This is a genomic window from Kitasatospora sp. NPDC043949, from assembly GCF_056435365.1.
In genome coordinates this window covers 1-56,065 of the sequence record NZ_JBWKEQ010000012.1, presented here as the reverse complement: position 1 = coordinate 56,065, position 56,065 = coordinate 1, and the positions used below count along the sequence as shown (strand labels likewise).

The following is a 56,065-nucleotide window of genomic DNA, read 5'->3' as shown; positions in this document are numbered from 1 at the left end:
CGGGGCCCCGGGGCCCGGGCCGGGTGGGCCCGTCGGGGCGGTGGAGGTGACGGCCGAAGGCAGCATCGAGGCCGCCCGGCGCCTGGTCGAGGGCGGGGCGGGCCCGGTCGGGGTGCTCAACTTCGCCTCCGCGCGCAACCCAGGCGGCGGCTACCTGCGCGGCGCCCGCGCCCAGGAGGAGGACCTGTGCCGCAGCGCGCTGCTCTACACCTGCCTGCTGGAGGCGCCGGACTACTACGAGGCGCACCGCGCCTCCACCGACCTCCGGTACAGCCACCGGGTGATCGTCTCGCCCGACGTACCGGTGATCCGCGGCCGGGGCGGGGACCTGCTGGCGCGGCCGTACCCGGTCACCTTCCTGACCTCGCCCGCGCCCAACGCGGGCCAGCTGGAACGGCGCTCGGCCGACGTGGACGTCCGGGGCGTGCTCGCCGAGCGGGCCGTCCGGGTGCTCGCGGCGGCGGCCCGGCACGAGGTCCGCACGCTGGTGCTCGGGGCCTGGGGCTGCGGGGTGTTCCGCAACGACCCGGCCCAGGTCGCCGAGGCCTTCGAGGGCGCGCTCTCCCGGTACGGGGCGGCCTTCGAACAGGTGGTGTTCGCGGTCTGGGACCGCTCACCGGTCTCGGCGAACCGGGCCGCGTTCGAGGCGCGGTTCGGCGGGGCGGCGCAGCCCGGCGCGGCGGTGCGCTGAGGCCGCCGCCGGGTGTCGCCGCCGGGTGTCGCTGCCGAGGCCGGTGAGCGGGCCGGCGCGCGGCTCGCGCCGGGTGCTGCTACCGCTTGCGGGCGGCCAGCGCCGTCGCGGCCGTAGAGGCCGCCGCGACCACACCGGTGACGGCGAAGACCGACGGCCAGGCGCCGATCTTCTTCGCCAGCGGATGCGAACCGCCGAACGCCGCCACGTACAGACCGGTCAGCGCCGCCGCGGTGGCCGCGCCCGAGCTGCGGTGCCACTGCGCGGCCGCCCCGGCACCGGCCACCGCCAGCACGGCGCCGCCCAGTTCGCGCCGGCCGCTCCAGCGGGCGACGCCGTAACCGCCCACCAGGCCGCTCGCCGCGGTCAGCGCGGCGGGCGCGGCGGCCGAGAGCACGTTGGGGACCTTCGCCATCGTCGACTCCACTCGTAGAGGTTGTCCTGACTTCCTGTTCCGGCTTCCGACCATAGCCCGCCCGCCCCGCGCGCCGGTCCGGGCCTCCAGCCTCCAGCAGGCCGCCGTCTTCCCTGCCGTCTTCCCTGCCGTCCGCTCCGCCGTCCGCTCCGCCGTCCTCGACTCCGAGGCCTGTCGGCCCCCGGTGGCAGACTGCGAGCGTGACTGACACCGCGATCACCGACGGCCGCTACCGGATCCGCAACGTCGACAGCGGCCTGCTGCTCGAAGTCGCCGACGGCAGCCGGCGCAGCGGCGCCCGCGTCCGCCAGGGCGCGGACGACGGTTCCGACGCCCAGCTCTGGCAGCTCACCGCCGTCCACCCGGGCGGCGCCCTCTGCCACCTGGAGAACGCCGCCAGCGGCAAGCGCCTCGACGTCACCGGCGCCTCCACCGACGACGGCGTCCCCATCCAGCAGTGGTCCGCCAACGCCTTCGGCGCCCAGGAATGGCTCCTCGAAGCCCACGTGGACGCCCCCGGCACCTACACCATCACCAGCTTCATCAGCGGCAAGCCCCTCACCGCCGCCGCACCCCCCGACCCCACCGTCCACCAGTGGGAGGACACCGACTCGCCCGCCCAGTGGTGGCGCTTCGAACGCCAGGAGTAGGTGCGTCCCCGGGCCGGTCAGGCCGACAGGTTGGCGCGCAGGGCGGTCAGTTCCTCGTCGGTGACGCCGTGGGCGCGGAGGTAGGCGGGGACGGAGGAGTGCTGGGTGTGGATCCAGCCCAGGGCGGAGGCGAGGAGTTCGGCGGTGACGGGGCGGGAGACGCGTTCGGTGCCGGTCTCGTCGACGTAGGGGGTGGGGCCCCGGTCGAGGCCGAGGCCGACGTTGGAGAGCAGGAAGTCGGCGGTAACGTCGGCCTCCGAGGCGCCGAGCAGGGACTGCAGGACGGCGATGGTCAGGCCGGTGCGGTCCTTGCCGACGGCGCAGTGCACGAGGGCGGGCAGCGCGCCGGGGGCGGCGAGGCGGCGGACGACGGCGGCGAGGGACGGGCCGGCGGTCCGGGCCATGAAGGGGTAGAGCGCCGCCTGGTCCTCGGGCCAGGGCTGGTCGATGTCCTCACGGTTGGCGGGCAGGGTCGGGAGGTTGAGGGCCTCGTGGTCGAGGCCGTGCCGCAGGTCGGGCCAGACCTCCAGCTCGACCGGACTGCGCAGGTCGAGGACGGTGCGCAGGCCGAGGGCCTTGAGGCGCCGGGCGCCCTCTTCGGTGAGGGTGTGGAAGGAGCCGGAGCGGTAGAGCACGCCCCGCCGCAGGGCGCCGATCCCGCCCGCGTCACGGAAGTTGCGCACACCGGGGATGTCGATGAAGGCATCGGTCATGGCCCCACGGTACGGGCGGGGGCGGGCCGGCGGAAGGAAACCGGAGGGAACCTTTCAGCGCCCGCCGGAGACGTCCAGGAAGGCGTTGGTGGTGTACGAGGCGGCGGGGGAGAGCAGGAAGAGGATCGCCTCGGCGACCTCCTCCGCCCGTCCGCCGCGCCGCATCGGCAGCCCGGGGGCGACCCGGTCGACCCGGCCGGGCTCGCCGCCGAGGGCGTGGATGTCGGTGTGGATCAGGCCGGGGCGGACGGCGTTGACCCGGATCCCCTCGGCGGCGACCTCCAGGGCGAGGCCGCGGGTCATCGAGTCGACGGCGCCCTTGGCGGCCGCGTAGTCGACGTACTCGTTGGGCGAGCCGAGCCGCGAGGCGGCCGAGGACACGTTGACGATGGCACCGCCGCGGCCGCCGTGCCGGGTGGACATCCGGCGCACGGCCTGGGCCGCGCACAGGAACGGGCCGGTGATGTTGGCGGCCCAGATCCGGTTCAGCCGGTCCTCGTCGATGTCCTCCAGCCGGCACTGCTTCTCCAGCGTGCCGGCGTTGTTCACCAGGCCGGTGAGCAGCCCGAGTTCGGCGTCCACGGTGGTGAACAGCCGCTCCACCTCGGCGGTGCGGGTGACGTCGGCCCGGACGGCGAGCGCGGTGCCGCCCTCGGCCCGGACGGCGTCCACCACGGCGGTGGCCGAGGCCTCGTCCGTGCGGTAGTTGACGCAGACCCGGTAGCCGCGCCGGGCGGCGAGCAGGGCGGTGGCGGCGCCGATGCCGCGGCCGGCGCCGGTGACGATCAGGACGCCGTCGTCGGAGGTGGTGGTCGACATGCTCGGTACGCTACCCGGCGGACCGGCCGGGGCGGGCCCCGGAGCGGAAATCGTTCGCCCGGCGCGGCCCGGACCGGCGAGGATGCGGTAGCGGCGCCGCCACCGCAGCCCTGCCGGCTGCCAGGTCGAGAGGCGTCGAGAGAGTCGAGAGAGGAGACCGGCGATGTCCGACGAACCCGCACCCGTACCCGCACCCGCACCCGTCGTCCCCGGCACCGTCCTGCTCGCCGGGGTGGTCGGCTCCACCGCGTACGGCTTCGCCCACGCCGGCTCCGACGTCGACCGGCTCGGCCTGTACGCCGCCCCCACCGAGGAACTGCACGGCCTGCACCGCCCGGCCGAGTCGCACGTCACCACCGGGCCCGACGTCACCCTGCACGAGGCCGCCAAGTGGTGCCGCCTGGCGCTGTCCTGCAATCCGACCGCCTCCGAGCTCGTCTGGCTGCCGGACGACCTGTACGAGATCCGCACTCCGCTCGGTGCCGAACTGGTCGAGATCCGCTCGAGCTTCCTCAGTGAATCGGGCGTCCGGAAGGCCTATCTCGGTTACGCAGAGCAGCAGTTCCGCAAACTGCTGACCCGCGACACGACCGACCCGGCCACCCGCCGCCGGGCCGCCAAGCACGCCCGGCACCTGGTCCGGCTGGTCGAACAGGCCGTCCGGCTGCACGAGACCGGCCACAACCTGGTCCGCCTCGCCGACCCCGGACACGTCCGCGACCTCGGCGAACGCATCGCCGACCGCCCCGCCGTCGCCGAATCCCTGCTCGCCGACGCCGCCGACCGCCTCGCCCGCCCCGGCGTCCTCCCCGCCGCCCCCGACCCGCGCCCCGCCGAATCCTGGCTCCGCCGCGTCCGTGCCGCCCACTACGCTCCGCCCCCCGCCCCCGGCGCGCCCGCGCAATCCACTGGCGGAGCCCTGCGCCCCACCGGGTAGGATCACGGTGGCCCTCCCCAACCGGGACGAGGGCCGCGGGCCACTAGCTCAATTGGCAGAGCTGCGGACTTTTAATCCGTAGGTTCAGGGTTCGAGCCCCTGGTGGCCCACCGAACTGAGGCCAGGTCAGACACCCTCTGACCTGGCCTTTTGCATGTCCGCCGCCGGTGAACGCACTGCGGCACCCCGGCTGGTCGAGTAGCCGGGGTGCCGCGGTGCGGTGTGGGTCGTGGGGCGGATCAGGCCGCGGCGCGGATCGGGGCGCCGGTCTGGTGGAGGTGGGTGAGGATCTCGCGGTACGAGCGGAAGAGGCCGGTCTCGTAGTAGGTGATCTCCTTCTCGGCGCAGAAGTCGCGGGTGAGGACGGCGGCGCGGCGCAGGGCCGGGGTGGGCATGCTGGGGAAGAGGTGGTGCTCGACCTGGTAGTTGAGGCCGCCCATCAGGGCGTCGATGAAGTAGCCGCCGCGGACGTTGCGGGAGGTGAGGACCTGGCGGCGGAGGAAGTCGAGCCGCATGCCGGGCGTCACCATCAGCATGCCCTTGTGGTTGGGGGCGAAGACGCAGCCCAAGTAGACGCCGAGCAGGGCCTGGTGGACGGCGAGGAAGGCGAAGGCCTTGCCGACCGGGAGGGCGGCGAAGACCAGCCCGAGGTAGGCGGCGAAGTGGGCGACCAGCAGGAAGCCCTCCAGGTAGGGGCGCTTCATGATCGGGCTGCGCAGCGCGCGGAAGCTGTTGTAGCTGAGGTTGAGGCCTTCGAGCAGGAGCAGCGGGAAGAAGAGGAACGCCTGGCGGCGGCCGATGAAGCGGGCGATTCCGCTGGCCCTCCTGGCCTGGTCCTGGGACCAGACGACGAGGTCGGGGGAGACGTCCGGGTCCCGCTCCTCGTGGTTGGGGTTGGCGTGGTGGCGGGTGTGCTTGTTCATCCACCAGCCGTAGCTCATGCCCATCAGGAGGTTGGCGACGATGCGGCCGCCGATCTCGCCGGCGCGGCGCCCGGTGAACACCTGACGGTGCGCCAGGTCATGTGCCATTAATCCCAGTTGGGCGAAGACGATGGACATGGCGGCGGCCAGTCCGAGCTGGAGCCAGGTGTCGCCGAGGGCGAACATGGCCCACCAGCCGCCGAGGAACGCGGCGAGGACGAGGCCCGCGCGGACGGTGTAGTAGACCGGGCGTCGGTCGAGCAGGCCCTCGGCGGTGATCCGGCGGCTCAGTTGGGCGAAGTCGCTCCCGCCGGTTCCGGGCGGGGCGGTGTCCGGTGGTCCGGCGGGCGGCTGCGGCCGGGTTTTCGCGGTCGGCGTCCCCGCGGTGTCGGTGGTCATGGTGCTGAGTCTGGTCTAGCGAACGGGCCTTGAGAAACGGGGGCATCCCCCTGGGGTGGGGTGAGGAAAACCCCCGGACCGTCCTGGGTGGCTGCGGACGTGCGGCGCGTGGTGCCTGATGGTGCCGCAGGGGCGGGGAGAGGTGGCGTAGGTCACGTCGTAATCGGCTGGTTTCGGGCGTTCTGTGGCGAGCTTGCGCCGTGGTGGCCGGGGTTGGTGGTGGACCGGAGGTCGGTGATCGCGTCGGGCCTAAATATGATCGGAAGCCACGTTCATCGGTTTGTACCGATGTTCGTATGTGCAACCTGGGAACGGTCCCGACCGTCTCCCTGTGTGCGGTGCGCCAGATCGTCCGGGGCGTCGCTTCCGTCGGTGAAAGGTACGCGCATGTCAGGTCAGTGGGGCGAGGGCCCGGCTCGGGGCGAGAACGCACCCGGCGCGCTCACGACGGGGAGCGATGGGTCCGTGCCTCCGCCGCGTACCGGGGGCCGGGCGGAGGCCCGGCGCGCCGCCCAGGGCAAGGGCGGTGGCCGCGGTGGCAAGGACGGCGGCAAGGACGCGGGCAAGGACGGCGGTCGGGGCGCGGGCAAGGACGGCGGCAGGCCGGAGGCGGCGGCCGGCGGCGGCCGGGCGGCGGCGCGCAACAGCCGCAAGCCCAAGAAGAACGTGAAGAAGATCGTCGCCTGGTCGGCGGCCGGCGTGCTGGTGCTGATCGCGGGCGCCGGCGGGGCGATCTACTTCAAGCTGAACGCCAACATCAAGTCCTTCGACGGCGACGCGATAGCAACCGACCGCCCGCCGGAGGCGCAGGCCGACGCGGACGGCAACAAGCCGGTCAACGTGCTGCTGATCGGCTCGGACAGCCGCGGCAGCAACAACTCCGACCTCGGCGGCGGTAGCGCGGACGGCGGCGCCCGCTCGGACACCACGATCCTGCTGCACGTCTACGCCGACCACAAGCACGCCGTGGGCATCTCGATCCCGCGCAACGCGAAGGTCCCGATCCCGCCCTGCAAACTGCCCAACGGCAAGTGGACCAAGGGGTCGTCCAGCGACCTGTTCAACGCGGCCTTCTCGGTCGGCGGCAGCGACGGCGGCAACCCGGCCTGCGCCCAGAACACGGTGGAGAAGCTCACCGGGATCCGGGTCGACCACACCATCGTGGTCGACTTCAACGGCTTCTCCGCGATGACCAAGGCCGTGAACGGCGTCGACGTCTGCCTGCCGAAGGCCATCTACGAGGGCGACGTCAACCCCAACCTGCACAGGAAGGGCGACCTCGTCCTGCCGCAGGGCAAGCAGACCGTGCAGGGCCAGCAGGCGCTGGACTACGTGCGGCTGCGGCACGGCATCGGCGACGGCTCCGACATCGGCCGGATGAAGCGCCAGCAGGCCTTCCTCAGCTCGCTCGCGAGCAAGGTCAAGAAGGACGGGCTGAGCCCCACCAACCTGCTGCCGCTGGCCGACGCCGCGACCAAGTCGCTGGTGGTCGACCCGGGGCTGGCCTCCGCGGACAAGCTGCTCTCCTTCGGGCTGTCGCTCAAGAACATCGACATGCACGACCTCAAGTTCGTGACGGCGCCCTGGCGTTACCGCACCCAGGACAAGGACCTCGACCTGGTCCAGCCGGACGCCAACAAGCTCTGGGAGACCCTCAAGGCCGACCAGACCATCGACGGGCAGAACGCCACCGGCCAGCAGCCGGACGCCGCCGCCAGCCCGAGCGCACCGGCCGCGCCGCAGTCGGCCGCGCCCAGCGCGCCCGCCGCGCCGGTCGCGGACGCCGGCAACTCGTCGATCAAGGTGGCGGTCTACAACGGGACGACCGAGAACGGCCTGGCCGGCAAGGCGACCGCGCAGCTGAAGGCCGCCAAGTTCGCCGCCACCACGGCGGGCCAGGCGGCGAGCACCAAGTACAAGACCACCATGATCGAGTACGGCTCCGGGCAGAAGGCGAACGCCGACAAGGTCGCCGCGCTGTTCCCGGGCGCCAGCGTCGAGGCCGGCAACTCGGCGGGCGTGACCCTGATCGTCGGCAAGGACTTCTCCGCGGCCAACGGCGGCGGGCCCACCGGCCCGGCCACCGGGACGGGCGGCGCGGCCGCGAACGGCACCCCGGCGCCCCCGGCGCCGCTGCCCACCACCGTCACCAACGACGCCCGCTCGGCGGACGACGACATCTGCGCGAACACCTCCTACGGCAGCGGCGGCTGACCGCACCCGAGCCGTGGGGGCGACCCCCGGGCCGGCGCCGTCCAGGGCGCGCGGGCCCGGGGGTCGTGCCATGGTGGCCGGAGAAACCGGGGGGCGCCCGGCACGGGCGACCTGAGGGACGGGGGCCCGACGCACCGGACCCGGGCACACCGGACCCGGCCCACGGACGAGGGGGGCGCGCACCGAAAGGCGGACCCCATGCCCGAGATCGCCCTCCAGTTCGACATCGCCGCACCCCGGGCCGTCGTCCTCGCCGCGCTCAACACGCACGGCGGGCTGACCAGCTGGTGGACCACCGGCGTGGACCGGGAGGGCGACGTCCTGCTGTTCGACTTCCCCGGCGTCCCCGAGCCGTTCCGGCTGCGCCGCGAGCGGGCCGACCTGGACCGGGTGGTGTGGGCCAACGCCGGGGCCTTCCCGCCGCACTGGGCCGGCACCTGGATCAGCTGGGACCTCGCCGACCAGCCCGACGAGCCCGGCCGCACCCGGTTGCTGTTCCGGCACGGCGGCTGGCAGCCGGGCAGCGAGGACGGCGTCCCGCTGGTCGCCGGCACCTGGGCCGAACTGCTGGTCCGGCTCAAGGACTACGTGCAGAGCGGCAAGGTGCAGCCGTACTTCGTCACGGCCCAGCGGCACGACGCCGCGTGAACGGCCCCCGCGACGGCATGAGCGCCACGACGCCGCGTGAACGGCCCGCCGGCGGCTGAACGGGCCCCGGGCCCGTCCGATCGCCCGCCAGGGCGCCGTCCGGTGGCGGGATCGCGGCGCCGGGCCGATGGTGGGCGGTGTACCCGCCGTTCGCGCCGACGGCCGGCACCGGCAGCCCGGCACCGGGCGGCCGGGACCCGCCCGCCCCGACGACCACTGCCTTCGGGAGGCCCAGCAATGCCCGTAGTCACCGCTCCGTACAAGCCCGGCACCCCGTGCTGGATCGACCTGATGGCGAGCGACCAGCAGGCCGCGCTCGACTTCTACCGCGACCTGTTCGGCTGGCAGGGCGAGGTCGGCCCGGCCGAGTTCGGCGGCTACGCCGTGTGCATGCTCAACGACCGACCGGTCGCCGGGATCATGGCGCGGTCCGCGCCCGAGGGCCAGCCGCTGCCGCCCGTCGCCTGGACCACCTACCTGGCCTCGGACGACGCCGACGTGAGCGGGGCTGCCATCGCCGAGCACGGCGGCACGATCCTCTACCCGGCGATGGACGTCGGCGTGATCGGCCGGATGCTGGTCGCCGCCGACCCGACCGGCGCGGTGTTCGGCGTCTGGCAGGCGATGGACTTCATCGGCGCGGGCGTGGTCAACGAGCCCGGCGCACTGGTCTGGAACGAGCTCAACACCGCCGACACCGAAGCGGCCGGCCGCTTCTACCTCCCGGCGCTCGGGCTGCGCCCGGCGACCATCCAGGGCATGGAGGGGTACTTCTCGCTCAACGCCGGCGACCGTACGGTGGGCGGCATGCAGCCGATCCCCGGGTACCTGGGGGCGGGCACGCCCTCGCACTGGATGGCCTACTTCTCGGTGGACGACACCGACTCCACCGTGGACGCCCTGGTCAAGGCGGGCGGCTCGGTGATCCAGCCGCCGTTCGACATGCAGTCCGGCCGGATGGCGGTCGTCCAGGACCCGCAGGGCGCGGTGTTCGCGGTGGCGGAGGCCGCCGAGGCGCAGATGCCCGACTCGCCGTAACAGCGCCGGGCACCCCTCGCCGTGACAGCGCCGGGCACCCACGAGCCCACCTGGCCACCCACGAGCACCCGGGCAACCGGAAGCCGCCCTTCCCGCGACGCGCCGCCGGGAAATGGGCGGCTTCCCCGCGTTCCCGGGTAAGACTGCACCCATGCTGGGGCTACCGGACGACATCCGCGCTTTCCTCTTCGACCTCGACGGGGTCCTCACCCAGACCGCCAAGGTGCACGCCGCGGCCTGGAAGGACACCTTCGACTCCTTCCTGCGCGCCGAAGCCGCCCGCACCGGCGGGCAGTTCGTCCCCTTCGGCGCCGTCACCGACTACGACACCTACGTGGACGGCCGTCCGAGACTGGACGGCACCCGGGCGTTCCTGCGCAGCCGGGGCGTCGACCTGCCCGAGGGCACCGACGCCGATCCGCCCAACACCCGTACCGTGCACGGGATCAGCCGGGCCAAGAACGACACCGTCCTGCGGTTGATCCGCGAGCAGGGCGTCCAGCCGTACGACGGCTCGGTCGCGTACGTGCACCGGTTGCGCGCGCTCGGGCTGCCCAGCGCCGTGGTGTCCTCCAGCGCCAACTGCCGGGACGTGCTGCGGGCGGCGGGCATCGAGGGGCTGTTCGACGTGATCGTGGACGGCGTCGTCGCCCAGCGCGAGGGCCTGCCCGGCAAACCCGCCCCCGACACCTACCTGTACGCCGCCCGCACGCTGGGCGTCGAGCCCGCGCACGCTGCCGTCTTCGAGGACGCGCTCGCCGGGGTGGCCTCCGGCCGTGCGGGCGGCTTCGGGGCCGTGGTCGGGGTCAACCGCACCGGGCAGGCCGCCGAACTGCGCCGGGACGGCGCGACCGTGGTCGTCGACGACCTCGCCGAACTGCTGGAGGAGCGGGCATGAGTGAGCGGAGCGAGGCAGTCGCATGAGTGGCTTGGACAACTTCTCCGTCGACCCCTGGCTGATCGCCGAGCAGGGCCTGGACCTGACCGCGATGGCCCGCGCCGAGTCGCTGTTCGCGCTCTCCAACGGCCACATCGGCCTGCGCGCCAACCTGGACGAGGGCGAGCCGCACGGCCTCCCCGGCACCTACCTGAACGGTGTCTTCGAGCTCCGCCCGCTGCCGTACGGCGAGGGCGGCTACGGCTACCCGGAGTCCAGCCAGAGCGTCATCAACGTGACCAACGGCAAGATCATCCGGCTGCTGGTCGACGACGAGCCCTTCGACCTGCGCTACGGCGAACTCGTCCGCCACAAGCGCTGGTTGGACTTCCGGGAGGGGATACTGCACCGCGAGGCCGAGTGGACCTCCCCGGCCGGCCGGACCATCCGGGTGCGCTCCTCCCGGCTGGTCTCGCTCACCCAGCGCGCGATCGCCGCGGTCGACTACAGCGTCGAGGCGGTGGACGGACCGGTGCGGATCGTGCTCCAGTCCGAGCTGGTCGCCAACGAGCAGCTGCCCGGCGGCCCCGAGGGCGATCCTCGGGCCTCCGCCGTCCTGGAGGCGCCGCTGCAGCCCGAGGTGCACCACGCGAGCGACACCAAGGCCGTCCTGGTGCACCGCACCCGCTACAGCGCGATCCGGGTCGCCGCCGGGATGGACCACGTGATCGAGGGCCCGGAGGAGCTCGAAACCGTCGCCGAGGCCGAGGCCGACCACTGCCGGATCAGCGTCACCACCGTGCTCCGGCCCGGACAGCGGCTGCGGCTGGTCAAGTTGATGGCCTACGGCTGGTCGGGGACGCGCTCGCAGCCCGCCGTCCGGGACCAGGTGGAGGCCGCGCTGACCGCCGCCCGGTACACCGGCTGGGACGGTCTGGCCGCCGAACAGGCCGCCTACCTCAAGGAGTTCTGGGAGACCAGTGACGTCGAGATCGAAGGCGACGTCGAACTCCAGCAGGCCGTCCGGTTCGCCGTCTTCCACGTCCTCCAGGCCGGCGCCCGCAGCGAGGAACGGGCCATCCCCGCCAAGGGGTTGACTGGCCCCGGCTACGACGGGCACAGCTTCTGGGACACCGAGACCTTCGTCCTCCCGGTGCTCACCTACTGCCTGCCCGGGGCCGTCAACCAGGCCCTGCGCTGGCGGCACACCACGCTGCCGCTGGCCCGCGAACGGGCCGCCCAACTCGGCCTGGCCGGAGCGGTGTTCCCCTGGCGGACCATCCGCGGCGAGGAGTGCTCCGGGTACTGGCCGGCCGGTACCGCCGCCTTCCACATCGGCGCCGACATCGCCGCCGCCGTCGCCCGCTACGTCCGGGCCACCGGGGACGCCGAGTTCGAGCGCGCGTACGGGCTCGAACTGCTGGTGGAGACCGCCCGGATGTGGCGCTCGCTCGGCCACCACGACGTCTCGGGGAAGTTCCGCATCGAAGGCGTCACCGGCCCGGACGAGTACAGCGCCGTCGCCGACAACAACGTGTTCACCAACCTGATGGCGCAGACGAACCTGCGCGCCGCCGCCGAGGCCGCCGCCCGCCACCCGCACGAGGCCGCCGAACTCGGCGTCGACACCGAGGAGACCGCCGCCTGGCGGGACGCCGCGGCCGCGATGTACATCCCGTACGACGAGGACCTCGGCGTGCACCCGCAGGCCGACGGCTTCACCCACCACCAGGTCTGGGACTTCGAGCACACCCCGCCCGAGAAGTACCCGCTGCTGCTGCACTACCCGTACTTCGACCTGTACCGCAAGCAGGTGGTCAAGCAGGCCGACCTGGTGCTCGCCATGCAGGTCCGCGGCGACGCGTTCACCGACGAGCAGAAGGTCCGCAACTTCGCCTACTACGAGCGGCTCACCGTCCGCGACTCCTCGCTCTCCGCGTGCACCCAGGCGGTGATCGCCGCCGAGGTCGGCCAGCTCGACCTCGCGTACGACTACACGGCCGAGGCGGCGCTGATGGACCTGCACGACCTCGGCGGCAACACCCGCGACGGCCTGCACATGGCCTCGCTCGCGGGTGCCTGCATCGCCTTGGTGGCGGGCTTCGGGGGGCTGCGCGACCACAGCGAGTCGCTGTCCTTCCGGCCCCGGCTGCCGGGCGGGCTGATGAGGCTCGGGTTCTCGCTGATGGTCCGCGGGCAGTTGCTGGGCGTCCAGATCACCCACGAGGGGACGACGTACGCGCTGCGCCGCGGCGAGGTGCTGCACCTGTGGCACGACGGCGAGCCGGTGCAGGTGAAGGCCGGGGAGCCGGTCACCCTGCCGACCACCGCGCCGCCGGCCCAGGAGCGGTGCGGCCAGCCGCCCGGCCGCGAGCCCGCCCGGCGGCAGGCGCAGGCGGGCCTGGTCAGCGGCAAGCTCGGGCAGCAGGACCACTTGGCGGCGGAGTAGCCGCGCCGACCGGTCACCTGTTCGGGCCCGCTCCGGGTGCGGGGCGGGCCCGGCCGTCGGAGGGTGCAGGTGTCCTGCGGCAGCCGGCGGCCGGTGATTGGAGAGCACCCGTGGCGAGCGTGGCCGAACAGATGGTGGAGGTGCTCCGGCAGGCCGGGGTCGAGCGGGTCTACGGCGTGGTCGGAGACAGCCTCAACCCGGTCGTGGACGCGATCCGGCGGACCGACGGCATCAGCTGGGTGCACGTGCGCAACGAGGAGGCGGGCGCCTTCGCGGCGGCCGCCGAGGCCGAGCTCAGCGGTCGGCTCGCGGTCTGCGCAGGCTCCTGCGGGCCCGGCAACACCCACCTCGTCCAGGGCCTGTACGACGCCCAGCGCAGCGGCCTGCCGGTGCTGGCGCTCGCCTCGCACATCCCGTCCGGGCAGATCGGCACCGGCTTCTTCCAGGAGACCCACCCCGAGCGGGTGTTCACCGACTGCAGCACCTGGTGCGAGATGCTCTCCACCCCCGCGCAGCTGCCCCGGCTGATGCGGATCGCCATCCAGCACGCGCTCGGCTCGCACGGCGTCTCGGTGCTGGCCTTCCCCGGGGACGTCGCCGCGCTCCCCGCCGCCGGACCCACCGGGACCAGCCACTTCCTCACCGAGCAGGCCGTCGCCGCGCCGCCGTGGTCCCAGGTGCAGGAGCTGGCCCGGCTGCTCAACGCGGCCCGCAAGGTCGCCCTGTTCTGCGGCGCGGGGGTGCGCGGGGCGCACGGCGAGGTGATGGAGGCGGCCCGGGCCCTGAACGCGCCGGTCGGGCACTCCCTGCGCGGCAAGGAGTGGATCCAGTACGACAATCCGTACGACGTCGGCATGAGCGGCCTGCTCGGCTACGGCGCCTGCCACGAGGCGCTGCACTCCGCCGACCTGGTGCTGCTGCTCGGCACCGACTTCCCGTACGACTCCTTCCTGCCGCAGGCGCACACCGTCCAGGTCGACCACGACGCCACCCGGCTGGGCCGCCGCACCGCGCTCGAACTGGCCGTCCACGGCGATGTCGCCGCCACCCTGCGGGCCGTCCTGCCGCTGTTGGACGCCAAGCGCGACCGCGCCTTCCTCGACGAGATGCTGCGCAAGCACTGCCGCTCGCTGGAGGACGTGGTCGGCGCCTACACCCGGGACATCGAGAAGCACCTGCCGATCCACCCCGAGTACGTCGCCTCGGTGCTCGACGAGGTGGCCGCCGACGACGCGGTGTTCACTGTGGACACCGGCATGAACAACGTCTGGGCCGCCCGCTACCTCCAGCCGAACGGCCGCCGCCGGGTGATCGGCTCCTTCCTGCACGGCTCGATGGCCAACGCCCTGCCGCACGCCATCGGCGCCCAACTGGCCTGCCCCGGGCGGCAGGTGATCGCGATGGCCGGCGACGGCGGGATCGGCATGCTGCTCGGTGAACTGCTGACGGTGGCCAAGCACCGGCTGCCGGTGAAGACCGTCGTCTTCAACAACGGGGCGCTCGGCATGATCAAGCTGGAGATGCTGGTCTCGGGCTACCCGGAGTACGAGATCGACAACGGGGACGTCGACTACGCGGGGATCGCGCGGGCGACGGGCATCCCGGCCAAGCGGGTCACCGAGCCGGCGAGGGTCCGGGAGGTGCTGGCGGAGGCGCTGGAACGGCCCGGCCCCGCCCTGGTGGACGTGGTCACCGACCCCAACGCGCTGTCCATCCCGCCGTACATCACGGCCGCCCAGCTGAAGGGCTTCGCGCTGGCGGCCGGGCGGACGGTGCTCTCCGGCGGGGTCGGACGCATGATCGACCTGGCCCGCAGCAACCTGCGCAACATCCCGCGGCCCTAGCCGAGAACGGGGATCCGATCCGGGCCTCTTGCCTCTGAGGCAAAAATCTTGCCCGAGCGGCACGTCGGGTGTCCACTGGTCACATGACCACCAGCCCGACCGGGGACGCCGCCCCGGGAGACCGGCTCGACGACCAGGAAGTGGCCGGCCTCGCCGCCCGCCTCCGGGAACACCGGCTCAGCAGCCGCCTGACCCTCGAAGTGGCCTCCGCCCGGGTCGGGCTCTCCCCAGCCTATCTGTCCCGGCTGGAGACCGGCCGCCGCCAGCCCTCCCTCCCCGTCCTGCTCGGCCTCGCCCGCGCCTACGGCACCTCCGTCTCCGGCCTGCTCGGCGAGACCATGGCCGAACCCGACCCGGTCGTGCGCGGCGGCGCCATCGAACCCGGCCGCGCCGGGGGCTGGGGCTACCGCCGGGCCGGCGCCCCCGGCCGGGCGATGCAGGCGCTGCGCGTCCACGTGCCCCCGGGCGTGCAGGACACGGTGGTCCGGGTCCACCCCGGCGAGGAGTGGCTGTACGTCCTGCAGGGCCGGCTCAAGCTGACCCTCGGCGACCGCGTCCACCGCCTCGACGTCGGCGACTCCGCCCACTTCGACTCGCTCACCCCGCACTGCATCGCCGCCGACGCACCGGACGGCGTCGAACTGCTCTTCGTCCACACCCTGCTGCAGAGCCCCGGCGGCGAACTCTGCCTCGGCGGCCCCGCGGCAACCCACTGACCCAACGTCAGAACCCTTGGAGGAGATCCCTCATGGCCGATCCCACCAGCCCCGAGAAGGCCGCCGCGGCCACCGCCCCGGCCGCTCCGACCCCCGCCCCGCTGACCGTCGACGCCGGCATCTCGGCCAACCGCCGGGTCGGGATCCGCCTGGTGATCTACACCGCCGGCATCCACGCCTTCGCCGGCTTCATCATGCTGCTGTTCGAACTGGGCAACCGCAACAAGTAGTTCACCGGGGTGGTCGCGGCCCTCACCGCTCGCGCAGCAGTTCGCAGAGGGCGTCCAGCGCGGCCGGGAAGGCGTGCTCGGGCGGGGACGCGTAGCCGATCACCAGAGCGGGAGCGGCGTCCGGGGCGGCGGCCGACCGGTCGGCGAGGTGCCAGGACAGCCCTTCGAGGGCCAGGCCGGCGGCCTCGGCCCGGGCCAGCAGCTCAGCCTCGGACGCGGAACCGGGCGGCAGTTGGAGAACGGCGTGCAGCCCGGCGGCGATCCCGGTGACCCGCACGCGCGGGGCGTGCTCGGCGAGCGCGGCGACCAGCCGGTCCCGCCGGCGCCGGTAGTGCAGCCGGCAGCGGCGGACGTGCCGGTCGTACGTCCCGGAGGTGATCAGCTCGGCGAGGGTCAGCTGGTCGAGCACCGGGGACATCGTGTCGGCCAGCGTCTTCAACCGGGCCACCGGCTCGACCAGCGCGTCGGGCAGGGCCAGCCAGGCCAGCCGCAGGCCCGGCGCGAGGCTCTTGGCGGCCGTCCCGGCGTACACCACCCGCTCCGGGTCGAGCGCCTGCATCGCGCCGACCGGCTGCCGGTCGTAGCGGAACTCGCCGTCGTAGTCGTCCTCGACGACGTACCCGTCCCGCTCGCGCGCCCAGCGCACCGCGGCGGCCCGCCGGTCGGCGGCCAGCGGCGCACCGGTGGGGAACTGGTGCGCGGGGGTGAGCAGGACGGCCCCGCACCGGCCGTCCAGCCGCTCGACCCGGGCGCCCGCCCCGTCCAGCGGCACCGGGACGGTGGCCAGCCCCGCCGCCCGGGCGACGGCGTGCTGCGGCGGCAGCCCGTACTCCTCGACCGCGAGGGCGCGGTCCCCGCGCTCCCGCAGGGCGGCGCAGAGCAGGCCCAGGCCCTGGGAGACACCGGTGCAGATCAGCAGGTGGTCGGGGTCGGTGCGGACGCCGCGGACCCGCGCCAGGTAGTCGGTGAGCGCCCGTCGCAGCTCGATCCGGCCGAACGGGCTGCCGTAGCCGAAGGCCTCGTGCGGCGCGGTGGCGAGGGCCCGGCGGGCGGCGGCGAGCCAGGCGGTGCGGGGGAAGAGCGAGAGGTCGGGCCGCCCGGCCATCAGGTCGTGCCGGACGGCCCGCCGCCCCGCCGCGGGCCGGGCCACCCGCCGGCTCCGGCCGGGCGCGGCCCGCCGGGCGACGGTGGTGCCGGAGCCCTGCCGGGAGGTGAGCCAGCCCTCCGCGGTGAGCTGCCCGTACGCCTCGACCACGGTGTTCCGGGCGATCCCGAGGTCCTCGCCGAGGGCCCGCGAGGACGGCAGCCGGGTGCCGGGCACGAGCCGCCCGTCCTGGACGGCCTCGCGCAGCGCGTCCTCCAGAGCGGCCCGCAGCCCGGCCCCGGCGGCGCGCCGCTCGGTGAGGTCCAGGTGCAAGTCGCCGCCGAAGGAGGTCCAGGAGCTGCTCACGGGCCCGATTATCGCGCGGCCCGGCATCCTCGACCCCGAGTCGGTGGCGGATCAGACCGACAGGTAGACCGCGCTGCCGATGCCGGCGAGGAAGCAGTAGAGCGCGAACGGCGTCAGGCTGCGGGTCTCGAAGTACTTGGTGAGGAAGCGCACCGAGACGTAGCCGGCGACGAAGGCGGCGATGCTGCCGGCGACGACCGGGCCGAGGACGGCGGAGTTCTCCGGCTTGAACAGCTCCGGCACCTTCAGCACGGAGGCGGCCAGGATGACCGGGGTCGCGAGCAGGAAGGAGAAGCGGGCGGCGTCCTCGTGGTGCAGGCCGCGCAGGATGCCGGCGCTCATGGTGACACCGGAGCGGCTGATACCGGGGAAGAGCGCGAGGATCTGGGCGGCGCCGATCCAGGCGCCCTGGACGAAGCCGAGCCGGGCGAGGCGGTGGTCGGAGGCGATCGCCGGGTCGAGGCCCGGTTCCTCGGCGGGCGGGGCGGCGTGCCCGGCCCGCCGACGGCCGGTGCCGCCGCGCTTGAGCCGTTCGGCACCGAGCAGCACCAGCCCGTTGAGGGCCAGGAAGACGGCGGCCGGGACGGGCTTGCCGAGCGCGTTGCGCAGCGCCTTCTCCAGGGCGAGGCCCGCCACCCCGACCGGGATGGTGGAGATGATCAGCAGCCAGGCGAGCTTCTCGTCCCGGCTCTCGACCCGGCGGCGGCGGATCGAGCTGAAGAAGCCGCCGATCACCCGGACCCAGTCCTTGCGGAAGAACACCACCAGCGCGAACGCGGTGGCCAGGTGCAGGCCGACCAGGACGGCGAGGTAGGAGGAGCCCTCGGCGGTCATGTCGAGGTCCCGCTGGATCTTCCCGCCGATCAGGGCGGGGAGCAGGATGCTGTGGCCCAGGCTGGAGACCGGGAAGAGTTCCGTCACACCCTGCAGCAGGCCGACGCCTATCGCTTCCGGGTAGGTCAGGGTGGACATCGCGCACCTTCGCTCGGGGGTCTGGATCCGGGGGAGCCCCGCGAAGCTACTACGGGCATGTAGACGCCCGGCAGCCCCGCCGCCAGAAGTTCATCGAGCGGACGTCTGGGCGCCACCGCCGCCGGTCAGCCGCCGGTCAGCCGCCGGTCACGCCGGTCAGTCGCCGGACCGCGCCGCCGACCCGCCTCCGCCGAGCGGCACCCGCCGCCACGCCCCGCCGCCGGCGGGCACCGGCGCGGGGGCGAAGTCGTAGCGCGGCCCGTCCGGCCCGAGCGCGAGCAGAGAGATCGAGGAGGACCCCCAGATCCGCCCGTCGCCGAAGTCCCGCCGCTGGATCAGCGCCGCGTCGTCGTCCAGCGGCAGGCCGTCGCCCGCGACGATCGGCAGCCAGTCGCCCCAGGCCCGTTCGGCGGACCCGTCGCCGGTCGGCTCCGGCCGGGGCGCGGCGGCGAGGCGGGCCCGGAAGCGGTCGGCGCGGGCGGCCATCAGCGCGCGGATCCGCTCGGAGGCGGTCCGGTTGGCGGCCGCGCCCTCCAGCCCGTCGTTGAGCACCACGCTGAGGCCGACCGGCAGTTCGCGCTCCTCCAGCCGGCCGCCGCCCCAGCTGGCGACCCGGGCGCCGTCGGGCCGGACCAGGACGAGGTGGAACGGGTCGTACGGGGTGAGGTCGAGGTGGCCGATCCCGCCGTCCCGGACGGCGGTGAGCGGCAGTTCGCCACGGGAGAGCCGGGTGTCGGCGGGGGCGAGCGGCCCGAAGCCGTTCAGTAGGCAGGCGGCGGTCCGCCGCCCGGGGTCGACGGCCAGCCAGGTGCCGCCGGCGGCGAGGTCGAGTCCGCCGACCAGGGCCGGCCGGTCCGGCCAGTGGTGGTCCGGCGGCAGCCAGTCGCGCCCGAGGTACTCGTCCCGGACGGAGAGGAGCAGCACCGGCACAGCCGCCCCCGGTTCGATGCTGACGAACGCCGTACACACGATCGCGGCCCCCTGACCTCGCCCGGCGGGGGCACGCGTGGTGGCGCCCCCGCGGTCGATCCTCGCACTCCCGTTCGCGCGCCGGGAGTGCGCGTCCGCGCCCGGAGGTTCCCCCGGGCCCTCCCTTTTCGGCCGCCGCCGTGCCACACTCGCCCCACGGCCGGGCGCACGCGAAGTGGCCCAGGATTCTGTGGTTCGAATGCACCAGGAAACGGGTCCACCAGGTCCCTAGGCTGGCGGTCATGACGACGAACGAGCACCAGCCGACCGAAGCGCCCGTCCCGGCCCCCGCCCAGCGCCTCGCGCTGCACAGCCTGGCCCCCGACTTCTACCAGGCCATGATCGCGGTGGACCGCGCTGCCCGGAAGGGCATCGACCACACGCTCGCCGAGCTGGTCAAGGTGCACGCCTCGATGATCAACGGCTGCGCCTTCTGCATCGACATGCACAGCACCGACGCCCTGAAGGGCGGCGAGCAGGACCACCGGCTGCTCTCCCTCCCGGCCTGGCGCGAGACCCCCTGGTTCACCGCCCGGGAGCGGGCCGCGCTGGCCCTCACCGAGTCGGTCACCCTGCTGACCCAGGGACACGTCCCGGACGCGGTCTACGCCGAGGCCGCCGCCCGGTTCGACGAGACCGAGCTGGCCCAGCTGATCGCGCTGATCGTCACCATCAACGCCTGGAACCGGATCGGGGTGGCCTCCCGGCTCAGCCCGGCCGCCAAGTGAGGCCCGGGAACATGGCGGACATGACGGATATGGCGGACATGGTGGACGTCCAGCAGGAGAAGGCCCGGCTGCTCCGGGAGCTGCACCGGCCGGGCGAGCCGCTGGTGCTCGCCAACGTGTGGGACGCGGCGAGCGCCCGTCTGGTCGCCGCCGCCGGAGCGCGGGCGGTGGCGACGGCCAGTGCGAGCGTCTCCTGGTCGCTCGGCAGCCGGGACGGCGGCGGCGCCGACCTCGAACAGGTCCTCGTACGGACGGCGCAGGTGGTCCGCGCGGTGGACCTGCCGGTCACCGCCGACCTGGAGAGCGGCTTCGCGCGGACCGCCGCCGGCGTCGGCGAGTCCGTCGCCGCGCTGCTGGCCACCGGCGCGGTCGGCGTCAACCTGGAGGACGAGGGCCGGCCGGCGGCCGAGGCCGCCGAGCGGATCGCGGCGGCCCGGGCGGCGGCGGACGCGGCGGGCGTGCCCGCCTTCGTCAACGCGCGCACCGACGTGTTCCTGCACGGGATCGGCGCGCCGGAGGGCCGGCTGGACGACGCGGTGCGCCGGCTGCGGGCCTACGTCGAGGCGGGCGCGGACGGCGTGTTCGTGCCCGGTGTCGCGGACCGGGAGACGATCGCCGCGCTGGCCGCGGCCGTCCCGGTGCCGCTGAACGTGCTGGCGGGGCCGGGCGCGCCGTCCGTCCCGGAGCTGGCGAAGCTGGGCGTGGCCCGGGTCAGCCTCGGCCCCGGGCTGGCCGAGGTGGCGTACGCGGCGGTGCGCCGGGCCGCCGCGGAGGTGTACGCGAGCGGCACCTACACCGCGCTGGAGGGCGGACTGACCTACCAGGAGCTGAACGGCCTCTTCTGAGCGGGCTTCTCGCGGTCCGTCCAGCGCTGAGCGGGCCCGGCGGCGCGGGCTGGACGGCGCCGGGCGGGCCCGGGTACGGCGAAGCCCCGGCTGCCGCCGACGGGGGGCGGCGGCAACCGGGGCGGTGCCCGGTGGGCGTGGTCGGCCGATCCGGGTCAGCCGATCTGACCGCTGAGCCCCGGGTGGGTCATCTGGTTGGTGCCGACGGCCTCCACCTCCTGGGCGGCGTGGCCGACCACCGGCAGCTTGCCGGCGGCGTGGATGGCGAGGTCGGCCGGGGAGAGGTTGAGACCGTCGGTGAGGCCCCCGGTGGCGTCCGGGGAGCTCGCGGTCTGGGTGGTGGCGGACGCCGCCGGGGCGGCGAGCGCGAGGCCCGCCATGGTGAGGGCGGCCAGGGTGGCGAGTTTCTTCATGCACTGCCGAACGACCCGGGCCGCCTTCAGGTAACCGGACGGCTCAGACCGTCACCCGCAGGGTTCGCACGCTGTTGCTGATGAAGGAGCCGATCGGCTCCGGCGCGTCGCCCTCGGCGAGGGCCAGCCCGGGGAACCGCTCGAACAGGTGCCGCAGCGCGGTCTCGGCCTCCAGCCGGGCCAGCCCGGAACCGAGGCAGAAGTGCGGGCCGTGACCGAGCGACAGGTGCCGGTTGGGCCGGCGGGTGACGTCGAAGCGGTCGGCGTCCGGGTGGTGCCCGGCGTCGCGGCCGGCCGCCGCGTAGGAGGCGAGCAGCGCCTCGCCGCGCCGGATCACCACGTCACCGACCTCGATGTCCTCGGTCGCGTAGCGCAGCGGGAACTGGCCGACCGGCGAGTCGTAGCGCAGCGTCTCCTCGATGACCGCCGACCACGGCTGCTCGCCGGAGAGCACCAGCCGCAGCTGGTCGGGGTGGGCGAGCAGGGCCCGGACGGCGTTGGTGATCAGGTTGAGCGTGGTCTCGTGCCCGGCGACCAGCATCAGCAGCAGGGTGCCGACCAGCTCGGCCTCGCTGAGCCGGTCCCCGGCCTCGCGGGCGGCGATCAGGTCGGTGGTGAGGTCGTCGCCGGGCGCGGCCCGCTTGGCCGCCACCACGGAGCCCAGCAGCGCGTACAGGGCCTGCTGCGCGGCGGCGGCCGCCGCCGGGGTGGCCGAGCTGGAGACCAGGGTGTCGGAGAGCTCGTGCAGCCTGTCCTGCTCGTCCAGCGCCAGTCCGAGCAGTTCGCCGATCACCTGCATCGGCAGCGGGTAGGCGAAGTGCTCGCGCAGGTCGAACGCGCCGTCCAGCTCGGCGACCCGGTCGAGCAGCGAGACGGTGCGGGCCTCGATCGCGGGCGCCAGGTCGGCTATTCGGCGCGGGGTGAAGGCCTGGCTGACCAGGCCGCGCAGCCGTCGGTGGTCGTCGCCGTCGGCGGTGACCATGCCGGGCACGGTGACGAAGTTGAGCAGTGGCCAGCCCTGGGGCAGCCGGCCCTCCCGGAAGGTCGTCCACAGCTGGGCGTTCTTGCCCACCCGGTGGTCGGCGAGCAGCGCCTGGAGGGTGTCGTGGTGGGTTATCGCCCAGACCACCACCCCGCCAGGGAGCTCCACCAGGACCGCGGGGCCGGCCGCCCGGAGGCGGGCGTTCTCCTGGTGCTGGTCGCGTCCGAAGGGGTCGAGTCTGACGGGCTCGGGTCGGGGGTCGACGGCGGTGTCCATGCGGGCCTCTCGGGGGCTGGCGGGCGGGGCGGGGTGAAGGCGCTGTACAGCACCGGCAGGCCGAGCAGGGCCCGTGACCACGGGGACGGGCGCCATCCCAGGTCGCCGGACGGCACGGCGAGTTGGAGATCGGGCAGGCGGTGCAGCAGGGTCTCGACGGCGGTCTCGACGATGATCCGGGCCGGGTGCTGGGCCGGGCAGACGTGCCGTCCGGCGCCCCAGGCGAGGTGGGCCCGGTTGCCGCCGAGCGAGCCCTGGGCGGCGGAGGCGACGCCCTGGGCGGCCGGGTCGGCGTTGGCCGCGGCCAGGCCGAGGACGAGCATGTCGCCGGCGCTGATGTACTGGCCGCCGAGGACGGTGTCGCCGGTGGCCCAGCGGCCGGGGAAGTTCTGCGTCGGCGGGTCGCGCCAGAGCACCTCCTCCAGCGCGTCGGAGACGGTGAGCCGCCCGCCGGTGAGGGTGGCCCGGAACCGGCGGTCGGTGAGCAGCAGCCGCAGCGTGTTGCCGGTCCAGTTGATGCTGGTCTCGTTGCCCGCGACCAGCATCACCACCAGGTGGTGCACGGCCTCCTCGTCGGTGAGCGCGGCCGGGTGGGCGAGCAGCCAGGAGGTGAGGTCGGCGCTGGGGGCGGTGCGGCGCCGCCGGACCAGGTCGACCAGGATCGCCTGGAACTCGGCGTTGGCGCGCACCGACTTGGGGCCGCTGTCCACGAAGTGGCTGATCAGCTCGACCAGGTGGGGCCCGGCCTCGCGGGGCAGGCCGACCAGCTGGGTGAAGACCAGCAGCGGCAGCGGGCGGGCGTACTGGGCGATCAGGTCGGCGGTGCCGTCCGGGCCCCAGCTGTCGATGAGGTCGTTGGCGCAGGCCTCGGTGGTCTCGCGCAGCTGGCGGTGGTCGATCTGGGAGAGGGTGTCCGAGACGGCGGAGCGCAGCCGTTGGTGCTCGGCGCCGTCCAGGTTGAGCAGGGTGGGCCGCCAGGAGGTCATCGGCAGCAGCCGGGAGTCGGGGGACAGCCGGCCCTCGGCGGGCACCCGCCAGCGGCGCGAGTCCTTGGAGAACAGTGCCTCGTTGCGGGTGAGTTCGAGCAGTTCGGCGTAGCCGAGGACGAGCCAGGCCTCGACCCCGGGCTCCAGCTCGATCGGCGCCACCGGGCCGTAGCGCTGGCGCAGCCGGGCGTACAGGCCGTGCGGGTCCTCGGCGACGGCGTGGCCGTACAGCGGGGTCAGCGGGATGCCGGTGGGCAGGCTGCCGCCGTGCGGGACCGGGCAGCCGGGGGAGGCGGTGCCGGGTTCGGGCGCGGTCATCCCTGGAGCTCCAGGATCGAGCTGCGGTGCAGGTGGTCGACGAAGTCGATCAGCAGGTCGTAGGACTGCCGCCGGTCGCGGGCGTCGCAGTGCAGGATCGGTACCTCCGGCAGCAGGTCGAGGGCGGAGCGCAGCTCCTCCTCGGGGTAACTCGGCGTGTCCGAGAAGGTGTTGACCGCCACGGCGAACGGGATGCGCTGCTCCTCCAGGCGGCCGAGCACGTCGAAGCTCTCGTCCGGGCGGCGCAGGTCGACCATGGCGATGGCGCCGAGCGCGCCGCGTGACAGGTCGTCCCAGAGCGGCCAGAACCGCCGCTGCCCGGGCGTGCCGAACAGGTACAGCGCGAGCCGCGGGTTGAGCGTGATCCGGCCGAAGTCGAGCGCGACCGTGGTGGTGGTCTTGTCGCCGCGCCCGGTGAGGTCGTCGATGCCGCTGCTGGCGGCGGTCATCGTCTCCTCGGTGCGCAGCGGAGTGATCTCGCTGAGCGAGCCGACCAGCGTGGTCTTGCCGACCCCGAACGGGCCGGTGACCAGGATCTTCACCGCGCCCTGGACCGAGGACGGCAGGTACCGCGGCTCGGCGGGCAGGTCGGCGGTGGCCCCGGGGGCTTCAGCGGAGTTGGCGGAGGCCAACGAGCACCTCTTCCAGAAGGGTTGCGGGCAGGCGTTCGGCCTGCGGGACGGGCGGGAGGACCTGGACGGCGCCGAGGTCCCAGAGGTCGCCGACCAGCACCTTGACGACGCCGAGCGGCAGCCCCAGGTGGGCCGCCACCTCGGCGATCGACAGCAGGCTGTGGCAGAGCGCGAGGATGCGCCGGTGCTCGCGGTTGAGCAGGGCGTGGTCGGGGAGCTCCGGCGGCTCGGGTAACGCGCTGACCAGGCTCTCGATGGCCAGCTCGGCCCGGGTGGACCGGCTGCGGCCACCGGTGATGACGTAGGGCCGGACCGGCCCGCTCACCGGTGTCCCCCCGCCGCGTGGTCGACCCGCGGCGGGCTGGTGAGGTGGCTGCCGATCCGTTCGACCAGGACCTGCATCTGGTAGGCGACCAGGCCGGCGTCCACGGCGTCGCTGGTCACCACGGCCAGGTGCGCGCCGGCCCCGGCGGCGACGATGAACAGGTAGCCGCCGCCGTACTCGATGATGATCTGGCGGGTGGCGCTGCCCGGTCCGCCGAACCCGGTCGCGACGCCGCGGGCCAGCGACTGGAGTCCGGAGCAGGCGGCGGCGAGCCGTTCGGCGTCCTCGCGCGCGATGTTCGCGCTGCGGCCGATCTCCAGGCCGTCGTTGGAGACGACGACGGCGTGCTGGACCTGCGGGACGTTGACGATGTCGGCGAGCATCCAGCCGAGATCAGGGGTGGTGGTCATGGAACTCTCCGGAGCGCTGGGGAAGTCGGGGGGAAGCGGGCAGGGAAGGGTCGGGCTGGGCCTGGGCCCGGGCGGCCGATCGGCCGCTGGCGGTGCCGGCCTGGAACATCGCCATGAACGCCTGCGCGTCCCGGGCCGAGCGGTACGGCGGGGCGGGCGGCGGCGCGGGAGAGGCGTGCTGGGCGGGGCGGGCGGCGCGGTCGCGTCGGTGGCTCCGGCGGGGCAGCGGCGGCGGGGTGTCGGCGGCCGCGGGGGGTCGGCCGGCCGGCGGGATCTCCACCAGGGGGTGTCCGGCGGGGTGTCCGGTCGGCCGGAGGTCGGTGCTGAACGCCAGGTCGTCCGGTCCGAGGCCGGGGACGGTGGGCGGCAGCGGTTCGGTGAGCAGGGCGTTCGGCAGCATCACGACGACGCGGACGCCGCCGTACGGCGAGGGCGCCGAGCTGAGGGTGACCCGGAAGCCGTACTGCTCGGCCAGCCGGCCGACCGCGGCGAGGCCCAGTTGCGGCACCTCGCCGAGCCGGGAGACCTCCAGGCTGGTGCCGCCGGCGAGGGCGGCGGCGGCCTTGGCGACGGCCTGTTCCGGCATGCCGACGCCACCGTCGTCGATCTCGATGACGGCTCCGTTGTGCACCGGCATCAGGGTGACGAACACCTGGGTGCTGGGCGGGGAGTAGCGGGTGGCGTTGTCCAGCAGCTCGGCGACGGCGTGGATCAGCGCCTCGGCGGCGGCGCCGACCACCGCGGTCTCGATCCGGCTGCGGACCACCACCCGCTGGAACGGCAGGATGCGGGACTGGGCGCCGCGCACGACGTCCTCCAGCGAGACCGGCTCGGGCCAGTGGCGGCCGGCCCGCGCGCCGCACAGCACGGCCAGGGTCTGGGCCAGCCTGGCCTGTTGGGCGGCGGCGTGGTCGGCCTTGAGCAGGCCCTCCAGCAGCGCCGGGTCGTCGTGGGTGCGTTCCATCTCGTCGAGCAGGGCCTGCTGGTCGTGGGCCATGACGAGGATGCGGCGGGCGACGCTGAGGAAGGCCCGCTGGGTGGAGGCGGTGAGTTCCTGCTCCTGCTGGACGGCGGCCAGGTCGGCGCCGCGGCGGGAGAGTTCGGCGCCGAGCTGCTCCTGGAGCCGGGCGAGGTCGCGCCGCAGCCGGTCGGCGCGGCGGCGCTGGGTGACGGACACGGCGCGGTACCGGGCGGTGGCCACGAGGGCGAGGGCGGCGAGTACGCCGGTTGCCGTTGCGCACCACTGAGTCATCGTCACGCCGCGAATTCTAGGGTGATGATCCTACGAAGGTGTGAACGGATCTCGCCAAGTGACCGGATCTCGTCAATATCCAGTCAATACGGCGTCAAACCGGCGCCGTTCGACCGCGATCCGGGCGGCCCGAGGACGTTCGTCCCCGGTGGGGCGCCTGCGGCGCGTCGGCCGGGCCGGGCGGGAGATGGCCGAGTCACGTCCTGGGATGTGTGGGGAACGTGTGCACGGTGTTACGGAAGGGGCGACGTCCGGTGCAGGAGCAACAGCGCCACGTCGTCCGGCCGGGACCGCCGCTCGGTCACGTTCAGCGTGAGCAGGTCGGCCAGCCGCTCCAGCGCGGGCGCCGCGCCGGCCCGGGCCGGGCCGGTCTGCCGGGCCCACAGCTCCAGCCCGCCGAGCATCCGCTGCACCGACTCGTCGTAGTCCTCCTCGCGGTCCTCGACCAGCCCGTCGGTGTACACCAGCAGCGTCTCGCCGACCGCCAGCCGACCGGCCGTCAGCGGGTACGGCTGCCCCGGGTCCACGCCCAGCGGCGGCCCGCCCGGCAGATCGAGCTCGACGGCCCCGGCGTCCGCGATCCGCACCGGCGCGGGATGCCCGGCCCGGGCCGCGGTCAGCGCGCCGTCGGCCGGGTCCAGGGCCAGGAAGAGGCAGGTCGCGAACAGGTCGGTGTCCAGCTCGGTCAGCAGCCGGCTGGTCCGGGCCAGCGTGGCGGCCGGATCGTGCCCGTCCGTCGCGTACGCCCGCAGGCCGCTGCGCAGCTGGCCCATCACCGCCGTCGCCTCCGCGTTGTGGCCCTGGACGTCGCCGATCACCAGCCCGATCCGGCCGTCCGGCAGCCTCAGCAGGTCGTACCAGTCGCCGCCGATCTGCATGCCCTCGGTGCTCGGCAGGTAGCGGGCGGCGCTGGCGATCCCGGGCAGCCGGGGCAGGGTGCGCGGCAGCATCGCGCGCTGCAGCTCGGTGGCGCGGTGGTGGTGGGTGTCGTACAGCCGGGCCCGCTCCAGGGACTGCGCCAGGATCCCGGCGAAGGCCGAGTACAGGGTGCGGTCCTCCCGGCCGAACGCCCGCTCGGCGGAGAAGGTGATCAGGCAGGAGCCCACCTGCCGCCCGGAGGCGACCAGCGGCAGTACCGCCCAGGAGGCCGGGGTGAGCGGGCCGTGCCGGCCCCGGCCCGCGTCGGGCTCGCTGAACAGCGGGGCCGAGCGGGTCAGCGCGTGCTGCATCACGTTCTCGGAGAGGTCCGCCAGCCGGGTCAGCTCGGTGCGCCTCGGCCCGCCGTACACGGTGTGCGAGACGGGCAGCAGCCGGCCCTCGTCCACCAGGTCCAGGACGATGCTGGCGGCGCCGAACGCCGGGCGGGCGACGTCGGTGACGGCGGTGGTGACGTCCCGGACGGTCACCGCCCGCGACAGCGACCGGGTGAGCGCGAGCAGCAGTGCCGTCCGGGCCCCGCCTGGGGTGGCCTGCTCCTCGGCCTGCTCCCGGGGGTGTTCCCGGCGCTGGTCCCGGTCCTGGCCCTGGTCCCGGTCGGAGAGCAGCCCGGCGACCCGGACCGGCCGGCCGTGGACGTCCAGCATCACCTCGCCGGTCTCCTCGATCCGCGCCACCTTGCCGCCCCCGCGCAGCACCCGGTACCCGATCCGGTACCACCCGCCGGTGGTCAGCGACTCGGCGAGCGCGGCCTGCACGTCCGGCAGGTCCTCCGGGTGGACGATCCGGTCCAGCTCCGGAGCGGAGCCGTCGGCGGTGGCGGGCTGGCCGGTGACCCGGAACGCCGCGGCGTCCCAGTAGCTCTCGCCGGTGACCAGATCGCGCTCGAAGGCACCGTGCCCGGCCGCCCGGACGGCGAGCGACAGCATCGGGTGGGCCAGCCCGGCGGGGAGGCTCCCGGCCCCGTCCGGCGGTGCCCCGGCCGGATCCTGGGGTATCCGGGCGTCCGCGTGGTCGAGCAGGTGGGACAGCCGGTGGGCGCAGGCCTCGCCGATGGTCTCCAGGACGTCCAGGTCGCGGCGGGGGACGGTGCCCCGGTGGGCCAGCGCGAGGGCGAGGACGCCGACCGGCCGCTCGTCGACGACCATCGGCAGGGCGATCACGGCGACCATGCCGGTGCCCATGCCGACGTTCTTGTTCGGGTAGTCGACGCTGGTGTGCTCGGGACTGAGCAGGTAGGGGCGGCGTAACCGCAGGGCCATCGCGGCGGGGAGGTCACTGGCCGGATCGACGGTGCTGTAGCGCTCGTGGGCCCAGTCCGGCAGCCCGTGCGAGGCGGTCAGTCGGAGCATCCCGGCGGAATCCAGCAGGTAGAGCGCGGAACCCTCGCCGGTGATCCACCCCGGCCCCTCGGCGAGGACGGTGCCGAGCAGTTCGGCGGCGCTGGTGCAGCCGAGCAATAAGCGCACGCAGCGCATGGGGCTGCGGGCGGTGGGACTGCTGCGCGGCGTCCGGCTCTCGTCCTCGGAGGGGGGAACCCACGGAGAGCTCAGGTCCATCGGATACCCGGCCTTTCCGCTCTCGGGGGGTGGGTGCCCTCTGGGTGCCCGAACGGGCACTTAATTCTTAATACCTTATTTCTCAAGCGGGTGCTGAAGCGGGTGAATGGTGACCCAGACGGCGCACCAGCACCAGCGTCCGGTCGTCCGCCGCGTCCCGCGCCACCGTCCGGACCAGCCGCTCCGCCGCACCCCGGGTGAGCTGCTGCTGCGTCCGCCACGGCCGCACCACGGGCTCGGCCGCCGCCAGCAGCCGACCCACCCCCTCGTCCAGATCCCGACCCGGCACCTCCACCAGGCCGTCACTGAACAGCAGCAGCGAATCGCCCCGCCGCAGCCGCCCCGACACCGCCGGATACAGCGCGCCCGACACCAGCCCCAGCGCCGGGCCGCCGTGCCCCGACCGCGCCCAGCCGCCGCCGTCCGCCCGGCGGAACTGCGCGGGCGCCGGATGGCCTGCGTTGAACAGCAGGTAGTCGCCCGTCGCCGGGCGCAGCGCGAGGTGCACCGCCGTCGCGAAGTCGTCCTCCCAGCCCATCCGCACCAGGTGGTCGTTGGCCGCCGGCAGGAACGCCTTCGGCGGCACCCGCCCCAGCAGCATCGCGAACGCGCCCGACAGGTGCGTCGAGCGGGCCGCCGCCCGGCTGCCCTTGCCCGACACGTCCACCAGCAGCAGCTCCAGCAGATCCTCCTCGGGGCGGTGCGCGCACAGCAGGAAGTCACCCGAGAACGAGGTGTCGCCGGCCGGCGCCAGCGCACTGTCGAAGTGCCAGTCGAGCAGCCGCTCCGGAAGCCGGGCCAGCGTCCGGGTGTGCTCGGCCAGCTCCAGCAGCATCGAATCGCCCTGGGTCCCGCGCAGACCCAGCCGGTGCCGGAACCGGTTCGCGGCCAGCACCGTCACCGCGGTCGCGGCCAGTACCAGCGTCACCCCGATCCGCACCCCGAGCGGATCCCGCACCACCGCCCCCAGCACCCCGCCGGCCAGCGCCGCGCACACCAGCACCAGCAGCTGCCCGCGTCGCAACAGCAGCCCGCCGACCACCAGCGGCAGCACCAGCGCCGACGGCGGCCAGCTGTACGGCAGCACGATCGGCAGCACGCTCAGCACCGCGGTCACCCCGAGCAGCACCCCCAGCGCGTACCGCGCGGCCCGGGCGTTCCCGTCCAGCAGCCGCAGGTACCACCGCCGCGCCCTCGCTATCGGTGCGGGCACGTGGACCTCCGCCAAGGGGTCGGCGGTCCCCTGTCATGACCACCAGTCAGCCCGGCCACACTAACCCGTCCGCCCCCACGACCCCCAGGCCCGCTGCCTGCCCGCCGCACGGGAAGTCGGCGGGTCCGACTTCTCGCGCACGCCTCACCCGGTGCGCCGGCCGTTCCGTCGTCGTGGGAGACCGGGTGGGTCGTGCCGCGGCCGGTGCGGTGGCCGGCGTCTCAGGGGGTGGGCCAGGTGCGGAGCCCGGTGGTGAGGAGGGTGATGAGGCGGCTCTGGGTGGTGGCCAGGTCTTCGGCGAGCTGGAAGCCGCCGCCGATGGAGAGGGAGGCGAAGCCGTGGGCGACGGAGCGGACGGTGCGGGCGGCGTGGATCGCCTCCGCGCCGTCGAGGCCGTACTCCCGCAGGACGGCGATGATCACCCCGACGAGCCGTCCGGCCGCGCGGGTGAGGTCGTCGTCCGGCTGCGGGGCTTGCGGGAGGGCGTTGTAGCGGTGCGGGTACTCGGTGGCGTACGCGTGGTAGGCGCGCAGGACGGTGTCGACGGCGTCGTCGCCGCTGCGGCCGACGGCGGCCTCGGCGAGCCGGTCGGCGAGTTCCTCGGTGACCCGGACGGCGATGAGCCGCCGCAGTTCGGCGAGGCCGCCGCTGACGTGCTTGTACAGCGACGGGGTGGCGACCCCGGCCCGGGCGGCGACGGCGGCCAGGGTGAGGGCGTCGGCGCCCTGCTCGTCGATGAGGGCGATGGCGTGGTCGACGACCTGCTCGGGGGTGAGTCCTACTCGGGGCATGGTGTGGGCTCTCCGTCGGTGGAAGGCGTACGTGGCGTGGCGTGGCGGGGCTGACGTGGGCGGGCGGGGCTCAGGCGAGTTCGGCGAGGAAGGGCAGCAGGGCGTCGGCGGTGGCCTGCGGGTTGTCGGCCATCGGGTAGTGCCCGGATCCGTCGATCATGACCTTCCGCGCGTTGAGCGCGATGGCCTGCCGGTCGGCGACGGCTTCCGGCTCGGGGAAGTCGGGGTCCTTGCTGCCCATGATGACGAGCGAGGGGCAGCGCACGGCCGCGGTCCAGCCGACGGGCGCGGAGTCCCCGCTGACGTGTCCGCGGGTGGCGGTCTTGCGGCCGGGGGTGCGCATGGCGGCGACGAGTCCGGCCACGTACGGGTCGAAGTCGGCGGGCCTGGCGCCCGGGTAGGCCAGCTTGCGGTGGTAGAGGCCCCAGAAGGCGGGCGAGTGGACGGTCAGGAAGCCCATGACGCGGAGGGCGCCGCGCATGAGGGCGCCGGGCGGGGGGTTCTCGATGAAGGCGTCGATCAGGGCGATGCCGGCGACCCGCTCGGGGGCGTCGCCGGCGGCCTTGACGACCGTCGCGCCGGTGTAGGAGTTGCCGACCAGGACGGCGCGGTCGATGCCGAGGTGGTCGAGCAGGGCGAGGACGTCGGTGGCGATGGCGGCGGGGGAGTAGTCGTCCCAGATGATCGAGGATTCCCCGAAGCCGCGCAGGTCCATGGTGATGACCCGGCGGCCGGCGGCGGCCAGCAGCGGGCGGAGGTGCCGGTAGGCGGCGCGGGTGTCGAGCATTCCGGGGAGCAGCACGACGGGGGCGCCGTCGCCCTGTCGGGTGTCGTCGTAGGCGAGGCGGCCGCCGGTGACGTCGAGGTACTGGGTGGTGGGGGCGCTGGTGGCGTTCATGGTGGGCCTCCGGAGGGTTGCCGGTGCGGGGCTTCGGTGCTGCCGCCGATAGCCATAAAGCTAAGGCTAATAGCCTTAGCCGTCAAGCCCTCGCGCCCTGCGGAGCGGGGGAGGCCGGCGGGGGGTGCGCGGATGAAGGGTCGTTCGTTGACGTCCGATCACGTGAGGTGGCGTCAACGGTGCTCAAGGGGGTGCAGGGGTGTCCAAGGGGAACAAAACGCCCGTCGTGCCCCGGAGTGCCCCGCCCGTCTCCGGTCGTCCCGGGCGAACGGCTTGGAATCAGGGCCTCCTAGGATTAACGTTTGATAACGCAGCGCGGTCGTCAACGCCGTACCCAGACGGCACCGTGCGCCGTCGCCTAATCCCGCCGACCGGCCTCCGGGCAGGTCAGGGAGCCGGGGAACCACGTTCCTTGGGGTGAATCGGCGGGGCTCCGGCCCGGCCGTAGGAGACCTTCCTGCTCCGAACCCGTCAGCTAACCCGGTAGGCGCGAAGGAAGGAAAGGAGCGCGCCTCCGTGGCGTCGACGCACACTCCGGCACACCCGGCCGGCCTCGCAGCAGGTACCCGGCTCCTCGACCACCCCGGCCCGGACGGCCCCGAGTACGCGGGCCCGGAGGCCGAGACCAACCGGCACCGGATGCCGCGTCAGGTCCGTGGGGCCTCCCCGCTGCTCGGCGTCACCGCCGTCGCCGCCACCCTGGGCGCCACCGGCTTCGCCTCCGCCACCCCGGCCGCCGCCCCCGCCATCGAGACCCCGGACGAGACCCCGGTCGCCCTCTCCGCCGACCCCGGCCTCGCGCTCGCCGCCCGCATCCAGCTGCAGGCCGACAGCCAGCGCACCGCCGCCGAGGAGGACGCCCGCGTCCAGGCCGCGAAGGAGGCGGAGGCCAAGGCCGCCGCCAAGGAGGCCGAGGCCAAGCGGGCCGCCGAGGAAGCCGAGCGGGCCAAGGCCGCCGCCCTCACCCTGCCGGTGCGCGACTACCACCTCACCGCCCACTACGGCCAGAGCGCCCGCTACTGGGCCCACCTGCACACCGGCCTGGACTTCGCCGCCGACACCGGGACCCCCGTCTACGCGGTCGGCCAGGGCACCATCACCTCGGCCGGCTGGTCCGGCTCGTACGGCTACCGGATCGTCGAGACCCTGCCCGACGGCACCGAGATCTGGTACTGCCACCTCTCCTCGATCATCAAGGGCTCCGGCAAGGTCGGCTCCGGCCAGCAGATCGGCAAGGTCGGCGCCACCGGCAACGTCACCGGCGCGCACCTGCACGTGGAGGTCCGCCCCGGTGGCGGCGCCCCCGTCGACCCGGAGACCTGGTTCCAGCAGCGCGGCGTCAACCCCTGACGCACCCGCGAAGCCCCGGCCGCCGGAACCAGCAGCGCGGCCTCAACCCCTGACGCACCCGCGAAGCCCCGGCCGCCGGAACCAGAAGGCACCGCGGCCGGGGCTTCGCCGCGTCACTCCTGCGCCGGGTCTGCCGGCTCCGCCGGGTGCGCGTCGAACTCCTCCTGCGCCAGCCCGGCCAGGTACGCGTCGATCTCCTCCTGCCCCGGCTCCGGCGCGAGGTCCGGGAACTCCTCCACCAGCAGTCGTGGCAGCCCGGGCACCGTCCACTCCCCGTACAGGTCGAGCGCGGCTTCCACCGCCGCCTCCTCGAACGCTCCGAAGTCCCCGGCCAGTTCGTCCGGCATCGGCTGGCCCAGCGCGGTCAGCTCGGCCAGGTTGCGGTAGCTGCGCCGCATCAGGCCCTGCTCCAGCAGCCGGCGCGCGCCGTCGGTGGCCATGCCGACCGAGATCACCCGGGTCGGGCTCCAGCCCTGCTCGTCCACCTCGTCCAGCCAGCCGGTCTGCGCCAGTGCGGCGAACACGGCCAGCCGCTCCTCCTGCGCCAGCTCCCGGAAGCCGGTCAGCCACTCCCGCACCGCCTCCGGATCCGCGACGTCCGCCCCGTACGCGTGCAGCAGCAGCGCGTACAGCCGGGGCCAGGTCACCAGGTCGGCGCGGCGCAGCAGCCCGGCCGCGACCTCGCCCTGCCACTCGGCCTCGGCGTGCAGCCGCTCCTGGCGCTTGGCGTTGAGCCGCTTGGCGGCCCGCTGGTGGTCGGTCAGCAGCCGGACGGCGGCGCCGTACGCCAGCGGGTCCGCCTCCGGTTCGGGTTGGACGTACAGGTAGAGCCGCTCGTACAGCAGGTGCTCCACCGCGTTCGAGGTCAGTTCGGGCCAGCCGTCGTGCATCCTGCCCTCGCCCAGCTCCAGCAGGGCCAGCACCGCGCGCAGCGGCGCTTCGGCCACCGGGGCGCGGTCCTCTTCCGCCGCCCAGGCGAGCAGGTCGGAGGCCCTGGTGCGCGGGGCGAGCCGCAGGTCTTCGTCGTTCATAGCTCGAACGGTAACCGCTGGCCGGGGGTAGGGTCGGCTGCCATGGTCCCCGTACGACTCACCGGCCCCCGGCTGGCCATCCGCGAGTATCACCACACCGCCGGCGACGTGGACGCGCTGTACGGGCTGTTCAGCGACCCGGAGGTCACCCGCTACCTCCCCTTCGAGCCGCGCGACCGTGAAACCTGCGCCGACCAGATCGAGCTCTACCTGGAGGAGGCGATGGCGCCGGAACGGGACACCTACCGGCTGGCCGTCACCCGGCGCGACGACGCCGAGGACCCGGTGGACGCCGTGCCGATCGCCCACGCCTCCCTCACCCTCGGCAAGCACCGCTCCGCCCACCTCGGCTACGTGCTGGGCCGCGACGTCTGGGGCCGCGGCTACGCGGGCGAGATCGCCGGCCTGCTCTGCGAGCTCTCCTTCGAGGCCCTCGGCGTGCACCGGCTGGCGGCCCGGGTCGACGTGGACAACGGCGCCTCGGCCAAGGTGCTCCTCCGGCTCGGGTTCCAGTTGGAGGGGCGGGTCCGGCACGACCTCTACAAGGGTGGCGCCTGGTCCGACTCGTACCTGTACTCGCTGCTCGCCGACGAGTGGCGCGGCGCGACCGGCTGACGGCCCGGCGTGGACGTCCGGCGTGGACGTCCGACGCGGACGTCCACGCGGACCTGGGGGCAGGCCTGCCGGGTCAGGCCCGGGGGGTTAACCCCACCCCCGATCCGCCAGGCCTCCGGATCCTCCCCGGCCCGCCGTTCGACCAGACTGGTGCCATCAGCAGTCGAGAACGAGGGACCGGGGCCGGGACATGAGCATCAGCCGAAGCACGCAGGACCGCGAGTGGGACGTCCTCGGTGGTTACGGCGACGACCCGCGTCCCGCTCGGGCCCACCGGACCGAGGAGCCGCCGGCCGTCTGGCGGGCGCCGTTCTCCGGGCACTACTACCGCGAGATCGGCTACACGCTCACCGGCCTGCCGCTGTCGGTCATCGGCTTCTCCGTCTCGATCGTGCTGTTCTGCATGGGGATCGGCACCTTCGTCACCGTCCTCGGCCTGCCCGTCCTCGCCCTCCTGACCACCGTCGCCCGCGGCATGGGCCGGATGGAGCGGGCCCGGGTGCGCGGCATGCTGGCCCTGGACGTGCCCGCCCCGGCGCCGGTGCGCCAGACCCGCCCGGGCACCTGGGGGGCGATCACCGCGCGGCTGGCGGACCCGGCCGGGTGGAAGGCCGCGTTCTACCAGGTGGTGATGTTCCCGTGGGCGGTCCTCAGCTTCGTCCTGTCGCTGGTGTTCCTGCTGCTCGGCTGGGCGATGGCGCTGTACCCGCTCTACCACTGGGTCTTTCCGGCCTTCACCTCCTGGCGCGGGTACCGGATCTTCGACTTCTACGACAGCGACAACGTCCAGCACGTCTACTACATCGAGGGGGCCTGGCAGATCGCCGGCCTCTCGCTGGTCGGGGTGCTGCTCATCATCCTCACCGCCCAGCTGGTCCGCGGCCTGACCAACGTGAACCGGGCCGCCGCCCAGGGCCTGCTCGGCCGCTGAACCCCGCGGCCCTCCCCGCCTGCCCCGCCCGCCTCCCCGGCCCCGCCCACACCCGGACGTGCTCCGGATGCGGGTGGGGCCGGCCCGTGTTGGGATGGCCGGGTGGCCGCCGCACACACCCCCGCCGACCCGGGCGCCCTGGGCCGGGACATCCTGGTCACCTCCCGCCCGCTGGACGAGTACTGCGACCTGTTCGACCTCACCCGGGCCCAGCTCGCCGCGCTGCCGGGCCCGGTGCTGGACTGCCCGGGCGGTGCGGCCGGCCTGGCCGCCGAGGCGCGTCGGCTCGGCTGCCGGGTGATCGCCGCCGACCCGGCGTACGCGCTCCCCGCACCCGAGGTCGCGGCCCACGCGCTGGCGGCCCGGGCGTCGATGGCCACCGCGATGGCCGCCCGTCCGCACCTGTACCCGTCACCGCGCTCCTGCCGACCGGACCGCTACCTGCGCAGCTGGGACCGCGCCCGCCGCCTGTTCGCCGCCGACTCGGCCGCGCACCCGCAGCAGTACGTGGCCGCCGCGCTGCCCCGACTGCCGTTCGCGGACGGCGCCTTCGCGCTCACCCTGAGCGGCTACCTGCTCTTCGCCTACCCCGAACTGTTCGGCCCCGAAAGGCAGTTGGACGCCCTGGTGGAACTCGTCCGGGTGACCTCCCCGGACGGCGAGGTCCGCGTCCAGCCGCTGCACGACGGCCACGGCCTCCGCTGCGCCCACCTCGACCCGCTGCGGTACGCGCTCGGCGAGCGCCGTGTCGCCAGCGAGATCCGCCGCTTCCCCCGCGCCGCGGACGGCCGCACCCGCCGGGTCCTGGTCCTGCGGGCCGCCGACCGCCGCCGCCGGTCTGCTGCCGAAAAGTAATGGTCTCTCCTGGTCAGCGCCCCTATACTCGCCCGCATGAACGAGACGACCGTCAGGCGTGCCAGGGCGGCCGACGCCGACCGGCTCACCGAGCTGATACAGGCCTCCACCGCCTACCGCGGCCACTACTCGGCGATGATCGACGGCTACCAGGTCACCCCCGAGTACATCGCCCGGCACGAGGTGTTCCTGGCCTCGGACCCGACCACCGACCGGCTGCTCGGCTTCTACGGCCTGATCCGCGAACCGGCCGAACTGGACCTCATGTTCGTCGCCGACGAGGCCCAGGGGCTCGGCATCGGGCGGAAGCTGATCGCGGACATGCTGGAGCGCGCCCGGGCCGCCGGGATCGCCTCGGTCAAGGTGGTGTCCCACCCGCCCGCCGAGGGCTTCTACCTCCAGGTGGGCGCCGAGCGCACGGGCACCCGCCCGCCGCAGGTCAAGACGCCCTGGGAGCAGCCCGAACTGCGCTTCACCGTCAAGGAGTTCGGCAGCTAGCTGGGGTCGCCCGCCGACGGAGCCGACTGGACGGGCTGAGCTGGCTGAGCGGGCTGAGCGGGTGGGACCGGCTGTCCCGGCTGTCCCGGGTGGTCAGGCTCGGCGGGTCGGGCCGGCTGCGTCGGGACGAAGGCCGTCGCCTCCAGCCGGGACAGTATCTTCTCCGCCAGCCAGCTGCGGTCCGACCCGTACGGGATCCCCTCCGGCAGCACCAACTGCCCGGCCACCGCGTCCCGCAGCCGCTGCGCCTCGGCGCCGGGCAGCCGGGAGAGCAGGCCCCGGGCGGCCAGCAGCGCGTGGTACTGCTCGAAGCCGGAGCGTGGACGCTCGATCGCGTCCAGCAGGCTCGGCAGGTCGGCCAGCGACGGGTCGCCCTGCATCAGCGCGAGCGCCTGGATCCGGCGGCCCTCGGAGCCGTCCGCGTACAGGGCCCGCACCTGGTCGGCGGTCAGCGCCGAGCGCCGCGCCGTCGAGCGGACCTCGGCCACCACGCCCTCCGGCCCGGACGAGGGCGAGGAGGCGGGCGGCAGCTGCGCGGCGAGCGCGGCCGACTGCTCCGCGCTGCCCCCCAGCAGCCCGAGCTGCTGCATCGCCCGGACCCGCAGGTCGTCGGCACCCACCTTGTCGCCCCGCCGGTCGCGGTCCTGCCCGGCGAGGAAGAGGTCCAGGGCCTGGTCGGCGTCGGTCAGCACCTGCGGCAGCGCGAGCCTGGTCACCAGCCAGCCGGCCAGGAAGCCGAAGACCACGAAGTACAGCACCAGTGCCGCCGCGAACGGCACCGCGGCGTCCTCCCCGCCCAGTGCGGGGGCCAGCGCGGTGCCGAGCTGGTGCAGCCGCTCGCCGAGCGAGCCGAGCTGGGTCAGCCCGACGCCCAGCAGCACCTTGGTCAGCCAGTCGGACACCTGCTCCAGGTTGGTGTTCGGGGCGTACGAGCCCTGCGGCTCGCCGCTGCCGCTGCGTACCCGGGGCACCCCGAACAGGAAGCCGAGCGCGCCGCCGAGCACCGTCGAGGCCCCGGCCACCACCAGCCCGCCGCCGAACGCCTGCCAGGCCTGCTCCCGGCCGAGCGAGAAGAGCAGCAGCCCGAGCAGGCCCGTCCCGGCCAGCACCCCGGTCGCGGCCCACCGGGCCGTCCGCAGGGTCGTCGTGCCGCTCCGCCGCCGGGCCTTCGCCATCGCCTACCCCCTGTGCCTGCGCCGCTCCGCTCCGGAACCCGCGCCGACTCTAGCGCCGCGGCCCCACCACGGGAACGACCCGGGTACGACGCGGGGGCGCCCCGGACGGGGCGCGGGTGACGGCGAAGAGCGGCGGAAGACACCGGAGAGCGGTGGAGAACGCAGACAGCCCGCAGGCTGCTCCTCCGCGCCGGCCCGTGCACTGGCCTGGCGCCGAGGCACCGGGGATGTACCGGTGGGCCTGCGGGCCGGGTGACTGCTATGGATTTCGCCTGCCGGAGGCCTCAGGCCTCACCCCGCGCAGGCAGGGGCGGCTCTAGCGAGCAGCCACCTCACGCATCCTGATGGAACTCAATTCAGGATCACCTCCCTTCAGTGTGCCGCCACGATAGGCAGCCCACCGGCCGGAGGGCAACGGATTTATCGGCGGCCCGGCGGGCGGCCCGCCCGGCGGCCGTCGTTCGGGCGGTCTCCGCTGACGGGGGCCCAGGTCCGTTGCGGCTTCGCGGCAGAACGTTCCTTCGCCGTGCCGGGGAACGCGAAGGGCCCGGAGGACGAATCCTCCGGGCCCTTCGTTGCTACTGAGTAGCGGGGACAGGATTTGAACCTGCGACCTCTGGGTTATGAGCCCAGCGAGCTACCGAGCTGCTCCACCCCGCGTCGGTGAACACAACAATACGGGGAAGTCGCCGAGATGGGAAATCGGTTCTTCAGACCACCCCGGCAGAGCGCCTGCCGCGCCGGGCGGCGTGCCGGGACGCCCGGGACCTGGCCCAGGCCGCGAAGCAGACCAGCGCGGCGAAGCAGGGCACCATCAGTGCCCCGTACACCGCCAGGAAGCCGTCCGTGCCGAGGTCGGCGGCGGCGTTCCAGGTGCCGTGCAGCGCCATCGCCAGCAGCAGCCCGGTCGGCGCGGCCAGCCGGGCCAGCCAGCGCCGCCCGGTGGTCAGGGCGACGGCCAGGCCGATCCCGGTGAGCGCGGTGAACAGCGGGTGCGCGAAGGGGGAGAGCAGGGCGCGCAGCACGAAGGTCTGCACGGTGCCGTCGAAGTCGCGCAGGCTGGGCGGATCGCCGAGGCCGATGCTGTCCAGCCGCTGCCGCTGGTCGGTGGTGAACGCCCGGCCCAGGTAGAGGGCGTTCTCGGTGAAGGCGAAGCCGCAGGCGGTCATCCCGCCGAGCACCACCCCGGCCGCCAGGGTGCGGGGCCGGGAGCGGCGGTGCGGGCCGCCGCCGGAGGGCGGGGCCGGGCGCAGGTACGGCAGCGGGCGCAGGTACGGGCGCAGCCGCAGCCGGCCCCGGGCGTGCGGACCGGCCGGGCGGCGGGCGTACGTCCGGGGGAGCCGGGGGGCCGGCAGCCGGTGCAGCAGTGGCGCGCAGGGGCGGCCGGTGCGGCGGCCGTGGCAGCGCAGCCGCTGGCCGAGCGGCAGCAGCAGCACCAGCAGGGCGGTGGCCTTGGCGGTCTCCTCGATCAGCGGGGTGGCGATGCCGGCGCCCAGCAGTTCGCCGAGCGGTCCCTGGTGCGAGGTCAGGTAGCTGGCGGTCCAGTTGTTGGCCACGATGGCGACGGTGGTGGCCGCGCAGGCGCCCCAGGCGAGGCAGAACACGGTGTGCCGCAGCGGCACCCGGGCGGTCAGGTTGAGCCAGGCCAGGGCGCCGAGCACGAACGGCAGCGGCACCATCGCCAGGCCGACGCCGACCAGCAGCCCGACGGTGCCGGTCTGCCGCTGGACCAGGTGCAGGATCAGCACCCCGCAGCCGGCCAGGGTCAGTACGGCGGTGGCGGTGACGGAGGAGACCGCCACCGAGCGGCCGCGCCGGGGCGGTGCGACGGCTCCGGCCGGCGGCGGTGACGCGGCGCCGGCCCAGGGCGCGAGGCGGTGGGCCCGGCGCCTCCGGGGCCCCGGGATGGTCCGGGTGTCGCCGGTGCGCGGGACCGTCTCCGGTGCGTCAGCGGCGGCCTGGACGGTGGCCCGGGACCCGCCGCCGGCCGGGCTGCCCATGCGGCACAGGGTAGGCCACCGCACCCGCCCGTCGGGAGGACTCGGGACGAACCGTCCGTCCGGGGAACGGCCCCCCGGTCATCGCGCGGTGGCCTGTTCGAACGGCCGACGGCGGCTCAGCGGCGGCGGAACAGCAGGTCGTGGACGACGTGCCCCTTGGCCAGCCCGGCCCGTTCGAACTTGGTGACCGGGCGCCAGTCCGGCCTCGGCGCGTAGCCGGGGATGCTGCCGTCCGGGTGGTCCGCGGGCTCCAGCCAGCCGCTGCCGTCACCCTCGGGGTGCAGGTTCTCCAGCTCCGGCGAGGCGGACAGCACGGCCAGCATCTGCTCCGCGTACGGCTCCCAGTCGGTCGCGCAGTGCACCAGGGCGCCGGGGGCGAGCCGGGGCAGCACGAGCTCCAGGAAGGACGGCTGGACCAGCCGGCGCTTGTGGTGCTTGGGCTTGGGCCACGGGTCGGCGAAGTAGACCCGCAGGCCGGCCAGCGAGGCGTCCGCCAGCATGTCGCGCAGCAGGATCACGGCGTCGCCGGCGGCCGGCCGCACGTTCCGCGAGCCGTCGCGCTCCAGCAGGCCGAGCAGGTTGCCGTGGCCGGGGGTGTGGACGTCGGCGGCGAGGATGCCCATGGCCGGGTCGGCGGCGGCCATGGCGGCCGTGGTCTCGCCCATGCCGAAGCCGATCTCCAGGGTGACCGGCAGCTCGCCGAACAGCTCCCGCAGGTCGAGCGGGCTGCCGTCGATCGGTATGCCGTACGCCTCCCAGCCCCGGTCCAGGGCGCCCGCCTGGGCGTTGGTCATCCGGCCCCGGCGCGGCTGGAAGCTGCGGATGCGCCGCTCGCGGTGCTGGGCCTCGGTGGCCTTGTGCGGGTACATCGGCGCGGGGTAGCCGGCCGGTGCGGCGGACAACCGGGCGGACGGCGAGGGCTGGGGGATCGGGGCGGTGGCAGTCACAGTTCCCCGAGTCTACGGGGCCCCCGGGCCCCTCCCGAAGGTGCTGTGACCGGGCTCATCCGCCGGCATCCAGTGCCGCCAGCGCCCGGCGGGCCACCTCGCGGCCGATCGGCAGCGAGGCCGTGGCGGCGGGGGAGGGGGCGTTCAGCACGTGCACCGCGCGGCGCGGGGAGCGCGGGTCGGCCGGGTCGAAACCGGCGAAGGCGAAGTCGTCCAGCAGCGAGCCGTCCCGGGCCACGGCCTGGGCCCGGACCCCGGCGCCGGCCGGCACCAGGTCCTCGGGGGCGACGGCGGGCAGCAGCCGCCGCACGGCGGCGGTGAACGCCCGCTTCGACAGCGAGCGGTGCAACTCGCCCACCTCCTGGCGCCAGTGCCGCCGGGCGATCCGCCAGGCGCCGGGGAAGGCCAGTGTCCCGGCCAGGTCGCGCGGGCGCACGGTGCGCCAGTCGTAGCCCTCGCGGGCCAGCGCGGGCACCGCGTTCGGGCCGACGTGCACGTCCCCGTGGACGCCCCGGGTGAGGTGCACGCCGAGGAACGGGAAGGCCGGGTCGGGCACCGGGTAGACCAGGCCGCGCACCAAGTCACGTCGCCCCCCGGCCAGTTCGTAGTACTCGCCGCGGAACGGCACGATCCGCACCCCGGGCTCGTCCCCGGCCAGCCGGGCGATCCGGTCGCTGTGCAGCCCGGCGCAGTTCACCAGCACCTGGCAGCGCAGCTCCCCGGTGGAGGTCTGCACCGTCACGCCGTCCGCCCGCCGGGCCACCGCCCGCAGCTCGCAGCCGAGCCGGAGCTCCGCACCCGCCTCCCGGGCCAGCCGGGCGTAGGCGGTGGCGACGGCCGGGAAGTCGCAGACGCCGGTCGTGCCGACGTGCAGCCCCGCCACCCCGGTGACCTGCGGCTCGTACCGGGCGATCCCGGCCCGGTCCACCTCGGTGACGGGGATGCCGTTCGCCCGCCCGCGCTCGGCCAGCGCCGCCAGCCGGGGCAGTTCCTCCGTGCCGGTGGCCACGATCAGCTTGCCGGTGACCTCGTGCGGGACGCCCTGCTCGCGGCAGAACGCCACCAGCTCGGCGGAGCCCGCCACCGCGTACCGGGCCTTGTACGAGCCCGGCCGGTAGTAGACGCCGCTGTGGATCACCCCGCTGTTGCGCCCGGTCTGGTGGGCGGCGAAGCCGGGCTCCTTCTCCAGCACCGCGAGCCGCAGCCCCGGCCGGGCCCGGGTCAGCGCGTACGCGGTGGCGAGGCCGACGATCCCGCCGCCCACCACCAGCACGTCGAAGTCGTACGCCACCGCCCGCTCCTCGCAGTCCGCCCGGCTCCCCCGCCGCCGATGCTGCCACGCCGGGCGGGACCGGTCGAGGGCGCCCGGGCCCAGGTGGCGGTGCCGTACCTGGGCGCCCGGGCCCCTCCCGCCGGTGCACCTCAACTGCCGCCGGGCACGCCCCCGGTCACGCCGGGGCGACCAGGACCGCGCGGGCCCGTTCGGTCAGCTCCCGGACACGGCGCTCGCCCTGGAAGGGCTCCAGGCGGCGCAGCATCTCCACCACGTACTCCCGGCTGCGCTGGGAGGAGATCCGGCCGGCCACCTCGACGGCGCGCTCGCCGGCGGCGACCGCGGCGTCCAGGTTGCCGGCCTCGGCCTCGGCCATCGCCGAGACCACCAGTCGCAGTCCGTGCGAGCGGACGAAGCCCTCGGTGGGCTTGGCCAGTGCCTCGCGGGTGAACTGGCGGACCTTGGAGGGCACTCCGAGGTCGCGGAAGCACTCGGCGGCGTCGGCGGCGAGCCGGTCGTAGGCGTAGAAGTCGATCCACGCCGGATCGGGATCCCCGGCGCGGGCCCGTTCGAGTGCGCTCTCCGCCGCTCCGAGCGCCGTCGCGCACGCCGCCGCGTTGCGGGCCTTGGCCTGGGCCCGGGCCTCCACCAGGTGGAAGAAGCTCATCGTCCGGGCGGTGGCCAGGCCCCGGTTGCGCTCCAGGGCGGCCTGGGCGAGGTCCACCGCCTCCTCGGCGAAGCCCCGGTAGCCGGCCTGGAGGCTCATCGAGGCGAGCACGTAGCCGCCGAGCGGCACGTCGGCGGCGGCCCGGGCGAGCCGCAGGGCCTGGATGTAGTAGCGCTGGGCGGCCTCGTGCTGCCCGGTGTCGAAGGCCATCCACCCGGCCAGCCTGGTCAGTTCGGCGGTCGCGCCGAACAGCGCCCGGCCGACGGTGTCGCTGTACGAGGCCAGCAGCAGCGGGGCCGCCTCCACCCGCAGGCACTCCGGCACCATCGACGAACGCCAGTCCCCGCCGCCGTACTTGGAGTCCCAGCGGCGGGCCTCCTGGGCGGCCTCGCGGAGCTTGGCGGCGTCCGAGTGGCCGACCCTGTAGGAGGACGCCTCACTGGGCGCGCGCGGCGCCTCCCGGGCGACCGAACCGTCCGCCGGGGTGATCAGCCAGCGGGACACCGGCGTCGCGTAGGCGGCGACCGAGAAGGTGCCGGCCAGGCTGTCGCTCCAGCGGCCGCCGCCGGGGCCGCGGCGCAGGTCGAGGTCGACCCGCCACAGGTCGGTGGCGGAGCGGACCGCCTCGGCGACGTCGCGGGGGAAGGCCAGGCCGAGTTCGGGGGCCGGGTCGGTGTCGCCGAGGCCGATCTCCTCCAGCGGCACCGGGCGGCCGAGCTTGCCGCCGATCGCGGTGGCGATCAGGTGCGGGACGGGACCCTGCGGGACCATGCCCTTGCTGACCCAGCGGGCCACCGAGGTCTTGTCGTACCGCAGGGTCAGCCCGCGCTGGGCGCCCAGGTCGTTGACCCGGCGGGCCAGTCCGGCGTTGCTGATCTGGGCGAGGGTCAGGAGCGTGCCGAGCCGTTCGTTCGGTCCTCGTGGGCTGACGGTCATGGTGGCGGCGGCACCTCCTGCGGCCTTGTGCTCGGGGCCCGGGCGGCACCGGGCCGTAGCTGCTGTACCTAGAGTAGTCGGACGCGTTCCGACGGTTAAGAGGCCGCATTCCGGATGGCGGGATCGTGCACCCGGCGGTGCGGCGCCGGCTCCTCGCCGGGGTTGGTCCGGACCACTCGGATTGGGCCGGGGGTGCCGCGCGCCGGAGCGTCGTGCTCCGGTCCTGTGTTCACGTGCGCCCGGCCGTGCCCCCTGGCTCGACCGGCTGGTCGGCGATTCGCTGGTGGTCGTGGGTCGGCCCGCCGTCGAGGACCCGGCGGGCCGGGGGATGCCGCCGCCTCAATCCCCGCGGGCGGCGGCTGAGTCCGGGAGGGCATGCGGATGCCCTCCCGGGCTGGGCGACGCCTTTCGGCCATCTCGCGATGCCCATGCCAAAGGCGGCACGGGGGGCGGTCCGGGCCGGGGAGGGGAAGGCCCGGCCCGCCCCGCGGACCACGCGAACACGTCAACACCCGTTGCCCGCAACGGGATCGCCGCCGGGGCCGGAACCGCCCCGCACCGGGACCACCGGCGGAACCGGAACCGGCAACACGGGCCACGGGAGCGCCAACCGGTGGCACGATGTCTCCTGACGGCGCGCCGGTACCCGGGGCGGCCGCCACGGCACACCGCGGACCGGCGAGGAGCCGCCCGGCGGCGGAAGCGCCGTACGGGTGCAGGTCCTCGTCCGGTGGAGGCGCGATGCGGTGGCTGACGGGCTGGAGCACGGGCACGCCCCGGGCGGGCGCACCAGCGCACGAGGCACTCGGTACGGTCGCACCGATCGCCGCGCGCCCCCTATGGACCGGACCCAACCCGCTCTGGGCCGTCGGGGACTGGCGCCCCGAGGAGATCCGCCTCGCCACCCTCCGCCCCGGCGCCCCCGCCACGGTCACCACCGGCCCCACCGCCCCCGACCCCGTCGAGGACACCCCCGCCACCCTGCGCCTCGCCGTCCTCGGCCACTGCGGCGCCACCGACGCGGAACTCGCAGCCGGCCTCGCCGCCGCCCGCGGCGGCGCCGTCCGCCACCTCACCGCCTGGCCCGGCAGCTACACCGCCGTCCTGCGCACCGGCACCCGCTCCACCCTGCTGCTCACCGACCTGGCCGGCGCCCAGCCGGTCTTCCACACCCCCTGGGCCGGCGGCACCGCGTACGCCACCGCCGCACTCCCGCTCGCCGACCTGGTCGGCGCCCCGCTGGACACCGGACACCTCGCCGCCCGGCTCGCCTGCCCCGAATCGCCCGAGGCCCTCGGCGCCGGAACCCCGTACCTGGGCGTCCAGCGGGTGCCGCCCGGCCACGTGCTCGCCATCCGCAGTGGCCACCCCTACCTCTCCGCCTACGACGACCCCGCCGTCCGGGAGCAGCCGCGCGACGAGGCGCCCGCCGTCCGCGAACTCACCCGCGCGCTGCTGGAGTCCGTCCGCTCCCGGGTCCGCACCACCGCGCCCGCCACCGCGCGGGGCCCGGCCGGCCGTGCCCGGCTCGGCGTCGACCTCTCCTACGGCACCGCCTCCGCCACCGTCGCCCTGCTCGCCGCCGCCGTGCCGCTGCCGCCGGTGCCCGCGAGCACGGGCCCGGAGCGCCTGCCGGCCGTCGGCGCCGGGGCCAGGAACGGCGCGGTCAAGGGCTCCTGGGCCCGCGTCGCCGCCCAAGAACCCTCCACCCCGGAACAGTTGGCCGCCGTCACGCTCGGCGAGACCGAACCCCCCACCACCCTCGCGCTCGCCCCCGACACCCCCCGGCTACGGCACACCGTGCTCCACCCCGGCCCCGACACCCTCCCGTACGCCGGACTGCACGCCGACGCACCGCCCGGCCGGCTCACCGACGAGCCCGGGCCCGAACTCGTCGCCGCCGCCCGTGCCGAGGCCCGCTTCGACGCCGGCGGCACCGACCACCTCACCGGCTACGGTGCCCGCCAGGTCCTCGACGGCCACCCGGCCCGGCTCGCCGACCTCATCCGGGCCGGCCGCCCGCGCGAACTGCTGCCCCCGGTCGCCGCGCTGGCCGGTGCCGACCGGGCCGTCGTCGGCGTCCTGGCCGGCGCGCTGCGCACCCCGCTCACCGTGGTCCGGGCCGCCCACCGGCTCTCCCGGGTCCGGTACGCCGAGGCGCTGGACGACGCCGCCGCCAAGTTGACGGCCCGCCACCTCCCGGGCGGCGGCCGTACGGCGGGCGACCGTTCGGTCGGCGACCTCGCCTGGTGCGTCCCCGGCCCGGCCGCCCGCTGGCTCTCCGACGAGGCGCTCTCCTCCGTCGCCCTCCGGCTGCGACTGGCAGCGCGCAGACCGGCGCCCGACGAACGCCCGGGCGCACACCGTGCCCGGCACGCCCTCTACCGGCACGCGCGCTCCTACCGCACCCTCGTCCACGCCGCCGAACAGCCCGGCCAGCGGCTGCACGCGCCGTTCCTCGACAACCAGGTGGTCCGCGCCGCCCGCCTGCTCCCCGACGACGTCCGCCTCCAACCCGGAGCCCGGCACGCCCTCCTGCACGCCGTCCTCACCGGCGCCGGCCGCACCGACCTGCCCCCCGACTGGGGCCGCGGCCCCCGCCCCGACCGCACCGCCCCCGCCCGGGCCGGCCTGCGCCTCGCCGCCGACGGCCTCGCCGAACTCTTCGACGCCCCCCTCCTCGCCGAAGCCGGCCTCATCGACCTCCCCGCCGTCCGCGCCGGCCTCGCCGACCCCGCCACCCCCCTCTCCCCGGCCGCCCTGGCGGGCCTCGCCGACCTGGTCTCCACCGAACTCTGGCTCCGCCGCGTCCGCGCCCGCCGCCACGGAGCCTGCTGGACCGGCCTTCCCCTGGCCCAACCCCCGGCCCTCGGCCCCGTCCGGCCCTCCTGACCCCCTCCGGGCGCCGCGCCCGGCCGGGCGGCGGGGTCCGGGAGCCGGGGCAGGTGATGATGGCGGGCAATGAGTCCGTCGGTGAGGAGAGCCGTGGTGGCCAGCGTGAGCCCGGAGCAGTCCGTTCCCGTCGTGCTGTCGGTGTCGGGACGGCCGCCGACGGGGCGCCCGCCGGGGGTACTGGCGGCCTGCGACGGGTCGGACGGGTCGCTGTGGGCGCTGGACCGGGCGATGACCGAGGCGGAGTCGTTCGGGCTACCGCTGTACGTGCTGGCCGTGGTGAACCCGGCGCCGGCCGGCTACCCGCCGGGGATGGCGGAGCTGGTGCAGGAGAGCGTCGAGACGCTGGTGGAGAGCATGGCGGACGGGCTGCGCCGGGCGGTGGTGGCCGTGCAGGGGCAGCGTTCCCGGCCGTACGCGGGGGAGATGTCGCTGCACGTGGTGCTGGGGAACGTGATCGAGGTGCTGCTGGAGGCCTCGACCCGGCAGCACACGCTGGTGCTCGGCACGCGGGGGAACGGGGGGTTCGCGCGGTTGCTACTGGGTTCGGTGAGTTCGGCGGCGGTGCACCACGCGGCGTGCCCGGTGCTGGTGGTTCCGGCGCCCGCGGAAGGCTGATCCGGGGCGGGGTCGGGGTGCTGACCAGCCCGGGTCAGGGCGTCGCTGACCAGGGAAGCTGACCGGGGTGCCGGGAATGTACCGAGATGGTTCATCGTTCACCTATCCCGATACCCGTCCCCGCCCCACCCCTGGAGTCCCCTCATGAAGGTCGAGATCTGGTCCGACATCGCCTGCCCGTGGTGCTACATCGGTAAGCGCCGTTTCGAGCAGGCCCTGGAGGGCTTCGCCGGCAAGGAGGGCGTCGAGGTGGTCTACCGGCCGTACCAGCTGGTCCCGGACGCGCCGGCGACGGCGAGCCCGCACCGCGCGTGGCTGGCCGAGCGCTACGGCCCGCAGTCGGTGGCGATGGACGCACGGGTGGCCGAGCTGGGCCGCGCCGAGGGCATCACGTACGACTTCGACGCCGCGCTGCACGCCAACACCTTCCTGGGCCACCGCCTGCTGCACCTCGCCGAGACCGAGTACGGCGCGGCCGTCCAGGGGCGGCTGAAGGAGGAGCTGCTGAAGGCGCACTTCACCGACGGTGTCGACGTCGGCGACCGCGCCGCGCTGACCGACGTCGCCGTGGCAGCCGGCCTGGACCGGGCGCGGGTGACCGCCTACCTGGCGGGCGACGAGGGCGCCACCGAGGTGAGCGCGCAGCTGGCCGAGGCCCGGGAGCTGGGCATCACCGCCGTGCCGACCTTCGTGTTCGAGGGCAAGTGGGCGGTGCAGGGCGGCCAGGACGCCGAGACCTTCCGCAAGGTGCTGGAGCAGGTCGCCGCCGAGATCGGCGAGACCCGCCCGGCGCCGGTGCAGGTCGCCCCGGCGGGGGAGGCCTGCGCGGACGGCTCCTGCGCGATCTGACCCCGCACAGGCCCACCCCGTACAAGCCCCACCCCGTGTGGGTCCCACCCCACGCAGCCCCCGCCGAGGCCCGTTTCAGGAACACCTGAAGCGGGCCTCGGCCCAGTCCGCCACGTTGAGCGCCGACCAGATCCCGTGCACCGGGGTGACCACCAGCCGGATCGACTTCTGCCCGGCCAGCGGCACGTGCACCGGTACCGCGTCGTCCCCCGCGGCGAGCGGGAGGGAGCGCCACAGGGTGCCGCCGTCGCCGCCCTGGACGGAGAAGACCACGCCGCCCGGCGAGAGCGTGGCGTCGTCGACTCCGGCGACCGCGTCGAAGGACGTGCAGCTGCGGTTGAGGTCGATCAGGGTGGTCGCCGGGGCGTGCACGGTGATGGCGTGCCCGTGGCGTTCGCCGCCGATCCAGGCGCTGTCGTGCTGCCAGAACCAGTCGCTGCCCTTCTGCCGGATGCTGGGGCCGGGCGGCGGCACCCGGTTGTTGCCGGGCTTGACCACGGGCAGTGAGTCGGCCCAGAAGTCGGTGGGCGCGGGCGGCGAGGGCGGGGTGACCGTCGGGGTGGGCAGCGGCGGCACGGTGGGCGTGGGCACGACGGGGATGACCGGCGGCTCGGGCGTGGGCAGCGGCGGCACGCTGGGCGTCGGCACGGCGGGGACGTCCGGGGCCGGCGGCGGCGTGGGGGTCCGCTTGGGCGTCGTCGAGCTCGGCGTGACCGGCGACGCGGCCTTCGTCGTGGTCTGGGCGGCTGCCGGGGCGGGCGTCGACCGGGTGACCGGCGTCGCGCTCGGGCTCGGGCTCGGCTCGGACGGTGCCGGGGCGGCCGCGGTGCTGCTGGGCGCCGGGTCGGCGGGCGCGGGCGGCCCGGGTGCGGGGGCCTGCGGCCGGGGGGTGGCGGGGGCGCCGGCGGCGGGAGGCGCGGCCGTGGGGGGCTTGGGTTCGGGCGAGCCGGTGAGCGCGTACGCGGCGACGGCGGCTGCGGCCACCGCGACGGCGGCGGCGATCCCGGCCTTGGCAGCGGTGCCCAGGCCCTCGCCGGCCGCGGCGCCGGCTCCGGCCCCGCCTCCGCCGGAGGCCGCACCGGCGCCCGCACCCGCTGCACCCGCACCCGAACCGGCTCCCGCGGTTCCGGAGGTGGCCGCCGCGGTGCCCGCAGCCGCACCGCCGACCGCGGCGGCTCCGCCGACGGCCGCCGCGGCGGCGCCGAACCCGCCGACCCCGATCCAGACGAGCACGCCGGCGGGCAGCACCCCGCGCAGGCCGGCGTTGATCTCGGTGAGTTCGAGGCAGGCGGCCGTGCAGCGGTCGCACTCCTGGAGGTGCCGTCCGACGTCCGCCGAGGCCCGCTTGCGCAGCGATCCGCGCGCGTACGCGCCGAGCCGGTTGGCGTACGCCTCGCAGGTGCGGTCCTGGCTGCCGGAGACGTGCGCCTGGAGGAAGGCGGCGGCGAGCCGGTCGCGGGCCCGGTGGGCCTGGACGGCGGTGGCGTTGGCGGTCTTGCCGAGCATCACGGCGACGGTCTTCGGGGACTCCCGCTCGACCTCGGTGTGCCAGAGCACCACCCGGTCGTCCTCGGGCAGTTCGGCGTAGGCCTGCATGACCATGCGCTGGTCGGCCATGGCCATCGCCCAGGCATCGGCGCCGGGGTCGGCCAGGTCGAGGTCGACGACGGCGGCCGAGGTCTGGGCGAACACGCTGAAGTCGTCGACGAGTTGCTCGCGCCGCTCGCTGCGGGTCCAGGCGGCGGCGACGTTCCGGACGGCGGTCAGCAGGTAGGCGCGGACGGCGAACTCCGGGCCCTTGCCCGCCCTCAGGGCTTGCAGGGTGCGGGCGAAGACCTCGCCGGCGAGGTCTTCCGCGGTGAAGCTGTCCCGGCAGCAGGTGCGGGCGTAGCGGCGCACCGAGTCGGCGTGCCGGCGGTAGATCTCCTCGTACGCGGTGTCGTCGCCGGCCCGGACCCGGGCGGTCAACTCGGCGTCGGAGGCCGGGCGCTCGCCGTCGACCGGGTCGGCGGGGGCGGGCACGGTGGGGCGGGCGGGGCGGCCGGCGCCGACGAACGCCTCGGGGGCGACGCCGCCCCGGCCGGCCGGGGCCTGGCCGGGCACCCGTCCGGGTGGCAGCGCGGCGGCGGAGGCGGAGAGGGACTCGCGGCTGGGCATGCCCGCCTGGTCGGGCACGTGTCCGGTGGTCGGGCCGGTGGCCGAACCCGGTGCGGCGCCGGGTACTTGGGCCGGGCCGCCGGAGGCCGTGGCGGGGCCTTCGGACGTACTGGACGTGCTGGACGTGCTGCCGGACGAGCCGTCGGCCAGTCCCCCGGTCAAGCCTCCGGACGGGCCGAAGTCGAGGCCGTACCCGTAGTCGTTCTGTTCCTCGGCGCTCACAACGGACCCCAGATTCCACGACAGCCCCCGCAGTGTGGCAGGGCGCGCGGGAGCGCGTGGGCGCACGGTTCCGCGCTGTACGGCGCCGAGGGCGCGCGAAGGGCGCGCATCGGGACATTGGCTCCAACCACGGGCAAAGGATGGCATAGCGCAGAGATGGGCGGTAGCCGGACCGGCCGGGACCCACTCTTCCGAGGAGCCGTCGCGGATGTGTTCGGCCAGCACAGGGCGGGTGGTTGCGTACCGCCCGCACCCGGCGCGCGTGACTGGTCCGCGCGCCGGTCTCCCGTCCAACTCCCGTCCCCGCCACCTGCGGGGGCCGCGCCCGTGGTGGCGCGTCAGCGTGCCCGCAGGCCGTCCAGCAGGATCTCCAGCAGCCGGTCCGAGGGGCCGGCGGTCGGCTGCCCCTCCGCCTGCTGCCCCTCCGCCTGCTGCCCCTCCGCCTGCTGCACCCCGGCCGAGAAGCCGGCCGTGGTCGGCGCGGTACGGGCCGCGTGCACCGGCACCGAGGCGGTCAGCACCAGCACGACGTCCGACACCGTGACGCCCGGCCGCAGTTCGCCGGCCGCGCCGACCCGGGCGACCAGGGCGGCCAGCAGTTGCAGCAGCAGCCGGGGATCGGCGTCGGCCGCCGACGGCTCGACGGCCGCACCGTTCTGCGCGTCCTCGCCGCGCAGGTCGAACCGGACGGCGGCCGGCTCGGGCACCCGCTGCTCGGGCACCCGGCCCAGCTCCTCCGCGTACCGGAACGCCTCCGGCGGCAGCAGCCGCCCGGCACCGGTGCTGACCGCCCGGGCCAGGTAACCGGCCAGCGACTCCCAGGCGCCGCCGCCGCCGTACAGCGACTCCCGCGCCTGCGCGGTCAGCCAGGCCACCTCCTCGGCGGCGATCCGCTGGACCAGCACCTCCTTGCTCGGGAAGCGCCGGTAGACCGTCCCGACGCCGACCCCGGCCCGGCGTGCGACCTCCTCCATCGGCGCGCCGTAGCCGAACTCGCCGAACACCTCGCGGGCGGCCCGCAGCACGCTCTCCAGATTCCGCCGGGCGTCCACCCGTAGTCGGGCCCCGGGGACGTGCACGGTGGCCGGTGGTGGCTCCACCCGGTAGGGGACGCCCGGATAGGCGGCCCCGACCTCCGGTGGCAGGTCCACCGGGCCGCGTTGTTCCGGCACCATGCCCTGGCCGGCGTGCGGTGTTCCCGTTCGCCCCAACACCTGCTCCTGCTCCATCATCCCAACTCTCCCCCGCAGGCGCCCGAACCCGGACCCTGTCGTCGCCCGCCCCTGCACCCCCCGGTGCAGCTCAGCCCGTCAGAAATGACCTGATGACCCATCGCTCGTTGCCGCCCGTCCCGTTTCGTGACCACGGTTCGTGCCTCCGGGCCGGCTCGCGTCCGGCTCGGCGCGTCGGCACCGTCCGGGGCCTTGTCCGGGAACTACCCTTCCCCGGATGACTGTCCCGCAGTCGGGTTCTCGAGCCAACGCTGGAACTGGCCGTAGTGGCCGCTCCACGGTGCGTCGCCGCCGATTGTCATGGCGGTAACCGCTCCGGCACACAATCCGACCATAGTTCACGCCCGTTCGCGGCCGAAAGTCCGTCAGAAAGTCGCCCGGGCAGCACAACTGGCCCCACCCGTCGACTCCCGTCACATCCGGCGCGGTACGGACTGTGGACAAGACCGCCCCTGCCGGTCCTTCATAGGGGGGCGCGAGGGGGGACACCCCCGGCCGCGGGGCCGGGAGGAAGCGCCAATCGGCAGGAGGTGCACCATCAGAATCCTGATCGCCGGCGGAGGCTGCGCCGGGATGGCCACCGCGCTGCACCTCCAGCGCGGCCTGCGGGAACGGCTGCGACGCGGCGAGGTCGAGATCACCGTCGTCGAGCCCCAGGCCTACTTCACCTACCACCCGCTGCTGGCCGAGGTCGCGGCTGGCTCGATCGACCCCCGGCACGTGGTCGTCCCGCTCCGCCGGGCCCTGCCGGACTGCCGGGTGCTGACCGCCCGGATCACCCGGATCGAACACGCCGCCCGCCGCGCCTTCGCCGACGCCGCGGGACCCGGAGAGGCCGCCGCGCCGATCGAACTCCCCTACGACGTCCTGGTGGTGGCGCCCGGCTCGGTCTCCCGGACGGCGCCGGTGCCCGGCCTGGCCGAACACGGCCGCGGCTTCTCCACCGTCGGCGAGGCCGTGGGCCTGCGCAACCACGTCCTGGAACAGCTCGACCTCGCCTCCGCCACCCGCGACCCGGCCCTGCGCCAGGCCGCGCTCACCTTCGTCTTCGTCGGCGCCGGGTACGCGGGCGTCGGCGCGCTCGCCGAACTGGAGGACATGGCCCGGACCGCGGTGCGCGGCTACCACAACGTCCGCCCCGAGGACCTGCGCTGGGTCCTGGTCGAGGCCACCGACCGGATCCTGGCCGAGGAGTCGCCGGAGCTGGCCGAGCACACCCTCGGCCAGCTCCGCGAACGCGGCGTCGACATCCGGTTGCGCACCACCCTGGCGTCCGCCGCGGACCGGGTCGTCGCCCTGTCCGACGGCAGCCGCTTCGGTGCCCGCACCCTGGTCTGGACGGCCGGGGTGCGGCCGGCCCCGCTGCTGCGCGACACCGACCTGCCGCTGGACACCCTCGGCCGGGTCCGCTGCCTCGCCACCCTGCAAGCCGTCGGCCCGGACGGACGCGCGCTGCCCGGCGTCTGGGCGGCCGGGGACTGCGCCGCCGTACCGGACCCCGACGTGGACGGGGCGCCCTGCGCGCCCAACGCCCAGCACGCCTTCGCCCAGGCCGAGCTGCTCGCCCGGAACATCGCGGTCGCCCTGGACGCCGGACCGCACGCCCCGGGCCTCGCCGAGTACCGGCCGGGCCACGCCGCCTGCTCGACCTCACTGGGCCTGCGCCGGGCCGTCGCCCACACCCGGCGCGGCCGCCGGATCACCGGGCGGCGGGCCTGGTGGCTGCACCGGGCCCGGCACCTGCGGCGCCTGCCGAGCGCGGAGCGCCGGGTGCGGGTGCTGATGGACTGGGTGCTGGGCGGGCTGTTCTCCCGCGAGGTGGTCTCGCTGGGGGCGGCGGAGCATCCGCGTCCGGAGTTCGAGGCCGGGTCCGGGCCGCGGCCCGACGGCGGTCCGGACGCCCCGCGGTGAGCGCCCCGGTGCCCCGCGCCGGGGCGGAACGGGCGGCCACGCCGGGCGGGCGACTTCCGGAATCGGGCCCTTGCCTGACAGGATCAGCCCAACCTAGTCATTACCCCGTGTGCTGATGCGCACACAAAAAGTGATGATATGCCTGGAAATCGAGGAAGCGGCCGTCGTTTGAACCTCATGCGCTGGAGCGCCCGGCTCACCGGAGTCCCTTGGCGTGCCGCCCCGCCGACCGGGGCCGGCACCGACGAGGGCGCGCCCTCCGCCGACGGCGTCGTCGTCCCCGGCCCCCGCGACCCCACCAACCTGGCCACCGCCGCCGAACTCCTCGACCTGCACAAACCCCAGAACCTGCGCGAGGTCCTCAACCGGATCCCCGCCCCGGTGGCCGTCACCTACGGCCCGCTCCACCAGCTCGGCTACGCGAACCGTGCCTACCGCGAACTCTTCGGAGACCGCACCACCGGCCTGCCCGCCGGAGAAGCCCTCCCCGAACTCGGCACCATGGGCGTCCTGGCCCTGATGGACCAGGTCATCCGCGGCGGCCGCCCGCGCAGCGTCAAGGCCCGCTGCATCCTGGGCCTCACCGGCAACCGCTACTACAACGTCTCCTGCGTCCCGCTCGGCCCCGGCGACACCGGCGACACTGGGGACACCGGGGACACCCCCACCGAGGGACCGCCCGCCGGCGTCCTGATCTTCGCCGCCGAGGTCACCGACCAGGTCCTCGCCGCCGCCCGGCTCCGCGAAGCCGAACGCCGCCAGCGCGAGGCCGCCGTCACCCTCCAGCGCAGCCTCCTCCCGCAGAAGCTCGACCAGCCGGCCGACCTGAGGGTCGCAGCCACCTACCAGCCCGGCGGCGCCGAGGCCGCCGTCGGCGGCGACTGGTACGACGTCATCGCCATCGACGGCGGCCGAACCGCCCTGGTCATCGGCGACGTGATGGGGCGCGGCCTGCGCGCCGCCGCCGTCATGGGCCAGCTGCGCACCGCCGTCCGCGCCTACGCCCGGCTCGACCTGCCCCCGCACGAGGTGATGCGCCTGCTCGACGGCCTCGCCATGGAGATCGACGCCAACCAGATCGCCACCTGCACGTACGCCGTCTGGGACCCGCAGCGCCGCACCCTCTCCTACGCCTCCGCCGGGCACCTCCCCATGCTGCTGCGCTGCCCCGACGGGACGGTCCTGCGCAGCGAGGAGCAGAACGGCCCGCCGCTCGGTACCGGCGACGGCCTCCACGTCTCGCACACCCTGCGCCTGCTGCCCGGGACCACCGGCGTCCTCTATACGGACGGCCTGGTCGAACGCCGCGACGAGGACATCGACGAGGGCCTCGACCTCCTCGCCCGCACCCTCACCGGCGCGGTCGGGGCCCCGGAGGTGATCTGCGCCCGCCTCCTGCGGGCGATGGGCGTGACCTCCGAGCACGACGACGACGTCGCCGTCCTGGCCTTCCACCTGCCGGCGGAGGAGGCGGAGGAGAAGGCGGAGGAAGAGGTGGCCGAAGAGAGCGCCACCGAGGCGGAACCGGCGCTTGACTCGGCCTTGCCCGAGGTCTAGTGTTCTTCGAGCTGCCTGGCAGGGAGCACCGGACACGCATTTGCGCGGACGGTCCCGCCGTAGCCAATCCTTTCGAAACACCACTTCCCGGTTCGGGCTGGGTCGCGTCTTGTCGCGGCTTGGCTCCTATTCGGCGTGTTCGGTTTATTGGATTGCGGTCGATTCGCTTTTCGGAGCGGGGATCGGCTAGAGTTTGAAACGTCGGACGGGGCATCAAGCCGCAGAAGACACCAGCGAGTTGGATGAACGAAGCACCGGAAACGGAGCGGAAAACATCTGATAAGCTGGAAACACGAAAGAACGAAGCGCCCGGAGGGCCCGCTGGAAGGCGGTCCGAAGGAAGTGTCCGTTCCTTGAGAACTCAACAGCGTGCCAAAAGTCAACGCCAGATATGTTGACATCCCCGGCCTCAGAATATTCTGGGGTTGGAGATTCCTTTTGAAGTAAAACACTAGCGAGGACGCAGTGCGCGGGACCGCCCTATTCCGGTGGTTGCCGTGCCGCTCAACGCGGGTGTCGACCGGCCCTCTTCAATGTGGGGCCGAGTAAACATTCACGGAGAGTTTGATCCTGGCTCAGGACGAACGCTGGCGGCGTGCTTAACACATGCAAGTCGAACGGTGAAGCCCTTCGGGGTGGATCAGTGGCGAACGGGTGAGTAACACGTGGGCAATCTGCCCTGCACTCTGGGACAAGCCCTGGAAACGGGGTCTAATACCGGATATGACCTTCCTCTGCATGGGGGTTGGTGTAAAGCTCCGGCGGTGCAGGATGAGCCCGCGGCCTATCAGCTTGTTGGTGGGGTAATGGCCTACCAAGGCGACGACGGGT

Annotated in this window: 48 protein-coding genes, 2 tRNA genes, 1 rRNA gene, 1 pseudogene and 1 riboswitch (1 of these 53 cut by a window edge); of the genes and pseudogenes, 25 read left to right on the top strand and 27 right to left on the bottom strand. The window is 74.7% G+C overall.

Annotated elements, in window-relative coordinates; all coding sequences use genetic code 11:
- Positions 1 to 691: the 3' portion of a TIGR02452 family protein gene (locus AC07AL_RS12735; RefSeq protein ID WP_363581391.1), read on the top strand. Its footprint begins 167 nt before the window's first position; the window shows 691 of its 858 coding nt (coding positions 168–858); the start codon falls outside the window, past its left edge; the stop codon is at positions 689 to 691.
- Between the two features lie 79 nt (positions 692 to 770).
- Here the strand turns inward: AC07AL_RS12735 and AC07AL_RS12730 are convergent, their stop codons facing one another.
- Complete coding sequence (locus AC07AL_RS12730; protein WP_063348325.1) at positions 771 to 1,106, bottom strand: hypothetical protein; 336 nt, start codon at positions 1,104 to 1,106, stop codon at positions 771 to 773.
- A gap of 113 nt (positions 1,107 to 1,219) precedes the next feature.
- On the opposite strand from AC07AL_RS12730, the gene AC07AL_RS12725 reads away from it, so the two are divergent.
- On the top strand, positions 1,220 to 1,756 hold the full coding sequence (locus AC07AL_RS12725; protein ID WP_478317434.1) for an RICIN domain-containing protein: 537 nt from the start codon (positions 1,220 to 1,222) through the stop codon (positions 1,754 to 1,756).
- A 17-nt stretch (positions 1,757 to 1,773) separates the two neighbouring features.
- Here AC07AL_RS12725 and AC07AL_RS12720 read toward each other — a convergent pair whose 3' ends face one another.
- Entirely contained in the window at positions 1,774 to 2,469 is a 696-nt protein-coding gene (locus AC07AL_RS12720; protein WP_363581389.1) for a tyrosine-protein phosphatase, read from the bottom strand.
- 54 nt (positions 2,470 to 2,523) lie between these two features.
- Positions 2,524 to 3,288 carry an SDR family oxidoreductase gene (locus tag AC07AL_RS12715; protein ID WP_363581387.1) on the bottom strand — a complete coding sequence of 255 codons (765 nt, stop codon included), beginning with the start codon at positions 3,286 to 3,288 and terminating at the stop codon, positions 2,524 to 2,526.
- A gap of 163 nt (positions 3,289 to 3,451) precedes the next feature.
- On the opposite strand from AC07AL_RS12715, the gene AC07AL_RS12710 reads away from it, so the two are divergent.
- A complete protein-coding gene (locus AC07AL_RS12710) occupies positions 3,452 to 4,225 on the top strand; it encodes a nucleotidyltransferase domain-containing protein (RefSeq protein WP_363628071.1) in 774 nt (257 codons plus the stop codon).
- A 37-nt stretch (positions 4,226 to 4,262) separates the two neighbouring features.
- Positions 4,263 to 4,335: transfer RNA gene (locus AC07AL_RS12705), tRNA-Lys, on the top strand.
- Positions 4,336 to 4,464: 129 nt separating this feature from the next.
- Here AC07AL_RS12705 and AC07AL_RS12700 read toward each other — a convergent pair.
- Positions 4,465 to 5,547: a fatty acid desaturase family protein gene (locus tag AC07AL_RS12700; RefSeq protein ID WP_363581383.1), complete on the bottom strand. Its 1,083-nt coding sequence runs from the start codon at positions 5,545 to 5,547 to the stop codon at positions 4,465 to 4,467.
- 465 nt (positions 5,548 to 6,012) lie between these two features.
- Between AC07AL_RS12700 and AC07AL_RS12695 the strand changes: the two genes are divergently transcribed.
- From AC07AL_RS12695 to AC07AL_RS12660, 8 genes are all read left to right on the top strand, one after another.
- Positions 6,013 to 7,761 (top strand): LCP family protein, encoded by a 1,749-nt coding sequence (locus AC07AL_RS12695; RefSeq protein ID WP_363628072.1) that lies wholly within the window; start codon positions 6,013 to 6,015, stop codon positions 7,759 to 7,761.
- A 198-nt stretch (positions 7,762 to 7,959) separates the two neighbouring features.
- The gene (locus tag AC07AL_RS12690; RefSeq protein WP_363581379.1) at positions 7,960 to 8,409 is read left to right on the top strand and encodes an SRPBCC family protein; all 450 of its coding nucleotides are present in this window, start codon (positions 7,960 to 7,962) and stop codon (positions 8,407 to 8,409) included.
- A 237-nt stretch (positions 8,410 to 8,646) separates the two neighbouring features.
- Entirely contained in the window at positions 8,647 to 9,447 is an 801-nt protein-coding gene (locus tag AC07AL_RS12685) for a VOC family protein (protein ID WP_363581377.1), read from the top strand.
- A 151-nt stretch (positions 9,448 to 9,598) separates the two neighbouring features.
- Positions 9,599 to 10,345: an HAD family hydrolase gene (locus AC07AL_RS12680; protein WP_363628073.1), complete on the top strand. Its 747-nt coding sequence runs from the start codon at positions 9,599 to 9,601 to the stop codon at positions 10,343 to 10,345.
- 22 nt (positions 10,346 to 10,367) lie between these two features.
- Positions 10,368 to 12,773 (top strand): glycoside hydrolase family 65 protein, encoded by a 2,406-nt coding sequence (locus tag AC07AL_RS12675; protein ID WP_363628074.1) that lies wholly within the window; start codon positions 10,368 to 10,370, stop codon positions 12,771 to 12,773.
- A gap of 110 nt (positions 12,774 to 12,883) precedes the next feature.
- Positions 12,884 to 14,617, top strand: coding sequence for a pyruvate dehydrogenase (locus AC07AL_RS12670; RefSeq protein ID WP_363581371.1), 1,734 nt, complete (start codon positions 12,884 to 12,886; stop codon positions 14,615 to 14,617).
- 83 nt (positions 14,618 to 14,700) lie between these two features.
- Positions 14,701 to 15,333 carry a helix-turn-helix domain-containing protein gene (locus tag AC07AL_RS12665; protein WP_363581369.1) on the top strand — a complete coding sequence of 211 codons (633 nt, stop codon included), beginning with the start codon at positions 14,701 to 14,703 and terminating at the stop codon, positions 15,331 to 15,333.
- A 32-nt stretch (positions 15,334 to 15,365) separates the two neighbouring features.
- Positions 15,366 to 15,563, top strand: a complete 198-nt coding sequence (locus AC07AL_RS12660; RefSeq protein ID WP_363581367.1) for a DUF6126 family protein — start codon at positions 15,366 to 15,368, stop codon at positions 15,561 to 15,563.
- A 22-nt stretch (positions 15,564 to 15,585) separates the two neighbouring features.
- Here the strand turns inward: AC07AL_RS12660 and pdxR are convergent, their stop codons facing one another.
- From pdxR to AC07AL_RS12645, 3 genes are all read right to left on the bottom strand, one after another.
- Positions 15,586 to 17,013 (bottom strand): MocR-like pyridoxine biosynthesis transcription factor PdxR, encoded by a 1,428-nt coding sequence (gene pdxR / locus AC07AL_RS12655; protein ID WP_363581365.1) that lies wholly within the window; start codon positions 17,011 to 17,013, stop codon positions 15,586 to 15,588.
- A gap of 51 nt (positions 17,014 to 17,064) precedes the next feature.
- Complete coding sequence (locus AC07AL_RS12650; RefSeq protein WP_478317400.1) at positions 17,065 to 17,985, bottom strand: undecaprenyl-diphosphate phosphatase; 921 nt, start codon at positions 17,983 to 17,985, stop codon at positions 17,065 to 17,067.
- A gap of 156 nt (positions 17,986 to 18,141) precedes the next feature.
- The gene (locus AC07AL_RS12645; RefSeq protein WP_400985418.1) at positions 18,142 to 18,954 is read right to left on the bottom strand and encodes an NRDE family protein; all 813 of its coding nucleotides are present in this window, start codon (positions 18,952 to 18,954) and stop codon (positions 18,142 to 18,144) included.
- A 242-nt stretch (positions 18,955 to 19,196) separates the two neighbouring features.
- Here AC07AL_RS12645 and AC07AL_RS12640 point away from each other — a divergent pair, with 242 nt between their 5' ends.
- Complete coding sequence (locus tag AC07AL_RS12640; protein ID WP_363581359.1) at positions 19,197 to 19,682, top strand: carboxymuconolactone decarboxylase family protein; 486 nt, start codon at positions 19,197 to 19,199, stop codon at positions 19,680 to 19,682.
- A gap of 20 nt (positions 19,683 to 19,702) precedes the next feature.
- On the top strand, positions 19,703 to 20,527 hold the full coding sequence (locus AC07AL_RS12635) for an isocitrate lyase/PEP mutase family protein (protein WP_400804515.1): 825 nt from the start codon (positions 19,703 to 19,705) through the stop codon (positions 20,525 to 20,527).
- A 155-nt stretch (positions 20,528 to 20,682) separates the two neighbouring features.
- On the opposite strand, the gene AC07AL_RS12630 is transcribed toward AC07AL_RS12635, so the two are convergent.
- The 11 genes from AC07AL_RS12630 to AC07AL_RS12580 all read right to left on the bottom strand — a co-directional run bounded on the left by AC07AL_RS12630 (position 20,683) and on the right by AC07AL_RS12580 (position 31,518).
- Positions 20,683 to 20,940 carry a hypothetical protein gene (locus tag AC07AL_RS12630; RefSeq protein ID WP_350880538.1) on the bottom strand — a complete coding sequence of 86 codons (258 nt, stop codon included), beginning with the start codon at positions 20,938 to 20,940 and terminating at the stop codon, positions 20,683 to 20,685.
- A gap of 43 nt (positions 20,941 to 20,983) precedes the next feature.
- Positions 20,984 to 22,090, bottom strand: coding sequence for a cytochrome P450 family protein (locus tag AC07AL_RS12625; RefSeq protein ID WP_363581355.1), 1,107 nt, complete (start codon positions 22,088 to 22,090; stop codon positions 20,984 to 20,986).
- Complete coding sequence (locus AC07AL_RS12620) at positions 22,054 to 23,502, bottom strand: cytochrome P450 (protein WP_363581353.1); 1,449 nt, start codon at positions 23,500 to 23,502, stop codon at positions 22,054 to 22,056. Before AC07AL_RS12620 ends, AC07AL_RS12625 begins: the two co-directional genes overlap by 37 nt.
- Entirely contained in the window at positions 23,499 to 24,134 is a 636-nt protein-coding gene (locus tag AC07AL_RS12615) for a GTP-binding protein (protein ID WP_400327462.1), read from the bottom strand. The genes AC07AL_RS12620 and AC07AL_RS12615 overlap by 4 nt, the downstream gene beginning before the upstream one ends.
- Positions 24,112 to 24,459, bottom strand: a complete 348-nt coding sequence (locus AC07AL_RS12610) for a DUF742 domain-containing protein (protein WP_350880532.1) — start codon at positions 24,457 to 24,459, stop codon at positions 24,112 to 24,114. Before AC07AL_RS12610 ends, AC07AL_RS12615 begins: the two co-directional genes overlap by 23 nt.
- Entirely contained in the window at positions 24,456 to 24,869 is a 414-nt protein-coding gene (locus tag AC07AL_RS12605; protein ID WP_063348307.1) for a roadblock/LC7 domain-containing protein, read from the bottom strand. The genes AC07AL_RS12610 and AC07AL_RS12605 overlap by 4 nt, the downstream gene beginning before the upstream one ends.
- A complete protein-coding gene (locus tag AC07AL_RS12600) occupies positions 24,853 to 26,121 on the bottom strand; it encodes a sensor histidine kinase (RefSeq protein WP_478317433.1) in 1,269 nt (422 codons plus the stop codon). The genes AC07AL_RS12605 and AC07AL_RS12600 overlap by 17 nt, the downstream gene beginning before the upstream one ends.
- A gap of 233 nt (positions 26,122 to 26,354) precedes the next feature.
- Complete coding sequence (locus AC07AL_RS12595) at positions 26,355 to 28,616, bottom strand: SpoIIE family protein phosphatase (RefSeq protein ID WP_478317399.1); 2,262 nt, start codon at positions 28,614 to 28,616, stop codon at positions 26,355 to 26,357.
- An 82-nt stretch (positions 28,617 to 28,698) separates the two neighbouring features.
- A complete protein-coding gene (locus tag AC07AL_RS12590; protein WP_363581347.1) occupies positions 28,699 to 29,829 on the bottom strand; it encodes a PP2C family protein-serine/threonine phosphatase in 1,131 nt (376 codons plus the stop codon).
- Between the two features lie 221 nt (positions 29,830 to 30,050).
- Positions 30,051 to 30,620 (bottom strand): TetR/AcrR family transcriptional regulator, encoded by a 570-nt coding sequence (locus AC07AL_RS12585; protein ID WP_363581345.1) that lies wholly within the window; start codon positions 30,618 to 30,620, stop codon positions 30,051 to 30,053.
- Between the two features lie 70 nt (positions 30,621 to 30,690).
- A complete protein-coding gene (locus tag AC07AL_RS12580) occupies positions 30,691 to 31,518 on the bottom strand; it encodes an alpha/beta fold hydrolase (RefSeq protein ID WP_363581343.1) in 828 nt (275 codons plus the stop codon).
- Between the two features lie 345 nt (positions 31,519 to 31,863).
- Positions 31,864 to 32,022, top strand: a riboswitch (cyclic di-AMP (ydaO/yuaA leader).
- Between the two features lie 12 nt (positions 32,023 to 32,034).
- Between AC07AL_RS12580 and AC07AL_RS12575 the strand changes: the two genes are divergently transcribed.
- Positions 32,035 to 32,868: a M23 family metallopeptidase gene (locus AC07AL_RS12575; protein ID WP_363581341.1), complete on the top strand. Its 834-nt coding sequence runs from the start codon at positions 32,035 to 32,037 to the stop codon at positions 32,866 to 32,868.
- Between the two features lie 113 nt (positions 32,869 to 32,981).
- On the opposite strand, the gene AC07AL_RS12570 is transcribed toward AC07AL_RS12575, so the two are convergent.
- Positions 32,982 to 33,899, bottom strand: coding sequence for a hypothetical protein (locus AC07AL_RS12570; protein WP_478317398.1), 918 nt, complete (start codon positions 33,897 to 33,899; stop codon positions 32,982 to 32,984).
- Between the two features lie 42 nt (positions 33,900 to 33,941).
- Between AC07AL_RS12570 and AC07AL_RS12565 the strand changes: the two genes are divergently transcribed.
- The 4 genes from AC07AL_RS12565 (at position 33,942) to AC07AL_RS12550 (ending at position 36,798) form a co-directional block, all read left to right on the top strand.
- Positions 33,942 to 34,514 carry a GNAT family N-acetyltransferase gene (locus tag AC07AL_RS12565; protein WP_363581337.1) on the top strand — a complete coding sequence of 191 codons (573 nt, stop codon included), beginning with the start codon at positions 33,942 to 33,944 and terminating at the stop codon, positions 34,512 to 34,514.
- Positions 34,515 to 34,704: 190 nt separating this feature from the next.
- Entirely contained in the window at positions 34,705 to 35,445 is a 741-nt protein-coding gene (locus AC07AL_RS12560) for a sensor domain-containing protein (RefSeq protein ID WP_363581335.1), read from the top strand.
- A 102-nt stretch (positions 35,446 to 35,547) separates the two neighbouring features.
- Positions 35,548 to 36,300 (top strand): hypothetical protein, encoded by a 753-nt coding sequence (locus tag AC07AL_RS12555; protein WP_363581333.1) that lies wholly within the window; start codon positions 35,548 to 35,550, stop codon positions 36,298 to 36,300.
- A gap of 36 nt (positions 36,301 to 36,336) precedes the next feature.
- A complete protein-coding gene (locus AC07AL_RS12550; RefSeq protein WP_363628078.1) occupies positions 36,337 to 36,798 on the top strand; it encodes a GNAT family N-acetyltransferase in 462 nt (153 codons plus the stop codon).
- On the opposite strand, the gene AC07AL_RS12545 is transcribed toward AC07AL_RS12550, so the two are convergent.
- The 6 genes from AC07AL_RS12545 to AC07AL_RS12520 all read right to left on the bottom strand — a co-directional run bounded on the left by AC07AL_RS12545 (position 36,795) and on the right by AC07AL_RS12520 (position 43,796).
- Positions 36,795 to 37,973 carry a hypothetical protein gene (locus tag AC07AL_RS12545; protein WP_363581329.1) on the bottom strand — a complete coding sequence of 393 codons (1,179 nt, stop codon included), beginning with the start codon at positions 37,971 to 37,973 and terminating at the stop codon, positions 36,795 to 36,797. The two genes, AC07AL_RS12550 and AC07AL_RS12545, sit on opposite strands and share 4 nt — an antisense overlap.
- 586 nt (positions 37,974 to 38,559) lie before the next feature.
- Positions 38,560 to 38,633 (bottom strand) — tRNA-Met (locus AC07AL_RS12540).
- A 50-nt stretch (positions 38,634 to 38,683) separates the two neighbouring features.
- Positions 38,684 to 39,973, bottom strand: coding sequence for a PrsW family intramembrane metalloprotease (locus tag AC07AL_RS12535; RefSeq protein ID WP_400804550.1), 1,290 nt, complete (start codon positions 39,971 to 39,973; stop codon positions 38,684 to 38,686).
- Between the two features lie 116 nt (positions 39,974 to 40,089).
- Positions 40,090 to 40,920, bottom strand: coding sequence for a tRNA (guanosine(46)-N7)-methyltransferase TrmB (trmB, locus tag AC07AL_RS12530; RefSeq protein ID WP_363581325.1), 831 nt, complete (start codon positions 40,918 to 40,920; stop codon positions 40,090 to 40,092).
- 55 nt (positions 40,921 to 40,975) lie between these two features.
- Positions 40,976 to 42,211, bottom strand: a complete 1,236-nt coding sequence (lhgO, locus tag AC07AL_RS12525; protein WP_478317397.1) for an L-2-hydroxyglutarate oxidase — start codon at positions 42,209 to 42,211, stop codon at positions 40,976 to 40,978.
- A 157-nt stretch (positions 42,212 to 42,368) separates the two neighbouring features.
- A complete protein-coding gene (locus tag AC07AL_RS12520) occupies positions 42,369 to 43,796 on the bottom strand; it encodes an NsdA family TPR-like regulatory protein (protein WP_063348294.1) in 1,428 nt (475 codons plus the stop codon).
- A gap of 741 nt (positions 43,797 to 44,537) precedes the next feature.
- Here AC07AL_RS12520 and AC07AL_RS12515 point away from each other — a divergent pair.
- From AC07AL_RS12515 to AC07AL_RS12505, 3 genes are all read left to right on the top strand, one after another.
- A complete protein-coding gene (locus AC07AL_RS12515) occupies positions 44,538 to 46,688 on the top strand; it encodes an asparagine synthase-related protein (RefSeq protein ID WP_363581321.1) in 2,151 nt (716 codons plus the stop codon).
- Between the two features lie 96 nt (positions 46,689 to 46,784).
- Complete coding sequence (locus AC07AL_RS12510) at positions 46,785 to 47,306, top strand: universal stress protein (RefSeq protein ID WP_363581319.1); 522 nt, start codon at positions 46,785 to 46,787, stop codon at positions 47,304 to 47,306.
- 144 nt (positions 47,307 to 47,450) lie between these two features.
- Entirely contained in the window at positions 47,451 to 48,155 is a 705-nt protein-coding gene (locus AC07AL_RS12505; RefSeq protein ID WP_363581317.1) for a DsbA family oxidoreductase, read from the top strand.
- A 75-nt stretch (positions 48,156 to 48,230) separates the two neighbouring features.
- Here AC07AL_RS12505 and AC07AL_RS12500 read toward each other — a convergent pair whose 3' ends face one another.
- The gene (locus AC07AL_RS12500) at positions 48,231 to 50,534 is read right to left on the bottom strand and encodes a sigma-70 family RNA polymerase sigma factor (RefSeq protein WP_478317396.1); all 2,304 of its coding nucleotides are present in this window, start codon (positions 50,532 to 50,534) and stop codon (positions 48,231 to 48,233) included.
- Positions 50,535 to 50,872: 338 nt separating this feature from the next.
- Positions 50,873 to 51,763, bottom strand: coding sequence for a TetR/AcrR family transcriptional regulator (locus AC07AL_RS12495; protein WP_478317395.1), 891 nt, complete (start codon positions 51,761 to 51,763; stop codon positions 50,873 to 50,875).
- Between the two features lie 576 nt (positions 51,764 to 52,339).
- Between AC07AL_RS12495 and AC07AL_RS12490 the strand changes: the two genes are divergently transcribed.
- The 3 genes and pseudogenes from AC07AL_RS12490 to AC07AL_RS12480 form a co-directional block, all read left to right on the top strand.
- Positions 52,340 to 53,677: an NAD(P)/FAD-dependent oxidoreductase gene (locus AC07AL_RS12490; RefSeq protein ID WP_478317394.1), complete on the top strand. Its 1,338-nt coding sequence runs from the start codon at positions 52,340 to 52,342 to the stop codon at positions 53,675 to 53,677.
- Between the two features lie 168 nt (positions 53,678 to 53,845).
- Positions 53,846 to 55,141 (top strand): annotated as a pseudogene (locus AC07AL_RS12485) (PP2C family protein-serine/threonine phosphatase); the annotation flags it as partial.
- Between the two features lie 645 nt (positions 55,142 to 55,786).
- A 16S ribosomal RNA gene (locus AC07AL_RS12480) occupies positions 55,787 to 56,065 on the top strand; the annotation flags it as partial.

What these genes read in the sequence shown, in the direction of transcription:
- AC07AL_RS12730 (WP_063348325.1), bottom strand. Translation starts at nt 1,106, where the DNA reads ATGGCGAAGGTCCCCAACGTGCTCTCGGCCGCCGCGCCCGCCGCGCTG.
- AC07AL_RS12720 (WP_363581389.1), bottom strand. Translation starts at nt 2,469, where the DNA reads ATGACCGATGCCTTCATCGACATCCCCGGTGTGCGCAACTTCCGTGAC.
- AC07AL_RS12715 (WP_363581387.1), bottom strand. Translation starts at nt 3,288, where the DNA reads ATGTCGACCACCACCTCCGACGACGGCGTCCTGATCGTCACCGGCGCC.
- AC07AL_RS12710 (WP_363628071.1), top strand. Translation starts at nt 3,452, where the DNA reads ATGTCCGACGAACCCGCACCCGTACCCGCACCCGCACCCGTCGTCCCC.
- AC07AL_RS12700 (WP_363581383.1), bottom strand. Translation starts at nt 5,547, where the DNA reads ATGACCACCGACACCGCGGGGACGCCGACCGCGAAAACCCGGCCGCAG.
- AC07AL_RS12690 (WP_363581379.1), top strand. Translation starts at nt 7,960, where the DNA reads ATGCCCGAGATCGCCCTCCAGTTCGACATCGCCGCACCCCGGGCCGTC.
- AC07AL_RS12685 (WP_363581377.1), top strand. Translation starts at nt 8,647, where the DNA reads ATGCCCGTAGTCACCGCTCCGTACAAGCCCGGCACCCCGTGCTGGATC.
- AC07AL_RS12680 (WP_363628073.1), top strand. Translation starts at nt 9,599, where the DNA reads ATGCTGGGGCTACCGGACGACATCCGCGCTTTCCTCTTCGACCTCGAC.
- AC07AL_RS12675 (WP_363628074.1), top strand. Translation starts at nt 10,368, where the DNA reads ATGAGTGGCTTGGACAACTTCTCCGTCGACCCCTGGCTGATCGCCGAG.
- AC07AL_RS12665 (WP_363581369.1), top strand. Translation starts at nt 14,701, where the DNA reads ATGACCACCAGCCCGACCGGGGACGCCGCCCCGGGAGACCGGCTCGAC.
- AC07AL_RS12660 (WP_363581367.1), top strand. Translation starts at nt 15,366, where the DNA reads ATGGCCGATCCCACCAGCCCCGAGAAGGCCGCCGCGGCCACCGCCCCG.
- AC07AL_RS12650 (WP_478317400.1), bottom strand. Translation starts at nt 17,985, where the DNA reads ATGTCCACCCTGACCTACCCGGAAGCGATAGGCGTCGGCCTGCTGCAG.
- AC07AL_RS12640 (WP_363581359.1), top strand. Translation starts at nt 19,197, where the DNA reads ATGACGACGAACGAGCACCAGCCGACCGAAGCGCCCGTCCCGGCCCCC.
- AC07AL_RS12635 (WP_400804515.1), top strand. Translation starts at nt 19,703, where the DNA reads ATGACGGATATGGCGGACATGGTGGACGTCCAGCAGGAGAAGGCCCGG.
- AC07AL_RS12630 (WP_350880538.1), bottom strand. Translation starts at nt 20,940, where the DNA reads ATGAAGAAACTCGCCACCCTGGCCGCCCTCACCATGGCGGGCCTCGCG.
- AC07AL_RS12620 (WP_363581353.1), bottom strand. Translation starts at nt 23,502, where the DNA reads ATGACCGCGCCCGAACCCGGCACCGCCTCCCCCGGCTGCCCGGTCCCG.
- AC07AL_RS12605 (WP_063348307.1), bottom strand. Translation starts at nt 24,869, where the DNA reads ATGACCACCACCCCTGATCTCGGCTGGATGCTCGCCGACATCGTCAAC.
- AC07AL_RS12600 (WP_478317433.1), bottom strand. Translation starts at nt 26,121, where the DNA reads ATGACTCAGTGGTGCGCAACGGCAACCGGCGTACTCGCCGCCCTCGCC.
- AC07AL_RS12595 (WP_478317399.1), bottom strand. Translation starts at nt 28,616, where the DNA reads ATGGACCTGAGCTCTCCGTGGGTTCCCCCCTCCGAGGACGAGAGCCGG.
- AC07AL_RS12585 (WP_363581345.1), bottom strand. Translation starts at nt 30,620, where the DNA reads ATGCCCCGAGTAGGACTCACCCCCGAGCAGGTCGTCGACCACGCCATC.
- AC07AL_RS12580 (WP_363581343.1), bottom strand. Translation starts at nt 31,518, where the DNA reads ATGAACGCCACCAGCGCCCCCACCACCCAGTACCTCGACGTCACCGGC.
- AC07AL_RS12570 (WP_478317398.1), bottom strand. Translation starts at nt 33,899, where the DNA reads ATGAACGACGAAGACCTGCGGCTCGCCCCGCGCACCAGGGCCTCCGAC.
- AC07AL_RS12565 (WP_363581337.1), top strand. Translation starts at nt 33,942, where the DNA reads ATGGTCCCCGTACGACTCACCGGCCCCCGGCTGGCCATCCGCGAGTAT.
- AC07AL_RS12560 (WP_363581335.1), top strand. Translation starts at nt 34,705, where the DNA reads ATGAGCATCAGCCGAAGCACGCAGGACCGCGAGTGGGACGTCCTCGGT.
- AC07AL_RS12550 (WP_363628078.1), top strand. Translation starts at nt 36,337, where the DNA reads ATGAACGAGACGACCGTCAGGCGTGCCAGGGCGGCCGACGCCGACCGG.
- AC07AL_RS12545 (WP_363581329.1), bottom strand. Translation starts at nt 37,973, where the DNA reads ATGGCGAAGGCCCGGCGGCGGAGCGGCACGACGACCCTGCGGACGGCC.
- AC07AL_RS12535 (WP_400804550.1), bottom strand. Translation starts at nt 39,973, where the DNA reads ATGGGCAGCCCGGCCGGCGGCGGGTCCCGGGCCACCGTCCAGGCCGCC.
- AC07AL_RS12520 (WP_063348294.1), bottom strand. Translation starts at nt 43,796, where the DNA reads ATGACCGTCAGCCCACGAGGACCGAACGAACGGCTCGGCACGCTCCTG.
- AC07AL_RS12515 (WP_363581321.1), top strand. Translation starts at nt 44,538, where the DNA reads ATGCGGTGGCTGACGGGCTGGAGCACGGGCACGCCCCGGGCGGGCGCA.
- AC07AL_RS12505 (WP_363581317.1), top strand. Translation starts at nt 47,451, where the DNA reads ATGAAGGTCGAGATCTGGTCCGACATCGCCTGCCCGTGGTGCTACATC.
- AC07AL_RS12495 (WP_478317395.1), bottom strand. Translation starts at nt 51,763, where the DNA reads ATGGAGCAGGAGCAGGTGTTGGGGCGAACGGGAACACCGCACGCCGGC.
- AC07AL_RS12490 (WP_478317394.1), top strand. Translation starts at nt 52,340, where the DNA reads ATGGCCACCGCGCTGCACCTCCAGCGCGGCCTGCGGGAACGGCTGCGA.